Source organism: Flavobacterium sp. 1355, assembly GCF_017833415.1.
Taxonomy (GTDB): Bacteria; Bacteroidota; Bacteroidia; order Flavobacteriales; family Flavobacteriaceae; genus Flavobacterium.
The window spans coordinates 173014-230684 of the sequence record NZ_JAFICC010000003.1 but is presented as its reverse complement, the minus strand read 5'-3'; the positions used below and the strand labels follow the sequence as shown (position 1 = coordinate 230684).

At 37.3% G+C, this 57671-nt stretch carries 46 protein-coding genes (2 of these 46 only partly in view); 22 read left to right on the top strand and 24 right to left on the bottom strand.

Annotated features, from left to right (window positions below; genetic code table 11):
- The 8 genes from JOD96_RS05210 to JOD96_RS05175 all read left to right on the top strand — a co-directional run.
- Window positions 1-2706 carry the 3' portion of a type I restriction endonuclease subunit R gene (locus JOD96_RS05210; RefSeq protein WP_209563211.1) on the top strand. It extends 174 nt beyond the left edge of the window, so 2706 of the gene's 2880 nt are visible here — the last part of the coding sequence; its start codon lies beyond the left edge, outside the window; it ends in the stop codon at window positions 2704-2706.
- A gap of 215 nt (window positions 2707-2921) precedes the next feature.
- Complete coding sequence (locus JOD96_RS05205; protein WP_209563317.1) at window positions 2922-3659, top strand: SDR family oxidoreductase; 738 nt, start codon at window positions 2922-2924, stop codon at window positions 3657-3659.
- Window positions 3660-3993: 334 nt separating this feature from the next.
- Window positions 3994-5286 (top strand): epoxide hydrolase family protein, encoded by a 1293-nt coding sequence (locus JOD96_RS05200; RefSeq protein ID WP_209563210.1) that lies wholly within the window; start codon window positions 3994-3996, stop codon window positions 5284-5286.
- Window positions 5287-5561: 275 nt separating this feature from the next.
- Window positions 5562-6572 carry an alpha/beta fold hydrolase gene (locus JOD96_RS05195; RefSeq protein WP_209563209.1) on the top strand — a complete coding sequence of 337 codons (1011 nt, stop codon included), beginning with the start codon at window positions 5562-5564 and terminating at the stop codon, window positions 6570-6572.
- 66 nt (window positions 6573-6638) lie between these two features.
- Window positions 6639-7049, top strand: coding sequence for an organic hydroperoxide resistance protein (locus JOD96_RS05190; RefSeq protein WP_209563208.1), 411 nt, complete (start codon window positions 6639-6641; stop codon window positions 7047-7049).
- Window positions 7050-7106: 57 nt separating this feature from the next.
- A complete protein-coding gene (locus JOD96_RS05185) occupies window positions 7107-7865 on the top strand; it encodes a DUF1223 domain-containing protein (RefSeq protein ID WP_209563207.1) in 759 nt (252 codons plus the stop codon).
- A 76-nt stretch (window positions 7866-7941) separates the two neighbouring features.
- On the top strand, window positions 7942-8961 hold the full coding sequence (locus tag JOD96_RS05180) for a sensor histidine kinase (protein WP_209563206.1): 1020 nt from the start codon (window positions 7942-7944) through the stop codon (window positions 8959-8961).
- The gene (locus JOD96_RS05175; protein WP_209563205.1) at window positions 8942-9709 is read left to right on the top strand and encodes a LytR/AlgR family response regulator transcription factor; all 768 of its coding nucleotides are present in this window, start codon (window positions 8942-8944) and stop codon (window positions 9707-9709) included. Before JOD96_RS05180 ends, JOD96_RS05175 begins: the two co-directional genes overlap by 20 nt.
- Before the next feature lie 203 nt (window positions 9710-9912).
- Here JOD96_RS05175 and JOD96_RS05170 read toward each other — a convergent pair whose 3' ends face one another.
- From JOD96_RS05170 to JOD96_RS05105, 14 genes are all read right to left on the bottom strand, one after another.
- Entirely contained in the window at window positions 9913-10308 is a 396-nt protein-coding gene (locus tag JOD96_RS05170) for a DoxX family protein (protein ID WP_209563204.1), read from the bottom strand.
- Window positions 10309-10798: 490 nt separating this feature from the next.
- Entirely contained in the window at window positions 10799-11869 is a 1071-nt protein-coding gene (locus JOD96_RS05165) for an NAD(P)H-dependent flavin oxidoreductase (RefSeq protein ID WP_209563203.1), read from the bottom strand.
- Window positions 11870-11875: 6 nt separating this feature from the next.
- On the bottom strand, window positions 11876-12250 hold the full coding sequence (locus JOD96_RS05160) for a nuclear transport factor 2 family protein (RefSeq protein WP_209563202.1): 375 nt from the start codon (window positions 12248-12250) through the stop codon (window positions 11876-11878).
- A 77-nt stretch (window positions 12251-12327) separates the two neighbouring features.
- The gene (locus JOD96_RS05155) at window positions 12328-13068 is read right to left on the bottom strand and encodes an SDR family NAD(P)-dependent oxidoreductase (protein WP_209563201.1); all 741 of its coding nucleotides are present in this window, start codon (window positions 13066-13068) and stop codon (window positions 12328-12330) included.
- A gap of 16 nt (window positions 13069-13084) precedes the next feature.
- Window positions 13085-13303, bottom strand: a complete 219-nt coding sequence (locus JOD96_RS05150; protein WP_209563200.1) for a tautomerase family protein — start codon at window positions 13301-13303, stop codon at window positions 13085-13087.
- Between the two features lie 12 nt (window positions 13304-13315).
- Window positions 13316-13849 (bottom strand): YceI family protein, encoded by a 534-nt coding sequence (locus tag JOD96_RS05145; RefSeq protein ID WP_209563199.1) that lies wholly within the window; start codon window positions 13847-13849, stop codon window positions 13316-13318.
- 93 nt (window positions 13850-13942) lie between these two features.
- Window positions 13943-14521 carry a Crp/Fnr family transcriptional regulator gene (locus JOD96_RS05140; RefSeq protein WP_209563198.1) on the bottom strand — a complete coding sequence of 193 codons (579 nt, stop codon included), beginning with the start codon at window positions 14519-14521 and terminating at the stop codon, window positions 13943-13945.
- Window positions 14522-14563: 42 nt separating this feature from the next.
- Window positions 14564-14776: a helix-turn-helix domain-containing protein gene (locus tag JOD96_RS05135; protein WP_209563197.1), complete on the bottom strand. Its 213-nt coding sequence runs from the start codon at window positions 14774-14776 to the stop codon at window positions 14564-14566.
- Window positions 14777-14795: 19 nt separating this feature from the next.
- A complete protein-coding gene (locus JOD96_RS05130) occupies window positions 14796-15713 on the bottom strand; it encodes a helix-turn-helix domain-containing protein (protein WP_209563196.1) in 918 nt (305 codons plus the stop codon).
- Between the two features lie 105 nt (window positions 15714-15818).
- The gene (locus JOD96_RS05125; RefSeq protein ID WP_209563195.1) at window positions 15819-16661 is read right to left on the bottom strand and encodes an SDR family NAD(P)-dependent oxidoreductase; all 843 of its coding nucleotides are present in this window, start codon (window positions 16659-16661) and stop codon (window positions 15819-15821) included.
- 122 nt (window positions 16662-16783) lie between these two features.
- Window positions 16784-17431 (bottom strand): NAD-dependent epimerase/dehydratase family protein, encoded by a 648-nt coding sequence (locus JOD96_RS05120; protein WP_209563194.1) that lies wholly within the window; start codon window positions 17429-17431, stop codon window positions 16784-16786.
- A gap of 118 nt (window positions 17432-17549) precedes the next feature.
- Window positions 17550-18044 (bottom strand): DUF6169 family protein, encoded by a 495-nt coding sequence (locus JOD96_RS05115; RefSeq protein ID WP_209563193.1) that lies wholly within the window; start codon window positions 18042-18044, stop codon window positions 17550-17552.
- Window positions 18028-18177: a hypothetical protein gene (locus tag JOD96_RS05110; protein WP_209563192.1), complete on the bottom strand. Its 150-nt coding sequence runs from the start codon at window positions 18175-18177 to the stop codon at window positions 18028-18030. Before JOD96_RS05110 ends, JOD96_RS05115 begins: the two co-directional genes overlap by 17 nt.
- A gap of 99 nt (window positions 18178-18276) precedes the next feature.
- Window positions 18277-19077 (bottom strand): SDR family NAD(P)-dependent oxidoreductase, encoded by an 801-nt coding sequence (locus tag JOD96_RS05105; protein WP_209563191.1) that lies wholly within the window; start codon window positions 19075-19077, stop codon window positions 18277-18279.
- Between the two features lie 126 nt (window positions 19078-19203).
- On the opposite strand from JOD96_RS05105, the gene JOD96_RS05100 reads away from it, so the two are divergent.
- Window positions 19204-19788 carry a TetR/AcrR family transcriptional regulator gene (locus tag JOD96_RS05100; protein ID WP_209563190.1) on the top strand — a complete coding sequence of 195 codons (585 nt, stop codon included), beginning with the start codon at window positions 19204-19206 and terminating at the stop codon, window positions 19786-19788.
- Between the two features lie 47 nt (window positions 19789-19835).
- On the opposite strand, the gene JOD96_RS05095 is transcribed toward JOD96_RS05100, so the two are convergent.
- Window positions 19836-20630 carry an alpha/beta hydrolase gene (locus JOD96_RS05095; RefSeq protein ID WP_245188350.1) on the bottom strand — a complete coding sequence of 265 codons (795 nt, stop codon included), beginning with the start codon at window positions 20628-20630 and terminating at the stop codon, window positions 19836-19838.
- 40 nt (window positions 20631-20670) lie between these two features.
- Entirely contained in the window at window positions 20671-21090 is a 420-nt protein-coding gene (locus JOD96_RS05090; protein WP_209563189.1) for an OsmC family protein, read from the bottom strand.
- A gap of 133 nt (window positions 21091-21223) precedes the next feature.
- Between JOD96_RS05090 and JOD96_RS05085 the strand changes: the two genes are divergently transcribed.
- Entirely contained in the window at window positions 21224-22192 is a 969-nt protein-coding gene (locus tag JOD96_RS05085) for a hydrogen peroxide-inducible genes activator (protein ID WP_209563188.1), read from the top strand.
- Window positions 22193-22295: 103 nt separating this feature from the next.
- Here the strand turns inward: JOD96_RS05085 and JOD96_RS05080 are convergent, their stop codons facing one another.
- Genes JOD96_RS05080 through JOD96_RS05060 form a run of 5 tightly spaced genes read right to left on the bottom strand, consistent with a single transcriptional unit; the run spans window position 22296 to window position 34432 of the window.
- On the bottom strand, window positions 22296-23141 hold the full coding sequence (locus JOD96_RS05080) for an outer membrane beta-barrel protein (protein WP_209563187.1): 846 nt from the start codon (window positions 23139-23141) through the stop codon (window positions 22296-22298).
- A 51-nt stretch (window positions 23142-23192) separates the two neighbouring features.
- Window positions 23193-32027, bottom strand: coding sequence for a T9SS type A sorting domain-containing protein (locus JOD96_RS05075; RefSeq protein ID WP_209563186.1), 8835 nt, complete (start codon window positions 32025-32027; stop codon window positions 23193-23195).
- 15 nt (window positions 32028-32042) lie between these two features.
- The gene (locus tag JOD96_RS05070; RefSeq protein ID WP_209563185.1) at window positions 32043-33179 is read right to left on the bottom strand and encodes an ABC transporter substrate-binding protein; all 1137 of its coding nucleotides are present in this window, start codon (window positions 33177-33179) and stop codon (window positions 32043-32045) included.
- Between the two features lie 50 nt (window positions 33180-33229).
- A complete protein-coding gene (locus JOD96_RS05065) occupies window positions 33230-33814 on the bottom strand; it encodes a phage tail protein (protein WP_209563184.1) in 585 nt (194 codons plus the stop codon).
- 42 nt (window positions 33815-33856) lie between these two features.
- The gene (locus JOD96_RS05060; RefSeq protein WP_209563183.1) at window positions 33857-34432 is read right to left on the bottom strand and encodes a phage tail protein; all 576 of its coding nucleotides are present in this window, start codon (window positions 34430-34432) and stop codon (window positions 33857-33859) included.
- Between the two features lie 482 nt (window positions 34433-34914).
- On the opposite strand from JOD96_RS05060, the gene JOD96_RS05055 reads away from it, so the two are divergent.
- From JOD96_RS05055 to JOD96_RS05040, 4 genes are all read left to right on the top strand, one after another.
- Window positions 34915-36030, top strand: a complete 1116-nt coding sequence (locus JOD96_RS05055; protein WP_245188349.1) for a PepSY-associated TM helix domain-containing protein — start codon at window positions 34915-34917, stop codon at window positions 36028-36030.
- Window positions 36031-36228: 198 nt separating this feature from the next.
- Entirely contained in the window at window positions 36229-36615 is a 387-nt protein-coding gene (locus JOD96_RS05050) for a DoxX family protein (protein ID WP_209563182.1), read from the top strand.
- Between the two features lie 106 nt (window positions 36616-36721).
- The gene (locus tag JOD96_RS05045; RefSeq protein WP_209563181.1) at window positions 36722-37156 is read left to right on the top strand and encodes an META domain-containing protein; all 435 of its coding nucleotides are present in this window, start codon (window positions 36722-36724) and stop codon (window positions 37154-37156) included.
- Between the two features lie 188 nt (window positions 37157-37344).
- A complete protein-coding gene (locus JOD96_RS05040; protein ID WP_209563180.1) occupies window positions 37345-38115 on the top strand; it encodes a Ku protein in 771 nt (256 codons plus the stop codon).
- Here the strand turns inward: JOD96_RS05040 and ligD are convergent.
- On the bottom strand, window positions 38112-40709 hold the full coding sequence (ligD, locus tag JOD96_RS05035; protein ID WP_209563179.1) for a DNA ligase D: 2598 nt from the start codon (window positions 40707-40709) through the stop codon (window positions 38112-38114). The genes JOD96_RS05040 and ligD overlap by 4 nt on opposite strands.
- A complete protein-coding gene (locus tag JOD96_RS05030; protein WP_209563178.1) occupies window positions 40696-41178 on the bottom strand; it encodes a hypothetical protein in 483 nt (160 codons plus the stop codon). The genes ligD and JOD96_RS05030 overlap by 14 nt, the downstream gene beginning before the upstream one ends.
- Before the next feature lie 542 nt (window positions 41179-41720).
- Between JOD96_RS05030 and JOD96_RS05025 the strand changes: the two genes are divergently transcribed.
- The 5 genes from JOD96_RS05025 to JOD96_RS05005 all read left to right on the top strand — a co-directional run bounded on the left by JOD96_RS05025 (window position 41721) and on the right by JOD96_RS05005 (window position 51816).
- Window positions 41721-42104: a response regulator gene (locus tag JOD96_RS05025; protein ID WP_209563177.1), complete on the top strand. Its 384-nt coding sequence runs from the start codon at window positions 41721-41723 to the stop codon at window positions 42102-42104.
- Between the two features lie 140 nt (window positions 42105-42244).
- Window positions 42245-43687 (top strand): ATP-binding protein, encoded by a 1443-nt coding sequence (locus JOD96_RS05020; RefSeq protein ID WP_209563176.1) that lies wholly within the window; start codon window positions 42245-42247, stop codon window positions 43685-43687.
- A 4-nt stretch (window positions 43688-43691) separates the two neighbouring features.
- Window positions 43692-44123: a response regulator gene (locus JOD96_RS05015; RefSeq protein WP_209563175.1), complete on the top strand. Its 432-nt coding sequence runs from the start codon at window positions 43692-43694 to the stop codon at window positions 44121-44123.
- 80 nt (window positions 44124-44203) lie between these two features.
- Complete coding sequence (locus JOD96_RS05010) at window positions 44204-50569, top strand: HAMP domain-containing protein (RefSeq protein WP_209563174.1); 6366 nt, start codon at window positions 44204-44206, stop codon at window positions 50567-50569.
- Between the two features lie 23 nt (window positions 50570-50592).
- Window positions 50593-51816, top strand: coding sequence for a sensor histidine kinase (locus tag JOD96_RS05005; protein WP_209563173.1), 1224 nt, complete (start codon window positions 50593-50595; stop codon window positions 51814-51816).
- A 52-nt stretch (window positions 51817-51868) separates the two neighbouring features.
- On the opposite strand, the gene JOD96_RS05000 is transcribed toward JOD96_RS05005, so the two are convergent.
- Window positions 51869-52240, bottom strand: coding sequence for an STAS/SEC14 domain-containing protein (locus JOD96_RS05000; RefSeq protein WP_209563172.1), 372 nt, complete (start codon window positions 52238-52240; stop codon window positions 51869-51871).
- Window positions 52241-52496: 256 nt separating this feature from the next.
- On the opposite strand from JOD96_RS05000, the gene JOD96_RS04995 reads away from it, so the two are divergent.
- The 3 genes from JOD96_RS04995 to JOD96_RS04985 form a co-directional block, all read left to right on the top strand.
- Window positions 52497-53531, top strand: a complete 1035-nt coding sequence (locus tag JOD96_RS04995; RefSeq protein ID WP_209563171.1) for a ligase-associated DNA damage response exonuclease — start codon at window positions 52497-52499, stop codon at window positions 53529-53531.
- A gap of 55 nt (window positions 53532-53586) precedes the next feature.
- Window positions 53587-55188 (top strand): ATP-dependent DNA ligase, encoded by a 1602-nt coding sequence (locus JOD96_RS04990; protein WP_209563170.1) that lies wholly within the window; start codon window positions 53587-53589, stop codon window positions 55186-55188.
- A gap of 86 nt (window positions 55189-55274) precedes the next feature.
- Window positions 55275-57671, top strand: the 5' portion of a protein-coding gene (locus tag JOD96_RS04985) for a ligase-associated DNA damage response DEXH box helicase (protein WP_209563169.1). The gene runs 63 nt beyond the window's last position; the window shows 2397 of its 2460 coding nt (coding positions 1-2397); the start codon lies at window positions 55275-55277; its stop codon lies beyond the right edge, outside the window.

Here is a 57671-nt window from a genome sequence, read left to right as displayed (position 1 = left end):
AACCATTTAGCAAAAGGAAATGTTTTTGAAAAAGCAAAAACACTACGTGATTATTTTCAATTGACCAAGGATGACGGTACTTCATTTTATGTTCGGTTTTTTAATACAGAAGATAGTAGCCAAAATTTATTTCAGGTTACTAATCAAATATCTTTAGAAGGAAGTTATAAAAATCGTTTTGATGTAACGCTTTTAATCAACGGTTTGCCTTTGGTACAAATAGAACTCAAACGTTCGGGCATCGAAATCAAAGAAGCTTTTAATCAAATCAATCGCTACCAAATGCATTCTTTTTGGAGCAATCATGGTTTGTTTCAATATGTACAATTATTTGTAATAAGCAACGGTGTTAATACCAAATATTTAGCCAACAACAAATTGCAATCGGTCAAGCAAACCTTCTTTTGGGCAGATGCTAATAATAAAAATATTAGAGAGTTACCTGATTTTGCAGATGCTTTTCTGAACCCAAATCACTTGGGTAAAATGATCGCGTATTATATTGTAATAAATGAGACACATAAGGTAATGATGATATTACGACCTTATCAGTATTTTGCAACAGAAGCGATTATTCATCAGGTTAAGAATTCTAATGACAATGCTTATATTTGGCACACAACAGGTTCAGGTAAAACGTTGACTTCGTTTAAAGCGAGCCAGATTTTAATGGAATTGCCAGACGTTTATAAAGTTGTTTTTGTAGTTGACAGAAAAGATCTGGATTATCAAACTATGAATGAATTCAACGCTTTCAAAAAAGACAGTGTTGATGTTACCGATAATACGCAATCCCTAATCAGACAATTAACTGATAATACTAAGTTGGTTTTAACAACTATTCAGAAATTAAATAATGCAGTTTCAGAACGTTTTAAAGGAAAAATAGAACCTTTGCGACATAAAAAAATCGTTTTTATTTTTGATGAATGTCATCGTTCTCAGTTTGGAGAAACCCATGAACGCATTACAAAATTCTTTGAGAAAAGCCAGTTAATTGGTTTTACAGGAACACCCATATTTGCAGAAAATGCTTCTAAAAATGATTTAGGAAAACGCACTACTAAAGATTTGTTTGGCAACTGTCTGCATAAATATGTAATTACCGACGCTATTAGAGATCAGAATGTGCTGCGTTTTGGAATTGAATATATTGGAAAATACAAAAATAAGAGCAATACTTTTATTGATATAGAAGTTGAAGATATCGATAAGCAAGAAGTTTTAGATTCCCACAAAAGAATTAACAAGATTGTTGATTATATAATTGCTTATCACAATCAAAAAACCTTTAATAGAGATTATTCGGCACTTTTAGCCGTAAGCAGTATTGACAATGTAATTAAATACTACGATCTTTTTCAGCAAAAGAAAGAATCTGGAGAACATGATTTGCGTATTGCTACTATTTTTACTTATGGTACGAATGAAGATTCAGACGAGGCACAAGATTTTCTTCCTTCTGATGAAGTAGATTTTGATGTTTTGGCAGAACCAAGAACTCTTTATGAATCCAGGCATACCAGAGATAAACTGGAAAAATATATTGGACATTATAATGCAATGTACGGCACCAGTTTTACAAACAAGGATAGTTCGTCATTTGAAAAATATTTCCAAAATATAAGCAAACGATTAAAAAATCGTGAAAAGGAAAACTTCAACCATGAACAAGATCGCTTGGATATTGTAATTGTTGTTAATATGATGTTGACTGGTTTTGATGCCAAAAAAGTGAATACACTTTATGTAGATAAAAACCTGAAACAACACGGTTTAATACAAGCTTATTCAAGAACTAATCGCATTTTAGGAGAACAGAAGTCGCAAGGAAATATTTTGTCCTTTAGAAATCTCAAAAAGGCAACAGACGATGCAATTACTTTGTTTTCGAATAAAGAAGCGATAGAAGTTGTTACGATGCCCGATTATGAAAGGATAGCAGAGAAGTTTGATGAAGCGCTAAAACTGCTTAGAGAAATTACTCCAACCTATCAAAGCGTAGATGATTTAGAAAGTGAAGAAGACGAAGCGCAATTTGTACAAGCTTTCAGAAAATTAATGCGAGCCATGAATGTTTTACAATCCTACACTGATTTTAACTGGAATGATTTACCAATTGATGAGCAGGAATTTGAAGATTATAAAAGCAAATATCTGGATTTATACGAAAAAGTAAAACAAGACAACCAAAAACAAAAAACTTCAATACTTGACGATATCGATTTTGAATTAGAATTAATCCATAGAGATCAAATAAATGTCGCTTATATTTTGAAATTATTAGCGCAATTAAAAGGAGCTAAAACACCTACTACAGCGGCTGCTCAAAGAAAAATTATAATAGATTTATTGGGAGGAGACATTCAATTAAGAAGTAAAAGAGAGCTAATTCAGAAATTCATAGATGAGAATATGCCTCATATTAAAGATGGTGATTCTATTGAAGATGAATTCGAAAAATTCTGGCAAGATCAAAAAGTTTTAGCATTAGGAAAACTATGCGAAGAAGAACATTTGGATAAAGCACAATTCAAAGCTTTAATAGATGCATACATCTACAGCGGCCGAGAACCTATAAAAGATGAAGTTTTTCAATGTTTAGATAATAGACCAAGTATTCTGCAAGCCAGAGTAATTGGTGATCGAATCATTTCTAAAATGAAAGAGTTTGTTGAGGTTTTTGTAAATGGAATGATGGCGTAAACCTTCTTATAAACTCCAATTCCCTAGCCCTGATGGAAGCGACATCCTTTTGTGGTCTCGTTTTTTTAACGAGACCACAAAAGATATAGCGTACAGCAGGAAACAGCTCCAAAAAAAAATCTACTCCCGGTATACTCCATGATACCATCAAAAAACTAATCCCTTTTGCGATTTAACTTTGTCCTGTTAGTTTAAAAACAATTTAAAAATGGACAATCTTAAAAATAAAGTGGGCAGTAATAACAGGTGGAAACAGCGGAATTGGTTATGCTACAGCAAAACAATTAAAAGAACAGGGCGCAACTGTGATTATAACCGGAAGAAGAAAAGAAGCGATTGAAGCTGCAGCTTCTGAATTGGGTGTAAATGCCATTGTGGCCGATCAGTCAAGTGTGGCGGATATTGAAAATCTGGCTTCAAAAGTAAAAGCAGATTTCGGGACTGTTGACATTCTTTTTGTCAATGCCGGAATCGCCGGTTTGGGCACAATCGAGCAAACATCGGAGGAATTGTATGACAGTATTATGAATGTCAATCTTAAAGGTGCTTTTTTTACGCTGAGCAAATTTATTCCGATTTTAAAAAACGGTGCTTCGGTAGTATTTCTTTCTTCTAATACGGCGAGTATGCCAGGCCCGGGATCTTCGGTTTATTCTTCAAGTAAAACGGCTTTGAATTCGGTTATGAAATCGGCAGCATTGGAATTAGCCCCAAGAAAAATCAGGGTAAATTCTGTTAGTCCGGGACCAACAGAAACCGAAGTAATGAAAAAAGTAGGTCTGGACGAAGCAACCATAAAAGGAATTATGGATGTTGTGGTAGATAAGATTCCGCTAAAACAAATGGGAACTGCAGCAGACGTAGCCAAAATGGTTTCGTACTTAAGCAGCGACGCTTCTAAATTTATCACCGGAGCTGATTTCCTTATGGATGGCGGAATGGTGCTGGCTTAAGGTCTTGTTTTTTTGGTTTCACGTTTCATGTTTCAGGTTCATGTTTCAGGTTCATGTTTCACGTTGAGATTGTTATGGATGTTTAACCGCAAAGTGCGCTAAGAGCTATGCAAAGGCCGCAAAGTTATGGATATAGCATTGCGGTCTTTGCGTTTATACAGCATTTCTGTTTAAAAAAATTTTGCGTGCCTTGCGGTTAAGACAAGCAGCTTAGCATTTGTCCGTTTCAGGTTTTAGTTTGTCCGTTTGGGCTGTTTTCTGATTTTAAAACGTGGGTTATCGAAATACTTTTGACGAAGAAATTAACAGATAATCAAAATTTAATATCAAAAAAATGAAAACAAATACAACAAACAGACGCAGCTTGTCCAATATAATTGCAACAGGCGCACTTATTTTGGCGACAGCAACAGGATTTGCACAGAATAAAAATGCAGAGAATCCGGAGTCAATTCGCCCTTACCATATTAGTGTTTCAAAAGAAGCGATCACAGAACTTAAGGAACGTGTAAATGCTACCAGATGGCCCGAACAGGAAACGGTTACCGATCAGTCGCAGGGAGTAAAACTGGCACAGATTCAAAGTCTTGTAAAATATTGGGGCAGCGATTATGACTGGACAAAAACAGAAACCAAATTAAATTCCTTACCGCAATTTGTAACCAATATCGACGGACTGGATATTCAGTTTATTCACATTCGTTCTAAGCATAAAAACGCTTTGCCTTTAATTATAACTCACGGCTGGCCGGGATCTTTCTTTGAACTCTTAAAAGTGATCGGACCGCTTACAGACCCAACTGCTTACGGAGGAAAAGCCGAAGATGCTTTTGATCTTGTAATCCCGTCAATGCCGGGTTATGGTTTCTCAGAAAAGCCAAAAGGAACGGGTTGGGGACCTGAAAAAATTGGTGCTGCATGGGATGTTTTAATGAAACGTCTGGGGTACAAACAGTATGTATCTCAAGGTGGTGACTGGGGTTCTGTTGTAGCAGATGCTATGGGACGTCAGGCTCCGGAAGGTTTGTTGGGGATTCACGTAAATATGCCTGCAACGGTTCCGGCAGATGTTGCCAAAGCTTTGAAAAACGGAGAACCGGCACCTAAAGGATTATCTGTAAAAGAAAATGCAGCTTTTAATTCGCTAAATAAATTATACACAAAAGGCGGCGGTTATGCGGGAATGATGGTAACCCGCCCGCAGACTTTGGGTTACGGACTTACAGATTCTCCGGTCGGACTGGCTTCTTTTTTCCTTGATAAATTCAATGAATGGACGTATAGCGGAGGAAATGCCGAAAAATCTCTTACCAAAACAGAAATGCTGGATGATATCTCCTTGTACTGGTTTACGAACACAGCAAATTCATCGGCACAATTGTACTGGGAAAACAACAATAATAACTTCAACGCTGTAGAACAAAGAACGGCTGAAATTAAAGTTCCGGTGGCGATAACTGTTTTTCCGGGAGAAATTTATCAGGCACCAAAAAGCTGGGCCGAAAGAGCGTATAAAAACCTGAGTTATTTTAATGAAGTAAACAAAGGGGGACATTTTGCTTCCTGGGAAGAGCCACAGATTTTTACCATAGAACTTCGTGCGGCTTTTAAAGGATTAAGAAAATAAACTGTTAATGGATTTAAATGCAAAACTCGCAAGGCATTACGCAAGGTTCGCAAGTTTCTTTTAAAGCGAGCATAAATATTTAGATTAAGGCTTTGCAAACTTAGCGTTTATAAAACACCATATAAAAACTTTGCGCTCTTTGCGGTTAAATACAGCATTGTCCAATTCAACCCTTACTTTGTCCATTTGACCTTTTTTCTGATTGTAAAACGATGACTGTCAGGATACCTTTGACAAAGAAATTTAACTAATACAAAAAACTAAAATCAAAAAATATGAAAACTATAGTAAACAAAATCGTTCTTATTGCAGTGTTTTTACTAAGTGTGAACTTTAGTAATGCACAATCAGAAATACAAAATAAAGCAACCGAAGTAAGCCCTTCGCTTGGCACATTAAAACAAATCAATGCCGGGCTGCTTAATGTAGGATATACAGAAGCAGGCCCTGCAACGGGAAGCCCAATAATCCTGCTTCATGGCTGGCCTTATGATATTCACAGTTATAATGAAGTCGTACCTGTTTTAGTGGCAAAAGGTTACAGAGTGATTACGCCTTATTTAAGAGGTTTTGGCACAACACGTTTCTTATCTGATGACACTTTCAGAAGCGGACAGCAGGCAGCTTTGGCTACCGATGTAATCGCCCTGATGGACACCCTGAAAATTAAAAAAGCAACTTTTGGCGGATTTGACTGGGGAGCGAGAACGGCTGTAGCGGTTGCAGCACTTTGGCCGGAACGTGTAAACGGATTGGTTTCTGTAAGCGGTTACATTGTGGTAAATCTTGAAGCCAACTTAAAACCGCTGCCTCCAACAGCAGAATACGGATGGTGGTACCAATATTATTTTGCAACCGAAAGAGGAAAAACAGGATACAGCCAAAACACCTACGAGTTTAATAAACTGATCTGGAAACTGGCTTCTCCAATCTGGAATTTCGACAAGGCAACTTACGATCAGACTGCACAGTCTTTTAATAATCCGGATCACGTAGCCATTGTGATTCATAATTACAGATGGCGCCAATCTCTTGAAGCCGGAGAAAGTAAATATGACAGTCTGGAAAAACGTTTGTCTGCAAGACCGGAAATTACTGTTCCTGCAATTACAATAGGGAGTGATTTTGATGGTGCTTTCGCGGATGGTAAAGCGTATGCCAATAAATTTAAAGGGAAATACGAACACAGAATCCTAAAAGGAATTGGTCACAATGTACCACAAGAAGACCCGAAATCATTTGCTCAGGCAATTATTGACGTGGACGGATTTGCAAAAACAAAATAATATTCAATAACAATAACAAAAAACAATCTAAAATCTAAAATCAACAATCTAAAATTAAAAATTCACATGGAAACAAAAGTATTATACACAGGAAAAACACGCACAACAGGAGGAAGAGAAGGGGCATCTAAAAGTTCAGATGACAATTTAAATGTAAAACTGACTTCTCCGGGATCTTCAAGACCGGGAACAAATCCGGAACAATTATTTGCAGCAGGCTGGTCTGCCTGTTTTATTGGCGCAATGGGAATTGCAGCCGGAAAATTGAATATCAAATTACCTGCAGAAACTGCTGTAGATGCAGAAGTAGATTTGGTTGTGACCGACGGAGCATATTCATTACAGGCACGCTTAAACATTAGTCTTCCGGGATTAGATACTGAAGTGGCAAAGGCTCTTGCTGCAGAAGCACACAATACCTGCCCGTATTCTAAAGCTACAAGAGGAAATATTAATGTCGAGCTTAATATTATTTAATTACAGACAGAAACCTCTTCTACATGAAGAGGTTTCTTTTTAAGAAATTTAGAAATCATGAAAAAAATAAAAGTAATATCCGTTTTTATAGTCTTATTTATATTGTTCGGAATTTCAGCTTTCGCACAAAATAATTCGGATAAAAAGCCACAAAAAGGATTCGCCGTTTTAGAATTATTTACTTCTGAAGGCTGTTCGAGCTGTCCTCCCGCAGATGAATTAATGGGAAAAATTCAAAACGAATACAAAGACAGTCCGGTATATGTTTTGGCATATCATGTAGATTATTGGGACAGACAGGGCTGGAAAGATATTTTTAGTAATCCCGATTATACCAAAAGACAATATGACTATGCAAAATGGTTAGGAAAAGAGCCTATTTATACGCCTCAACTGGTTGTTAACGGAAAAAAGGATTATATCGCTTCTGATGAAACTTCGGTGAGGAATGCGGTTAAAAACACGCTGTCTAAACCTGATAATCTTGAATTTTCACTAGAAGCAATTTCTATCAATAACAGACTGAATTTGAGTTATAATGTAAACGGAATTTCAAAAAACACAAAATTAGTGTTGGCTGTTGTGCAAAAATCAGCAAAAAGCAATGTAAAGAGAGGGGAGAATGCACACCGCATTTTATCACATTACCAGATTGTAAAACAGCTTAATAGTATTACTCTAAAAAATAACGGAAAAGGCAACACCACTATTTCTGAACCTAAAGATTTTAATATAAAAGATTTTGAAATAATTGCTTTTGTTCAGGATATGAATTCAGGGGCAATTTTAGGAGCAGAAAAAGCAATAATCAACTAAATGATAAATAATCTATCAACTGTTAAATTTTCAAAATAAGCTTACCTTTGGGTAGGCTTTAATGATTTATAATAAAATGGAAAAACAAAAAAAACGCTTTGAGGTATCCGGCAGGATTATCTGGGGAAGCTCAGTTTCGCTGGCAGTTTTAGCTTCGATCCCAAAACTATTTGACACCTTTTCAACACCGCGTGATATTGCCATTAACTCTTCGATTACCTTGTGTTTTTCGGTTTTTATCTGGTATTATAATATCTACAGCCTGCCGAAGTTTTCAGCACAGCGCACGTCTAAAAATTTATTGAACGGAAAACTTTTTTTAAGTGTCGTACTGGGAATTCTGGTTATGATAATCCTGGTAATTGCGCATCAGGAACTTTTTCAGGTTGCCCAAATGGATGCTCCGATAATGTTCGAATTGAGAGGGCTTTTAATTAACCTGATCGTGTATATGTTTCTGCACCTGCTTTTTCAGAACTACCAGACTCAGCAAATGGGTGTTGAATTGGAGCGTACGAAAGCTGTAAATCTTGGCGCACAATACGAACTGTTGAAACAACAGGTAAATCCGCATTTTTTGTTTAACAGCCTGAATACTTTAAAATCGATGGTGGATATTAACGATCCCATGAGTTCTGATTTTATATTGAAACTTTCTGATTTTTATCGTTTTACGCTAGAAAGCAGAAAAATGGACCTGATTTCGCTCAGGGAAGAACTTCAGATTCTGGATTCTTATGTCTACCTGCTCAAAGCCCGTTTTGAGGACGGATTTGTTCTGGAAAATGAAGTAGACGCAAAACAATATGATGCTGCAATCCCGCCTTTTACATTACAGCTTTTAATAGAAAACTGTATCAAACACAATGTGGTATCGCTGGATAAACCTTTGGTAATTAAATTATATACCGAAGAAAATTTCCTGGTGGTAGAAAATAAGATTCAGCTCAAAAGAGGTGCTTTGTCTACCGGTGTTGGGCTCGATAATATTAACCAGCGTTTTATGCATTTACTGCACAAGGAAATTGAAATTGATAAAACCGAAACTATTTTTAAAGTAAAAATACCAACGATCTATGACTATCATAATAATTGAAGATGAAGTAAAAACAGCCAAAGCCCTGGGCCAGCTAATTTTGAGTATCAGACCCGATGCCCAGATTTTATCATATATACAAAGTATAGACGGAGCGGTGAGTTATCTTTTGGAGCATGACCAGCCGGATCTTATTTTTATGGACATACAATTGGCAGATGGACAGTGTTTTGAAATCTTCAAAAGCGTAGAGGTGCTGTCGCCTGTAATATTCTGCACTGCTTTTGATGATTATGCAATTGAGGCTTTTAAATCGAATGGAATTGATTATGTACTAAAGCCTTTTTCGAGAGAAAGTATTTCGGGTGCGATTAAAAAAGCCGGCGAACTGAAAAACTTTTTTCAGCGCAATAAAAAAATGATACCGGATTTTGAGTACTTGCTAACCAGAACGGGAGAGAATACAGGGAAAAGCAGTTTTTTGGTTTTTAAAAACAACAAATACCAAACCGTGCAAACTGAGAATATTGCTTTTTTTTATATTAAATATGAAACGCCAACGATTATGACTTTTGATAAAAATGAATATCAGATTACACAATCGTTAGACGAGGTTCATAAATTATTATCACCGACGCAATTCTTTAGGATCAACAGGCAGTATCTGGTCAATTTTTTGGCTATCAGAGAGGCAGAGCATTATTTTTCGCGTAAGCTGATCATTAAATTAACTATCCCGACAGAAGAAAAATTATTGATTGGAAAAGAGAAAACAACCGCTTTTTTGAGCTGGCTGGAAAACAGATAACCAATTAATTTATCAAACAGGACAAATTAATTGGTTCGATTTTTTTTGGTGTTTATAATTCCGGAAACATAAAACAGCTCAAAAAGAAAAGAGCCGATAATATAAAGCTGATGATAAGAATGATTTTTTTCATTTTGATTAAAGTTTAAATAAACAAATTGCCTGGGACAAAACTCAGGCAATTTTGTTTTGTTGAAAGTAATTTAGTTTACCACTGCAGGACTATAAGTTGCTGTATATAATTTTCTGAACATAATATACGTAACGCTTACCATTACAAAAGCAATAATTGCATCTGCTGCTGCCGAAAAACCAAGCACGGCAATTTTAGAAAAGAAGGCAAAAATAATGTCGAAAAAGACGCCTGCAAATACCCATTCTTTTAATCGGAGTAATTTATTTGGGATTAATAAGGTGATAACTCCCGACAATTTAAATACACCAAGTATATAAATAAAATGTGCCGGATAACCCAATTGTTGTGTGATTCCCCAAACAATCGGATTGTTGGTTAATTCAAATAATCCGCTTGCGCCAAACCATAATGAAGTTAATATGATTCCTGTCCAGTAAATGATTTTTGTTGATTTTGTGTTCATGATTTTTAATTGTTTAAGTTATTTAACGGGACAAAAATGCGTCGAATGCGCTAAATAAAATATCAATAATAAGCCGAACCGGACAAAATAAAAGACGAAACAGACAATGCGTATTTTGAGTTTTTTTTTATTGCATTTTTTTTTTACTGCAAAGTTTTTTTACCGCGAAGTTTTTTTTACCGCGAAGTTTTTTTTACCGCAAAGTTCGCGAAGGTTTTTTTTAAGATACTATGAGCATAGTTTAAGTTCGCAAAGTTTTTAAATATATCCCACGGTTTCAACCGTGGGATACGTATTTTGGATGCGCATTTTGAATATGTATTGTCGATATATACTTGGCAATATTGTGCTCCAACGGTTGAAACCGTTGGCAATGTTTTGCAGACCTTCAAAACTTTGCGAACTTAAACTATGTTCAAAGCATCTAAAAAAAAACCTTAGCGAACTTTGCGGTAAAAAACCTTAGCGGTAAAAAAACTTCCAGGTTAATTTATTTTATCAAATTCCCCGTTTCTTTAATTAGCTCCTGCATGAGTTCATCAGCGTCATGATGTTTTAAGGAATTGTTGTTCTGACCGGACCAAAAACTAATCATATCGGTTCTGTTCTGTGCCAACGCAGCCACTCTTAGCGGAGCGATTAATTTGGTTTGTAAAGGAAAAGGCAGGACTTCTGTTTCAAAAGGAACACCTTCAGAAATGCGATTGCTCACCATTCGGCCCATTCTTCCGGTCAGGGATTTTGAAACTGTAGTATGGTTTAAAGCACCGGAAAACAATACTTCTTTATGAATCGGATGCGCACCAGACTGATCTGTTACCATAAAAGCAGTACCCAATTGTACGGCATCGGCACCTAAGGTTAGTGCAGCCGCAATACCTTTGGCATCAGTGATTCCGCCAGCAGCTATTATTGGGGTTTTGATTTTTGCTTTTAATTGCTGTAAAAGCGTAAATAATCCGGTAAAAGAATCCTGAGCTGGTCTTAAGAAAGAGGGCCTGTGGCCTCCGGCTTCAAAACCTGACGCGACAATCGCATCTACTTGTGCATCTTCAAGAGCAAGTGCTTCTTCTAAAGTTGTTGCGCCTCCCACTGTTTTTATGCCTAATCTTCGGCTTTCTTTGAGAATTTCCTGAGATGGAATTCCGAATATAAAACTGAAGACAGCAGGTTTTATTTCAAATAAAACTTCCACCTGTTTTTCAAATTTCGACGGAATATCAGAAGATAAATCCGGTAACGGAATCCCTAATTCGTCAAAATACGGTTTATAGATTTGTTTGATTTTCTCTATTTTCTCCTGAGGGAAATTAGCCAGCGTTTTGTCAACATCATTTACCCATAGATTAATGTTATAGGGTTTGTTTGTTGCCGCTTTGATACTTTTGTCAGCTTCCAGAATTTCTTCGGGTGTTAATGTATAAGCACCGTAACTTCCAAGTCCGCCTGCATTGCTCACCGAAGCCAGTAAAGCGGCAGTTGAATAACCAACGCCCATTGGGCCCTGCAGAATAGGATATTTTATGCCTAGTAATTGTGTTATTTTAGTTGAATTCCACATCACTTATTAATTTACGTGTGTTAGCAATTTGTTTACTATAACCCATTTGCCATCAACAATAGCAAGGCTTAGCTGATCGTAATAGTTATATTCAAATATCGGAACTTTCACTTTGGCTACAGCCGTATTATTGATGATTTCCAAAGATATGATTTCCATTTTGAATTTCTCTCCAAGTTCGTGAGGACTCTTACGATTTTTTACGCCTTCAAGATATTGATCCCGGGTTTTAAAATAGGGAAGTCCCTTAATGTCTCCAACGATTAGCGCTTTTGGGTGAAAAGCTTTTTCCAACAATGCAGTATCACCATTGTAAACACCATTAAAATAATTCATAATCAAAGCAGTAATTAAGGCTGCACTTGTACTAAAATTGTCCATGATTTTGAAATTAAATGAACCCGGCGGGTGTGATTAATAATTTTTTTTTACACCCGACAGGTTTAGATTTATAAAAATTAAAGTATGCTGTGACCGGAAACGTGTCCGCCATCTAAATTAATGATTTCTCCGGTAACAAAATTGCTCTCGGCAAGATATAGGGCCAAATCTGCTACATCGCTGGTTTCTCCAATACGATTTAGTAAGTGTAAACCTGCTAGCGAATCGGCATTGTTAACTCCGGTTTTTGCCTGCAGCGGACTTCTGATAATTCCGGGAGCAATCGCATTGACACGAATATTGTTTTTCCCGAATTCAGCGGCAAGCTGTCTAGTTAAGGCATGAATTCCGCCTTTGCTAGAAATAGGAGCAGTTGCAGGGAAACCATCAATTGCGTGGTCCACCAATACAGTTCCGATATTAATTATCGATCCTTGTCCCTGGTTTAACATTTGTTTTACGGCTGCCTGACTGGTAAAAAAAGTACCTTTTAAGTTGATATTTAAAAACTTATCAAGGTCTTTTTCTTCTACATCCAAAAATGATTTTGGTTCAAAAATCCCTGCATTATTGATTAAAACATCGACAGCTCCAAAACGTTGTACAGCTGTTTCGACTAATTTTTTTCCGGTTGCAATAAGACTTATATCACCAGCAACCATTGCTACTTTATCAGGATTATTTAGCTCTTTATAAGTATTTTCAAGATTGGCTGCATTGGCTGAATTGATTATCAGATTATGGCCTTTTGCCAAAAATAGTTCCGCAATTGCTTTTCCGATTCCGGTAGAAGCACCGGTTATTATTATTGTTTTCATTTCTTTTACTTTTAAATTATTTTTTTTGAGCTGTGACTCCTTTTTCACGCAGTACCGAAACCTGTTCGCCTGCAAAACCCCAGTCATCTAATTCTATTTCCTGAATCACAACATGTGTAAGATTGGGATCCTTGTCTAATACGTCGGTAATAAGATTGGTTATTCCGGCAATAAGCTGCTGTTTTTGCTCTCTGGTAACGCCTTCGCGTGTGAGCTCAATTTTTACGTATGGCATGATTTCTAAGAATTAAGTAAGTTTTGCGGTAAGGTCAACGTCCAATTCAAATTCGTTATAAATCAAAGTATCACCAAGATTGGTAAAGAAATTTCCAGAGCGGAATTTCATATCGTATTTAGTACGATCGATAATGATTTTACCAAAAGCTTTAAGGTCATCGCTATTTTTATTTACTGCCAAATTAAAACCGATAGGATGAGTGATGGCTTTGATAGTCAGGTTACCTTCAACAAAATAATTATCAGAAGATTGTTTTGACACTGAAGTAATGTCTAAAAATGCTGTTTTGAATTTATCTGTTGAGAAGAAATCATCAGAAGCCAAATGTCCTGCAAATTGTTGATTAGTTGCCGGATCTGTCACGTCGAGGATTACGATAGAAGTAGTATCGATTACCACTTTTCCTCCGGTAAGATCACCGTTTGTAAAAGTGAAGTTTCCTTCTTCGATATTGATTGTTCCATTGTGTGAACCAGTTACTTTTTTACCGATCCAGTTTACGCTGCTTTGAGCATTTGCAATTTTAAAATTTTGAGTTTCCATATTGTTGTACTTTAAATTGTTATTAATTTATAGTACAAAGGAATGGCGATATTACAGATTGGTTACGTGATGTAGATCACATTCGTAAAAGGCCTATTTTGAAGAGTTGTATAACCGGCTCAACGTTTCTCTGGAAACGCCCAGATAAGCAGCGATTAAATGTTTGGGTACAGTATTGTAAAGTGCAGGGTAGAGCGCAAGAAGTTCTTCGTATCTGGTTTTGGTGTCGTTGTTCATAAAAGAAAGCAGTCTTTTCTGAGCGGCTACATACCCTTTGTTGGTTCTCCATCTAAAGAAATGTTCTGCCTGATGCAATTCACTGCAGATTTTCTCGCGGTCACTATTAGAAAGTGAAAGTATCTCTGCATCCGAAACGCAGTCTACATTTATAGTGGCTTTTGTATTGTTGTAAAGTGCCGCATAATCAGACGCCCACCAGGTTGGCATGGCAAACTGTAAGATGTACATTTTGACTTCGTCGTTTACAAAGAAAGCCTTCAGGCAGCCATCGATTACAAAATATTCTTTGTCAACTAGCTGTCCTTCACTAATAATGCTTTGCCCTTTTTTAAAAGTTTCCGGCTTAAAATGCGAAAAGAAATAATCAAATTCTTCATCTGTCAGTGATGCAATTTTTGATACGTGGTCTTTTAAGAGGGCTTTGGCTTGCATTTTTTTAGAATTGGTATAGGCAGTAAAATTAGTTAAGTTATTCTAGAATTTGAATAATTCAAAATAATCTATTTGCAATGCATCACAAACTTTTTCAAGAGTTGAAAGTGTTGCATTGGCATTTCCTTTTTCGAGTCTCGACATATTGCTTTTTTCAAAATTACATTTTGATGCCAATTCTTGCTGAGAAATATTTTTTGCCATTCTTATTTCCTGAATTCTCTTTCCGACTTTTTGCTGTATGGTTTCTTTCAATTTTAATTACTTTTTTAAATTAATTAAAAGACTGTCTAAACTCAACAGGAGAAACCTTAGTTTTTGATTTGAATAATTTACTAAAAGATTGCGAATGTTCAAAACCAAGATCAAAAGCAATCTCGCTTACGGTCAAAGAAGTCGTAGAAAGCTTTTCCTTTGCTTTTTCGATTAATTTTTCGTGTATGTGATGTTGTGTACTTTTTCCGGTCAGTACTTTTAGAAGGCTGCTCAAATAAGTGGCCGATACGTTTAACTCATTAGAAATATACTGCACATTTGGTAATCCTTTGTTTTGCAAATCATTGCTTTCAAAATAGTTTGTCAGGATTTCTTCTAAACGGTCCAGAATCTGATGACTGCTAATTTTTCGGGTGATAAACTGACGCTGGTAAAATCTCTCGCAGTAATTAAGCAATAATTCTATTTGAGCAATAATAATATTCTGGCTGAATTTGTCAATGTTAGAATGATATTCCTGTTGGATGATCTGCATGATTCCTTCAATACTATTTTCTTCTTTTTCAGACATAAACAATGCTTCATTTATAGCATAACTAAAAAAGTCATATTGCTTTATTTTTTTAGCCAAAGGCGTATTCCAGAGAAAATCGGGATGAATACACAGCAGAAATCCTGTTGGTTTTATTTTTTCGGTTCTGTCAATACTAATATTTACAAGCTGTCCCGGTGAAACAAATGACATTAAACCTTCGTCAAAATCATATTGTTGCTGTCCGTATTTGAATTTACCGTTTATGTTTCGTTTCAGTCCAACCGAATAAAAATTCTGAACCCATGATATTTCATCATTATCCGTCTGATAATCTACTTTGCCGTAATCAACCAGACTAACCAGCGGGTGTTCCGGCTTTGGAAGTCCGCTTAGTTTGTGAAATTCACTAATCGAATTAAATCTGTGAATGTTGTTTTTCATTTTAATACTATCTTTTCAAATGATTAATTGAAAGTATAAAAATAGGGTTATAATTTTACAACCCTATTTTTAGTTTTATTTTTCTTTAAGCTGATCGGGCAATTATTATTTTTCAAAATCAGTAGAAAAACTCCATTCTTTGTTTGTATTCAATTCATTTTGAAGTATTTCAATTTTGTTTTGCGCCATTCCAAAAGAATCAGAACCTAAGAATAAGTGAAGCGGCGGATTTTGGGTTTCGGCCAGTTTGATAAAAGCTGTTGCTGCTTTTTCTGGGCTTCCAGGCTGATTTCCTATTATCTGAGTTTCATGAATTACTTCTAATTCTCTGGCTTCTTTGTAATCCTGAATCGGATTTTCGGCAAGTTTAAGAGAACCTTTCAATAAGAAATTTGTTTTAAAATAACCCGGATAAACAATAGTTGCAGAGATTCCCATAGATTTTACTTCTGCAGAAAGTGCTTCCGTTAAACCTGCTACAGCAAATTTGGTTGCATTGTAAATTCCCCAACCCGGAAATGCGCCCAGAAAACCTGCAATAGAAGAAATATTGATAATGTGTCCTGATTTTTTATTGCGAAAATGAGGCATTACACTTCTGATAACATTTAAGGTTCCAAATACATTGGCATCAAAATTCTGACGTGCTTCTGTATCGCTCAACTCTTCCAGAGTTCCCAATTGTCCGTATCCGGCATTGTTTACAACTACATCTATAGAACCAAATTTTTGCAATGCAGATGAGATGGCGTTTTCTACACTTTTTTCATTGACAATATCGGTTTCAAGTGCCAGGAAATTTTCATTTTCACCAATTTCATTAGTAAGATCATTGGCATTTCTTGAAGTTGCAGCAACCTGATAACCTTCATGCAATAATTCTTTTACAAGAGTTAAACCTAATCCTTTTGATGCTCCGGTTACAAACCATACTTTTTTAGTGTCCATTTTTTTAATTTTTAAATGATTAAATATTTACACTGCAAAGATGTGACGGATTCAGAAGTTGGATGTAGCCATTTCTGTGGTTGTTGTAGCCAATTTTGAGAACTTTTGTTTTTGAGCCTTTGTTAAAGGTCTGCCAGTATTTTTATATCTTCTATTTCTAAGATTTGTTTTGGATAACCTTCTTTTACGGTATTGATCATGGCTTTTCCGACATCTTGTAAAGTCAATGATTTTTTGGGAAACAAAAGCGGAAAAAGCGGAATTATAATTTTGAAAAAAGGTTTGATATTTTGCTGTCCCTTAAAAGGTTTCATAAACCCCGGACGAAAGTTATATTGCCCTCTAAAAGGAAGTTTCATCAAATCATTTTCAGTTTTTCCTTTTACACGTGCCCACATTACTTTTCCGTTTTCAGATGTATCAGTATGACTTCCGGTAACGAAATTAAAAACCATGTTTTGGTTTATTTCAGACAATGCTCTTGCAAACGCCAAAGTGGTATCGTAAGTTACATACGTATATTTTATTTCATTCATACCAACAGAACTCACGCCTGCACAATAGAAACAAGCATCGTATCCCTGCAGTGCATCGGCATACCGGCTTAATTGCATAAAATCCAAAACGATCAGTTCTTCCAGTTTAGGATGTTTAATTCCAGATGGTTTTCTATTGATCATCAATACCTTTTTTACGGCATAATTGTCAAGACATTCCAATAAAACACCTTCACCAACCATTCCTGTTGCGCCTGTAATAATTACTTTCATGATGTTGTTTTACAAATTAATATGAATATAGTATTTTCTGTCTGCAAATTTCACTTTAACAGAAACAAATTACTTTGCTGAAAAGTTCTTTTTGCTTTGTTTGATGGTTCAGAAATTCTTATTTATCGTTTAATATTTCCTGCAATGTATGATAAACTTCTACAATTGTATCTTTATTAGAATTATCTTCATGATACAAAAGCGAAGTATATAATGTCCAATGCTTTTCTTCTGTATAACAAACGATAACATTATTAATTTTATTTATGAATCCATTAGATTCGCAGTTTTTATACCATCTTTCAAAAGCATTAAATCTTTTTTTTCCTTTATCATCTTTGTCATCACAAATATAAATCATTGCATTTTGTGAGTTTTTAAAAAATGATAAAACGATGGATTGAATTGTTGAAGAAACCTGACTATCAAATTTTTCCCTTTTGTCTTCAACTTTTTCAATAATTATTTGATAGATATTTTGCATTTCGATACCAGAGACAGCGCTAAAAGTTTGGTCATCAATAAATGCAACGCGATAATCTATATTATTTTTGGTTAAAAAATGATAAGATTGTGTACTATCGTTGAAGGAGTAATTATAGGGGTTTGGCAAGAGTAATTCCTTTTTCTTTTAATGATTCTAAAGGAATATTGCCTTTTAGGTAGGAACGCACGATAGCTTTATCTTCAGCCATTTTGGCAACAGATTCAATAACAGATTTTTTATTTACAACTATCTTATTCATCTTACAAAAATAATTTATTTTTTTTAATTTAAAAATAAATATAAAAACAAAAACCAGAAGCAACAAACTTCTGGTTTGGAGATATAAAAAAAGAGCAGATTAGTTTTGCAAATAGCGTTCAGCAGGTTTTCCGGTTTGAGAGCCAGTGAATAATTTAATACGGGCATCTTCATAAACATCAATTAATTGCTGATTGTGAACAGACGGAAAAGTAACCAGTTCTCCGGCATCTAATCCGGCAAGTGCTGCATCAACACAATCTTCGGTTGTCATGATAGCAGCCTGATCCAAAGCAGATAGCGGAACTCCGCCCACTTCCCAGATTTCAGTTGCGGTAATAGACGGATTTACTAACTGTACTTTGATGTTAGTTCCTTTTACTTCTTCCTGTAAACCGCGTGTATATTGCACGACGAAACCTTTTGTACCACTGTAAACACTGCTTATTGGCAAAGTATAAGCCCCAAGGACAGAACCAATATTAATTAAAGTTCCTTCGTTGCGTTTTATAAACCCTGGCAAAACAGCATTGGACAACAATACGAGAGAGGTAATATTAACATCAATCATTTCTTTTTGTTTTGCAACAGAAGTTTGGGAGACAGGAGCAAGGGTAGAAGTTCCGGCGTTGTTGATTAAGAAAATGATATTTGGATCATCTTGAATATCAGCTGCTATTTTTTCTAAATCTGTTGTATTGCTTAAATCTGCTGTGTAATTGGTAACTGTTACACCATATTTTGCGCGAAGTACTTCGGCAAGTTCATTTAATTTGTCTGCACGACGTGCTACCAGTTTTAAATCGTATCCTCGTTTTGCCAGTCTTTCTGCAAATACTTTTCCTAACCCTGATGATGCTCCTGTTACAACCGCGGTTCCTAATACATTGTTTGTTTTCATGATTTTTTATGTTTTTAAATTGTTATTCTGATTGGTTTAAATTTAATTCAAAATGTAAACTAATCTGTTTACACTTGCAAATGTATACAGAACTGTTTACATTTGCAAAATAAAATGAATAAAAAAATGGAAAAAAAATTACAACCCTCAGCGAAGTCCCTAAAACGGGAGGAAATGGTAAAATTTGCTTTTGATACATTTTATAAAAATGGTTTTCATGCAACCGGTGTAGATACGGTTATGGAGGGAACCGGAATTTCTAAGCGAACTTTATACAAACATTTTGGTTCTAAGGAAGGTTTAATTCTCGCTACAATAGATCATTATAGATCGTTTATGAGTGAATTGCTTTTAGCTTATATCAATCAGGATCCAAAGGCAAATCCGGTAGAAAAGGTTTTGCGTATTTTTGATTTTCTGGCAGAAAGAGTAGCAGAAGGGCATGCAAACGGCTGTTTTGTAATGAATGCCAAAACCGAATATGTTAATAAGGCGAAAGAGATTGAGACAAGCTGCGACAATTATACGGCGGGTCTTGAGAAAATATTAGAAACTACTTTAGAAAAAGCCAGTATACCAAACTACAAAGATCTGGTAGTTCAGATTATGATGCTTTTTGAAGGTGCAATTATAAGAAGTAAAGTCACAAGAAATGCCGATACAGTAAAACTAGCCAAAGATGCGGCAAGAATACTTTGCGGGCATAAATAAAAAAAACTCCGACGATTGCCGGAGTTTAATTAACCTTTTTTAAGAAATTATTTTTTAGCCACTTCTTTTGACGCTGTAATAATTACCTCAGCAACTGCTTTTGGCTGAGAAATAAATACTACGTGACTTCCTTTTATTTCAGTAATTTTTGTGTTAGAACGTTTGTACATAGTGCGTTGTACACTTGGCTCGATGCTTTTGTCTTCTGTAGCAACAATTCCGTAAGCTGGTTTATCTCTCCATGCTGCTTTTGTAATTGGTGTTCCAAAACCCTGGGCAACAAATGCACCTTGTGAAGCAAACATAAAATCGGTTTGATCTTTTGGAAGGTCGCCTGCAAATCCTGCGTGAAATTTATCTTTATCGTAATAAACAATTCCTTTATCGTCCGGAGCTAAAACACCATTTTCAGGAGCTGGAGGCGCAGTTTGCAACCATTGTACAGAGTTTTCCCCGTTATCTGGCTGTATGGCAGCAATATAAACCAATGCCGCTACTTTTGGGTGATTTCCGGCTTCTGTGATTACAGTTCCTCCCCATGAATGTCCGGCTAAAATGGTTGGTCCGTCTTGTTTGTCCAAAGCTAAATTAGTTACTCTTACGTCATCTGCAAGAGAAGAAAGTGGATTTTGAACTACAGTTACATGATATCCTTTTTTGGTTAAAATATCATATAATCCTCTGTAACCGGAACCGTCTGCGAAAGCGCCATGAACCAGCACTACATTTTTTATAACGGGAGCAGTCTGAGCAGTAATTGCTGCTGAAAAGAAGAAAGAGAAAAATAATACGGCGAACATGAAATAGCGGTTCAATTGTTCTTTTAATGCGATTGTTTTCATTTTATTTGAATTTAAAATTAAAAATTAATTTGTGTTGAAATTATGCTGTTAATACGATTGATAAAGTGATTTCTGTATTTAATAATTTTGAAATAGGGCAGATTGCTTTTGATTTCTGAGCCAGTTCCTGAAATTGTTCTTCTGAGATTCCCGGAACTTTTCCTTCTAATTCTAACTGGATCAAAGTAATTGTTCCGTCTTCTAAAGTTACTTTTGCTTTTGTGTTTAAATCTTCTGGTACAAAACCTGCTTCAGATAATAAAAAGCTTAGCTGCATGGTAAAACAGCCTGAGTGCGCTGCTGCAATTAATTCTTCCGGGTTTGTTCCTACACCTTCTGCGAATCTTGTTTTAAAAGATAATTGTGCGTTGTCTAATGTTGTGCTTTGCGTACTGATTTTTCCGTTTCCTTCCATTCCTGTACCTTTCCAATTTGCGATTGCTGTTCTTGTAAATTTCATGTTTTCTAAATTTTATTATTGTTGATTAATTATTTTTTAAATCATTGTTCTGATTTGATGAGACAAATTTATGCCGGATGTATTTATTAATCAAATTAATAATTTTGTACCTTTATAAAATAAATTTATAATCATGACAATTCAGCAATTAAAATACATTGTAGCTCTCGATGAAGAACGCCATTTTGCAAGAGCTGCAGAGGTTTGTATGGTTTCGCAACCGGGATTAACCATCCAGTTAAAAAATCTTGAGGAAGAAATCGGAATTAAAATTTTTGACCGGAATAAAGTTCCTTTAACGCCAACCGAACTTGGGAAAGAGATTATCAGCAGAGCTAAAAAGATTTTGCGGGAGACAAATGAAATTCGTGATTTTGTTGTGAATGAAAAAAATGCTTTGGAAGGCGAATTGAAAATTGGGGTGATTTCGACTTTATCTCCTTATTTGGTTCCGTTGTTTATTAAAGTAATGAAAGAAACAACACCAAAAGTCCATTTTATTATAAAGGAGGCCAACACGGGTCAATTGATGCATGACGTAGAAACTGGTGCAATTGATGTGGCGATTATGGCGACACCAACCGGGAACAAAAACCTCATCGAACATCCTATATTTCAGGAACCTTTTGTTGCGTATCTTAATAAAGATCATCCGATGGCAGGGGAACGTTTTTACGAAATTCAGCCCGGCGACAAACCAATGTTACTGTTGCTTCAGAATGAATATTGTTATAATGCACAATTGCTGGATATCTGCGGATTAAAAAATACAGGAAAAATAAAAGAACAGTTTAGTTATGATATCAGTTCTATAGAAACTTTAAAAAATCTGGTACGTGCCGAATTGGGGTTTGCCATTATTCCGCAGCTTTCTATTTTAAATGAAAAAGAAACAGAACTTTTTAAACCATTTAAAGAACCAAAACCAGTCCGTGAAATCAGTTTTGTGGTTTCGGATACTTTCTCGAAAAAATTATTATTAGAAAAAATGAATCAGGCAATTTGGAACTGTCTTCCGGAATCTTTAAAAGAAAATTTCAGTTACAGGAAAATCAGATGGAATGATTCGCCTTATTTTGTAGATGCTATAAGTAAGTTATAATCTGTATCTAAAATATTTGATCAGAATTTGGTATAAAAAAAACCAGTAAAGATTTGCTTTACTGGTTTTAATGAATCTAAGAATAATTTAACCAAAATAATAATTAACGAATTGCAAATCTTAATTTAAGTCCATAAGAAACCAATCTTACGTTATTTGCGAATGGTGAATCTAATACACTGTTTTGCTGCAGCTGTACCGGGATTTCAGCATTATACTGAACTAAAGGTTTCTTTTCATTATCATAAATATTGTTCAGTCCATAATCAAGATAAAGACCAATGTAAATAGAATTTTTGTTTCCCAGTAATTGTTTTACACCGGTTTCAATAGTAGCAGAATAAGAAACGTCGGTATCAAGATCCTGTTTGCCGCTTCTTACATCATTTGTGCTGGCAAAACCTGCAAAGGCCGGAGCAAATAATTCTACATTATACTGCGGATAATATCCGCTGGTAGTTAGGTTTTGCATGCGGGATTCGTAACTGCCGTTTATGGCAAACCCAACTTTGGCACCTGCAGCCAGATAAAGTTTTGTTGTGCCCGGAGTTTCAAACTGAATGTGAACAGGAATGTTAATGTATCCTAATTTTTGCTCTTCTCTTAAATTTGACACTCTGTATCTAAATTGAAAATTTTCGCCTTCATCATCAACGGTCATGTATCTGCCATATAGTGCCTGAAATGCTACATCAGAATTATAGGATTGGTATTCTGCCCCAATTCCGACACTTAAGCCTTCGTTTAGATAATAAGAATAACGAAGTCCGGCATTGAATCCGTTTCCTTCGACAATCTTGCCAGCTGTTTCAGCATCAATGTATGAAAACGGACCACCAACAGCAACAGAAAATTCATGTTTTTTATCCTGACCATAACTGTTTAAACAGCCTAAAAGTATAGTAATCATTGATAATGATGCTATATAGTTTATTATATATTTTTTCATCTTAAAATTATTTTATGCCAGCGCAATCAAAGACAACGCTGGCAGATTTTTTTATTTTACAATTACTTTTAGCGATTTCTTGAATTCTGCTGTTTCAATTACGACAACATACATATTGCCATCTGCGCTATCCGGTAACTGGACTTCAGTTTTTACTGTCGATGATTTCAATGTTTTGATTAATTGACCAGAAACAGAGTATAAGCTTATCTGCATATCTTTTAATTGTTCTTCAGGGAAATCGGCTTCAACAGTAACCACTTTTCCCGATTCTATTGGATTAGGATAAAGTTTGGCCTCAAGAGTGTTTTGCAATACTACTTTGTCTGAACAAGTCTGAAGTACTTTTCCATCTCTGGTGGTTAATTTTACCATATAATCGGCAGTAGGGTCCAAAATGCTGTTTACTGTATTTCCGGCTGAATAATATTGCCCTGTGCCCATTGACTGACCGTTTTTGAACCATTCGTAAGCAACAAAATCATAACCTCCGTTTGTTTGCGGATTGTTGTTTACCAGCAAGACGTTATTGAATTTCTGGCGAACTATATCGTAGAAACTAAATGGTTTTATAATGGTAATATTATATTTGTTTACTACCGATCCGTCTTGTGAAGTTACTGTAATCGTCTGATTGTAAATTCCCGGTTTTGGTAATGGAAGCGTAAAATTAGCAGATGGACTAATAGTAGCATTTGTATCATTTAAGGAAGTGATATTGATACTGTTTTCTCCGCATAACATTAAGTGAATAATTTGTTTTGGAGGATTATTATAAACGACACCGCCGATAGTAAGTTTTGTAATATCAGCATTGTTGTTCATTATGGTAAGAATCTGCGAAACATTTGCAGCTGGCAGATAATTATTATCTCCGTCCTGGTGAGCAGTTACAATACCTTGTCCGGTTCTTAGCATATTTACCTGACCTGTAGCTGAAACTGTAGCCGGAGCAAGGACAGAAGTATATGTGAAAGAGTAACGGATAGGCAATCCTGAACTGGAAGCAGCATCTAAATCAAACGTATTATTTGTGCCAAGAACTTTTACAGGTATGGCATTAAAAGTAATTTGTTGAGTTGCCTTATTAATTGTAAGGTTTGCTGTCAAAGTAATTGGCGAACAATTTGGTGTTGTCACTGACGGATTAACTATGGCAGTAATTGTATAGCTACCTGCATTTGTTGCCCCATTTAATGTTCCGCTGGCTGGTGTTGTAGTGTAAGAAACATTTGCTCCAACCGGAAGATTAGCAACCTGGATTGTATGAACACTTCCATCAAAAGTAAAATTAGCATCACTGAAAGTTACTGCGCTCAAAGGAGAAGCAAGAACATTAACAGTTTGATTTTGACTTGAAGTATTTCCATTTCCATCATTATAATTCCATGTAATACTATAAGTTCCCTGAGCTGTAAAATTTAATGGAGAAGATGTAGTTGCATTAATAGTTCCCGTACAACTATCAGTTGCAGTAGGAATGGCTACTTCAGCTGATAAAACAGAACAATAGCCATTAATAACCGGCAGGCTGGCAACAGTTGGTACCGGAGCAGTAGTGTCCTGAGTTGTTGTAATAGTTATTATTTCTGTTAATATACATCCATTTGAATCTGTTACTGTCACATTGTATATTCCGGCTGTTAGCCCTGTCGCTGTAGCAGCATTTCCTCCTGAAGGAGACCATGCATAAGTATAACTTCCTGAACCACCTGTTACGGTAATAGTTGCAGATCCGTTATTTCCGCCAGAGCAGGTTACGTTTGTTTGAGTAACTGTAGCAGCAAGTGATGTAGGTTGATTAATTGTAAAAGATTGATTTGCCGTACATCCATTTGCATCTGTTACCGTAACAGTATATGTTCCCGCAGAAAGTCCGGTTGCAGTATCAGCAGTTCCTCCGGCTGGTGACCATGAGTAAGTGTAAGCACCTGTTCCACCAGTTACAATTGCTGTAGCAGCTGCATCTGATCCTGAGTTACAAGATACATTTGTCAGCACATTTACAGAAACAGAAAGTGCTGCAGGTTGTGAAATTGTAAAACTTTGCGTTGCAGAACATCCATTTGCATCTGTAACAGTTGCTGTATAAATTCCGGCAGCTAATCCCGTTGCCGTATTTGTTGTTCCACCAGATGGAGACCATAAATAAGTATAAGCACCAGTACCACCTGTTGCCGTTACTGTTGCAGAGCCATTTGAAGCACCATTACAAGTAACATCTATTTGTGCAGCAGCCGAAGCAATAATTGCAGCAGGCTGATTGATAACAAAAGTTTGTGTTGCAGAACAACCGTTTTGATCTGTAACAGTTGCGGTATAAGTCCCGGCAGCTAATCCGGTTGCTGTATCAGCAGTTCCTCCAGATGGAGACCATGAATAGGTATATGTACCAGTACCACCGGTTGCAGCTACTGTTGCAGATCCGTTAGCATCACCGTTACAAGTGATATCAGTCTGTGCTGAAGCAGATGCAACAAGTGCTGTAGGTTCAGTGATTGTAAAACTTTGTGTTGTAACACATCCGTTTGAATCTGTAATAGTTACTGTATAAGTTCCTGCAGCAAGTCCAGTTGCAGTATCAGCAGTTCCTCCAAACGGTGCCCAGGAGTAAGTATAAGCTCCAGTTCCACCTGTTACACTTACTGTAGCAGACCCATCTGATCCTGAATTACAAGATACTTCTGTTTGTCCACCGATTGAAGCAGAAAGTACTAAAGGTTCTGTAATTGTAACGTTTTGTGTTGCAGTACAACCATTTTCATCTGTTATTGTTGCCGTATAAGTTCCCGCTGTAAGTCCGTTTGCTGTATTACCGGTTCCTCCGGATGGAGACCAGGAGTAGGTATAAATACCGCTTCCACCTGTTGCAGTAATTGTCGCAGAACCGTTTGATCCTCCATTACAAGAAACATTTGTTTGCGTTGCTATTGAAGTTGTAATTATTGAAGGTTCTGTAATTGTAACGCTTTGTGTTGCAGTACAACCATTAGCATCTGTTACTGTAACAGTATAAGTCCCGGCCGAAAGCCCGGTTGCAGTATCAGCAGTTCCGCCATAAGGTGACCATGAATAAGTGTAGCCAGGTGTTCCGCCAGTTGCGGCAATTGTAGCTGATCCATTTGTTCCTGAAAAACAAGAAACATTTGTTTGTGCACTTACAGAAGTAATAATTGCCGTAGGCTCGGTGATTGTAAAACTTTGTCTTGCTGTACAACCATTTGCATCTGTAACTGTTGCTGTATAAGTTCCCGCTGTAAGTCCAGTTGCTGTATCAGCAGTTCCTCCAGATGGAGACCATGAATAAGTATATGCACCTGTTCCGCCGGTAGCTGTTACTGTAGCCGATCCGTTTGATCCACTATTGCAGGAAACATTTGTTTGTGCTGAAGCAGAAACTATAAGTGCTGCAGGTTCGGTTATTGTAAAACTTTGTGTTGCAGTACAGCCATTTGCATCAGTTATTGTTGCCATATAGGTTCCCGCTGTAAGGCTACTTGCTGTATCAGCAGTTCCTCCAGATGGAGACCATGAATATGTATATCCGGCTGTTCCGCCAGTTGCATTTACTGTAGCCGATCCGTTTGATCCTCCATTACAAGAAACATTATTTTGTACTCCTGCAGAAGCCACAAGAACTGTAGGCTCTGAAATTGTAAAGATTTGCGTAGCAGTACATCCGTTTGAATCTGTTACTGTTACCGTATAAGTTCCTGCAGAAAGTCCGTTTGCAGTATCTGCAGTTCCGCCAGATGGGGACCATACATACGTATATGCACCAGTTCCGCCAGTGACGCTTACTGTAGCCGATCCGTTTGATCCTCCATTACAAGAAACATTTGTTTGCGTTGCTATTGAAGTAGTAATTAATGTAGGTTCTGTAATTACCACGCTTTGTGTTGCAGTACAACTATTAGCATCTGTTATTGTTACAGTATAAGTCCCGGCCGAAAGCCCGGTTGCTGTATCAGCAGTTCCGCCATAAGGTGACCATGAATAAGTGTAACCAGGTGTTCCGCCAGTTGCGGCAATTGTAGCTGATCCATTTGTTCCTGAATTACAAGAAACATTTGTTTGTGTACTTACAGAAGTAATAATTGCCGTAGGCTCGGTGATTGTAAAACTTTGTGTTGCAGTACAACCATTTGCATCTGTAACTGTTGCGGTATAAGTTCCGGCAGAAAGTCCGTTTGCAGTATCAGCAGTTCCGCCAGCTGGTGACCAGGAATAAGTATATGAACCAGTTCCTCCTGTAGCTGTTACTGTAGCCGATCCGTTTGATCCACTATTGCAGGAAACATTTGTTTGTGCTGAAGCAGAAGCTATAAGTATTGCAGGTTCAGTGATTGTAAAACTTTGTGTTGTAACACATCCGTTTGCATCCGTAACTGTTACTGTATAGGTTCCCGCTGTAAGTCCAGTTGCTGTATCAGCAGTTCCTCCAGATGGAGACCATGAATATGTATATCCGGCTGTTCCGCCAGTTGCATTTACTGTAGCCGATCCGTTTGATCCTCCATTACAAGAAACATTATTTTGTACTCCTGCAGAAGCCACAAGCGCAGCAGGTTCAGTTATTGTAAAACTTTGAGTTGTTTGACAGCTATTAGCATCAGTAACCGTAACCGTGTAAGTTCCGGCAGTAAGTCCGTTTGCAGTATCTGCAGTTCCGCCTGTTGGCGCCCATGCATACGTATATGCACCAGTTCCACCAGTAACGCTTACTGTAGCAGAGCCATTAGTACCACCATTACAAGAAACATTTGTTTGTGCCGAAGCTGAAGCTACAAGAGCAGCAGGTTGAGTTATTGTAAAACTTTGTGTTGCAGTACAGCCATTTGCATCCGTTATTGTTGCTGTGTAAGTTCCTGCAGAAAGTCCACCTGCTGTATCAGCAGTTCCTCCAGATGGAGACCATGAATATGAATATCCGGGTGTTCCACCAGTTACACTTACTGTAGCCGATCCGTTTGCTCCTCCATTGCAGGAAACATTTGTTTGTGCTGAAGCTGAAGCTAGAAGAGCAGCAGGTTGAGTTATTGTAAAACTTTGCGTAGCAGTACATCCGTTTGCGTCTGTTACGGTTACGGTATAAATTCCCGCTGTAAGCCCGTTTGCTGTATCAGCAGTTCCGCCAGCTGGTGACCAGGAATAATTATATGAACCAGTTCCTCCGGTAGCCGTAACTGTAGCCGATCCGGTAGCATCTCCGTTACAAGCTATGTTAGTTTGTGATACAGGTAAAGCTGCAAGAACAGCAGGTTCAGTTATTGTAAAAATTTGTGTTACAGTACAACCATTTGCATCTGTTATTGTTACCGTGTAAGTTCCTGCAGAAAGTCCCGTTGCTGTATTAGCAGTTCCGCCAGATGGAGACCATACATACGTGTATGCACCAGTTCCACCAGTGACACTTACTGTGGCAGAGCCATTAGTTCCACCATTACAAGAAACATTTGTTTGTGCTGAAGCTGAAGCTACAAGAGCAGCAGGGTGAGTTATTGTAAAACTTTGTGTTGCAGTACAGCCATTTGCATCTGTTATTGTTGCCGTGTAAGTTCCGGCAGAAAGTCCATTTGCTGTATTAGCAGTTCCGCCTGCTGGCGCCCATGAATATGAATATCCGGGTGTTCCACCAGTTACACTTACTGTAGCCGATCCGTTTGATCCTCCATTGCAGGAAACATTTGTCTGTGCTGAAGCTGAAGCTACAAGAGCAGCAGGTTGAGTTATTGTAAAGCTTTGCGTAGCAGTACATCCGTTTGCGTCTGTTACGGTTACGGTATAAGTTCCCGCTGTAAGGCCACTTGCAGTTGCTCCGGTTCCTCCCGAAGGAGACCAGGAATAGGTATATGAACCAGTTCCTCCGGTAACCGTAACTGTAGCCGATCCGGTAGCATCTCCGTTACAAGCTATGTTAGTTTGTGATATAGGTGAAGCCACAAGAGTAACAGGTTCAGTTATTGTAAAGCTTTGTGTTGCTGTACATGAGTTAGCATCTGTTACTGTAACCGTATAAGTACCGGCCGCTAACCCTGTAGCAGTTGCCGCAGTCCCTCCAGAAGGAGACCAAGAGTATGTATATGAACCAGTTCCGCCAGTTGCATTAACTGTAGCAGAGCCATTAGTACCACCATTACAAGAAACATTTATTTGTGCTGAAGCTGAAGCCACAAGAGCAGCAGGTTCAGTTATTGTAAAACTTTGTGTAGCTGTACAACCATTTGTATCTGTTACAGTTACCGTATAAGTTCCAGCAGTCAATCCAGTAGCTGATGCAGCAGTACCTCCAGCCGGAGCCCAGGAATACGTATATCCGGCTGTTCCGCCAGTTACGCTTACTGTTGCAGTTCCGTTTGATCCTCCATTACAGGATACATTTGTTTGTGATCCTGCTGATGCTGCAAGTGCAGCAGCCGGTTGGGTAATAGTAAAACTTTGTGTTGCTGTGCACGAGTTTGCATCGGTTACAGTTACCGTATAAGTTCCTGCGGTAAGGCCAGATGCAGTTGCTCCGGTTCCGCCCGATGGTGACCAGGAATAGGTATATCCAGATGCCCCGCCTGAGACGCTTACTGTAGCCGATCCGTTTGTTCCTCCATTACAGGAAACATTTGTTTGAGCTCCGGCAGTAGCGACAAGAGCAGCCGGTTGGGTAATAGTAAAACTTTGTGTTGCAGTACAAGAATTTGCATCGGTTACAGTTACCGTATAAGTTCCTGCTGTCAATCCCGTAGCAGTTGCCGCAGTTCCTCCCGATGGAGCCCAGGAATAGGTATAGGAACCAGCTCCGCCAGTTGCACTAACTGTAGCCGTTCCGTTTGATCCTCCATTGCAGGAAACATTTGTTTGCCCTCCAACTGAAGCAACAACAGCAGTGGTTGGTTGGGTAATTGTAAAAACTTGTGTAGCGGTACAACCATTTGCATCTGTTACCGTAACAGTATAAGTTCCTGCTGTCAGTCCAGAAGCTGTTGCGGCTGTTCCTCCTGAAGGAGCCCATGAATAGGTATATGTTGGTGTTCCTCCGGATACAGCTACTGTAGCAGAACCATTAGATCCTCCATTACAGGAAACATTAGTTTGAGAAGCTGCACTTGCAAGAAGAACCGATGTTGGTTGTGTTATTGTAAATGTTTTTGTTGCCTGACAAGAATTAGCATCAGTCACCGTAACAGTATAAGTTCCTGCAGTTAAACCGGTAGCCGATGCAGCTGTTCCTCCCGAAGGAGACCATGAATAGGTATAAGGAAATGTTCCTCCACTTGGATTAACAGTTGCTGTACCGTTTGAACCTGAAAAACACGAAACATTAGTTTGAGATCCTGCAGTTACATTAAGTGCTGCAACTGGCTGTGTTATAGTAAATGATCTCGTCGCCTGACAAGAATTAGCATCTGTCACCGTAACAGTATATGTACCTATTGATAAACCAGATGCAGTTGCTCCGGTTCCGCCCGATGGTGCCCATGAATAAGTGTATCCCGGCGTTCCGCCAGTTGGAACAACAGTTGCTGTACCATTTGATCCTGAAAAGCAAGAAACATTACTCTGTCCTCCTGTGCTAAGATTAATAGCCGAAGGCTGGGTGATAGTAAAACTTCTTGTGATTTGTGTTGCTTCCCCATCTGTAATTGTAACAGTATAGGTTCCTTGTACTAAACCAGTTGCACTGGCATTAGTTCCACCCGCAGGGGACCATGAATACGTGTACGGAGTTTTTCCTCCTGTTGCAACAACAGTTGCTGTACCATTCGCTCCTCCGTTACAGGATACATTTGTCTGAGGTGTTGATGAAGTACTTAAAGCTGCGCCAGTTGTAAAGGTAAGCTCAGCACCATAGCCGGTTCCTCCAGAATTTGTAGCATACGCTCTATAATAAATAAGTGTTGAAGCAGGAAATAATCCAACCGTACCAGAAAAAGTTCCGGTCCCACTACCAATAGGAAAAACATTATTTAAAATTGTCGGTGCCGGTGCAGTTCCCCAAACAATTCCGCTAGTGATACTTGCATCTCCGCCGTCTGCAGTCACATTGCCACCAATAGTCGCTTTTACAGCTCCTACATTTGTTGCGGTTGTTGTGGTAACCGTCGGAGGCGAAGCTGCAGTTACAGCAGGAGTAGGGTAGCTTATTGGAGTTATGGTATAATTTCCGGCCACATTATCCTGATGATCCCAGTTTGCGGGATTGTTAATAGTTGCCAAAACCTGTGCAGAAGTTCCGGAAAGTGTTACAGTTGATTTTAACTTGCTATTGGCTATTTCAGGGCCTGGAGCAGGAAATAATGAAATACAATTTACAGCATTGGTTAAACCTAAAGGCACTGCACTTGACGGGCCGCCGCTTGTACCTGCAAGACTCCATGTGGTTCCTGAATCATAATCAGCAGAATTATATTCACCATGTACACCAGCAATAAAAGTTGGAAGATTAGGCGTAACTGGCTTGGCTCCAATTCCGGTTGCTGACTGATAGGCTAATATCTGGTCGCCCGAAGCAAGGTTAAAGCCTGTAAAACCAGCTGCAAGAGCAATCCCCGAAGTTCCCGTGACTGTAAATTGATCAGGGGTTGCTGTTTCCATTAAGGAAACTATTGTACCAGCAGGGGTCAAAGCAGGAACTGTCCATACTAAATGTGTTTCAGTACTACCTGTTACCCATGTAGGATTAACAGCGTTTCCATTCCATCCCTGTTCAGTAAAATAAATGATAGTTCCGGCCGGAATAGCTTTTAGGGTAATAAAAGCGAAACCATCCAGCGGACTGGTATTATACCCTATAAAGGCTATATCTCCGGCACCCAGGGTGACTTGGGAGTTTGCGTTTTGATGCACAAAAAATGCGCAGAAAAGCATGATTAATAAGAGTAATTTTTTTTTCATAACATACGTTTTAGTTTAATGACATAAGTAAGCATTTTGCCAGCCGCCTAGTCTGACAGTTTCATTATATGAAGTAATAGCTTTAATAAAATGTCCGTCATTTGCTAATGTTTCTATTTTGCTAAAGCTTATATTACTTGAGGAATCTAAATTTAATTTGTATATATAATGATCAAATATTGTTCGGTTGGTATCCTTGTCAAATTGGATTTTTCCTCGTGGTCCCGAAATATTTAATTCATTGATCTCATTTATTAATGCATTAATCTGTGTCTCATTTTTAGTATTCAAAAGAATGTTTTTTAATATGAGGCCATTTTCATATCCTAAAATTGAAAATGCAGATGGACTTTCTGAATATGCTTTTTGGTATTCATTATCAAAATCAGGATTTTCACTGTTATTCTGAATCCATGACCCTACCACATATAACTCGTGTGGGGCATTTTTATATTGTTCCAGAATTTTTTCATTGATAAAAAAAGGAGTTACATAAAAAGGATACTTTTGGGTGATTTTGTTCTGATTAATAAAATCAGCATTTTCTTCGGCGTATAATCCGCTATAGAATGCAAAAACAGCATCAGGTTCCTGAGCTGTAATAGACTGATCCATATGTATAGCCTCATCTTCTCTGGGCATAAATGGTGTAATATAATGTCCGGAAAAATTTATATTTTCCTTGAAAGAGTGTTCAATGGCCGATAACAATCCGTAACCGGAATCATAATAAGAAGTTGAAGAAGCAATTTTCTGATAATTTTTTGACGTCAGGTAATTGCCTAAATGATAACAGGATTCTGTTAATGCCAATGAATTAATATAAACGCCTTTATACGTTAATGCGCCATAGGGCATAGTGGCTCCAAGATCTGATGCTATTAATAAAATGTCATTTTTTGATGCATATTCATAAACGTGTTTCATGTTATTATGACCAAAAAGGCCAATAATAATAGATACGTCTTCCTGAAAGTTCAATTTCTGAATTTTTTCAATGATCATTTTTTCGTCTGCACCAATACCAATACTTTCTACAAAGATTTTTACATCAAGGTTATTGAGTTTTAACCCTTTCATAAATTCTTTATCCAGAGTTGGGTATTGTTGCGATTTTGGAATTAAGATGCCTATTTTAATGTCGTTGGTCATAAAATTGATTTAAGGACAGAGGTAAAAAATACCTCTGTCAGTTTGGTTTATTAATTTCTGGAAGGAAAAATTCCTTCAACACAAATACTCATATAGATCCCTAAATATGGATTTCTAAGGCTAAAAGGCTGAGATCCCCCGGCAGAAGAAGTAGTACCGCTTATAGTAGAAGTTACACCACCAATCTGACTGGTTGTCGGCGGAGTAACCGGCTCGCTGTAAGCATTTGCAGCGTTTCCTCCGCTTGCAAATGAATTTGTACCATTATCACAGTCGTTTGTTACAGTACCTCCAGTTAGTGCGTTAATGACTGTAGTAACTGCTACTTGTCCCGTAGCAAGAGCATGAGTATGCGCAGGCAAATTATTTTGAGTCAAAGTAATGTTTTCTGTTCCGCCAGTTTGTCCTATAACAATAGGAGATAGTCCAGGCCCTGTTCCAGGATGTATAATAGTACGGCCTCTTAAGTCTGGTAATGCAAATGTGTTTTGACCATCACCACCATATATAGTTCCAAGTAAGGCAAATAGTGCACTGTTTTGTGATATAGATAGTAGTTGTCCGTTACAAAACATCCAGCCTCTTGGTGAAAAATTAAATCCAAATGCTTTTATTGTTCCTAAAAATTCTTCCATAATTATTTATTTATCGGTTAGTTTATTTTTTTATTGGTTTCGTTAATTTCTGGAAGGATAAATACCATTTAACAATATACAATGGTTCATTGCCAGATAAGGGTTTCTGATACTAAAGGGCATATTGTTACCAATAGGTGAAGTATTACCGCCAATTGTAGTGGTTATACCTCCAACACTTGAATTTGTTGCAATTGGTTCTGAATATATATTTGCTGTACTGTTTCCGCTTGCAAATGCATTTGTGCCATTATCAGAATCATTGGTTACTGTTCCGCCTGTGGTTGCGTTTATAACAGTTGTTACACTTGCTGCTCCATTGGTGATAGGATGAATGTGTATCGGCATAGTATTTATGTCCAAAGAAGCGTTTTCAGTACCGCCAACTTGTCCCCAGTTAATTGACATACCGCCTGACTGACCGGCACCTATCATTGATCGCCCTCTAAGATCGGGTAAGGCAAATGTATTCACGCCGTTACCGCCGTATGTTGTACCCAGTAATGAAAATAGTGCTGTATTTTGCGCTATTGCCACAGTTTGGCCGTTGCAAAGCGCCCAGTTATTTGGTGCAAAATCAAATGCAAAGATTTTAATGGTTCCCATTATTTCATCCATAATATTATAGTTTTGGTTTTTTGTTAGTACTTTTTCAGATATTATTTACAAATGAATAGTACTGATTTGAAGTTTCTTTCAGTACTACAGGGTTATTTGTAAGCTTTTACTTTAACAAAATTAGCTAAAGACTTGATTTTGAGGGCGAGTATTTATACCTGATTTTAACTCTTTATTTGTTGGAATATTCTTTCAATTAATTTTGAAAGAATATTTTAAATAAAAAGTTGTGTTTTTTATTTTCATATTAACTACAGAATTGAGCGCATTAATAACTGTGAAGTGCTGTTATGATTGGATTTTATAAGGAGACAAATACAAGTTTGTCATAATTTAAATGAAGCTTTTTGAAGTTTATTTTTTTAACATACCATTTTAAAATCTAACTTAATGGGAAATGCGTTGGAAAAAATTAACACTTCCAGATGTTTTCGGTTAGTCATTTAGTCGATATTATTTACATTTGGACTTTATTATAAATTATGACCAAAGGATTTAAGAAAGCAATAAGGCAAATACATTTGTGGCTCGGTTTAGCATCGGGCCTCATTGTTTTTATAGTTAGTATAACTGGATTTCTGTATGTTTTTGAAGAGGAAATTCGTGATTTTACACAAAAAGAGTATCTGCATGTTCCTGTAGAGGCCAAACCTTTTGTTGGTTTGCAATCTATTATAGAACGTTACCAACATGAGGAACCAAAGCAGAAGATAACTGCAATAAAAATAAATAAGGAAGAACCAAACGCTACGGTTCAGATTTCAAATAAAAAGAAAAAGACTTATTATTTTAATCCCTATAATGGAAATCTTGTTAACCAAAAAAGTGCAGACTGGCTCAATACCGTTCTGGAAATACACCGTACTTTATTGCTGGGAGATGTAGGTGAATTTATTCAGGGCTGGTCGGTTGTTATTTTCCTGATTATTTTGATTACGGGACTTATATTATGGTTTCCAAACCAGATGAGGCTGGTTAGACAATCGCTTAAAATAAAATGGAGTGGTTCTTTTAAAAGAGTCAACTACGATCTGCATCAGGTTTTAGGATTTTATGCTTCGATATTTTTGCTCCTTATTGCTTTCTCTGGAACTTATTTTGCATTTGACGGCTCTAAAAAAGCAGTCAGTTTTCTAACAGGATCAAAACTGCAAAAAGGTGACGAGGCTGTAAATACTGCAAAGATTGATTCTACAACTATTCCGGTGCGATATAATCGTATTTATGAAAGCGCAGACTCAAAATACCCGGGAGCATCTTCAATAACATTTTCTGTTAGAAAAACCGGAGAGCTTAGATTAAGATTGATTTATCCAAATAAATGGGCGACGGCAAGAAATCAGAATACTATTTTCTTTGATGGAAAAACGGGCGAGTTATTAAGAACGAAACTTTATAAAAATAATACTGCTGCAGATGTATATGAAGCCAGTAATTATGATTTGCATACCGGAGCTTTTTTTGGTCCTGGCGGGAAAATAATCTGGAGTATTGTGAGTTTGATCGGTGCATCGCTGCCGATAACCGGATTTATTATTTGGTGGAATAAAGGGAAGAAAAAGTCTAAGAAAGCTAAGGTGAAGCAGGTTTTAGCTTAAACTTCTTATGAAAATGAGTGCCCTAGCCCTGATAGTAGCGGCATCCTTTTGTGGTAGTCCCGAGGCTTCGGGAACCACAAAAGATACAGCGGATAGCAGGAAATAGCTCCTGATAATTTAAACTGATTCGTAAAATAAAAATTGTATTTTAGTTGCATCACAAACCTAATTTTAATTAATAACCAAAAACAGATTATTATGATTTCAAAAAACACAGACATTGGATTACTAGTTTTACGTATCAGCATTGGAGGTTTAATGCTTTTTCATGGAGTGGCAAAAATACTGCACGGAATTTCATTTTTAACCGAAAATATGGGAGTAATCGGTTATGCAGTTTATATTGGTGAAGTTTTGGCTCCGTTGGCTATTTTATTGGGCTGGCGTACTAAAATTGCTTCTTTGGTTTTTGCTGTTAACTGTATCGTGGCAATTGCTGTTGCGCATGCTCAGGATATTTTTTCTATCAGTGACCACGGAGGTTATGCCCTCGAATTGCTAATGCTCTATATATTAGGGGCAGTCGCATTATTTTTTACAGGTGCAGGAAAATATGCTGTTTCGACAACTAACAAATGGGACTAGCTATTTGAAGTTTATGTTAAATATGATGATTTAAAAAATGCTTTTTCAAAGTTAATTGGTAACTTTAATCTCGAAAACTAATTTTATTAATATTAAAAAGACATTTATGAAAAAGTATATAATTGCTATTCTTTCTATTTCAACGTTATTACTAAATTCCTGTATGGCAACTAAAGATTCTAAAAGTGACGCTGGTATTTATGGTACTACCTGGGAACTGGACTATATTTCGGGACCAAGAATTGCTTTTGAAGGATTATATCCGGATAAAAAACCACAAATTACTTTTGATGAAAAAGAAAAAAACGTACATGGTAATAGTGGCTGCAACGGATATAGCGCACCATTTACCCTAACCGGAAAATCGTTGACTTTTGGAGAGCCGGGACCAGCTACAATGATGTTTTGTGAAGGTGGAGGAGAACAGCAATTTTTACAGCAAATCAAGAAAACAACAAGTTACTCTATTGATAAAGATGGAAAACTAAATTTAATAATGGGCGATGTTCCTATGATGAGGTTTAAAAAAGTAGCTAAATAATATTTTGATTTTAAAATCAGAAAAGGGGATTGATTAGTCAGTCCCCTTTTTTTATTCCTTTCTGTTGAAGTTTTGTAATAATCAGTTTGTAATCATATAAATGGATGAGGCTTAGTATGAATTAATTTTATTAGAATCTAAAAGTGTCTGGCTTTTAAATTATTAATTCATATAAAAACAGTAAAATCATGAGATCAATTTGGACAGGATCAATCAGTTTTGGTTTAATTAATATTCCGATAAAAATATATTCTGCCGTACAGGAAAGCAGTCTTGATATGGATATGCTGGATAAATCGGATCACGCTAATATCAAATTCAAAAGAGTCAATGAAAAAACAGGTAAGGAAGTCACATTTTCAGACATTGTAAAAGGATATAGAATTGACGATAAATATGTAATTCTGGATGAAGAAGATTTTGCTGCAGCAGATGCTTATAAAACAAAAACCATTGACATACAAAGTTTTGCTTCTGAAGACGAAATAGACAGTATTTATTATGAACAGCCTTATTATCTGGAGCCGGACAAAGGCGCTATGAAAGCATATGCTTTGCTCAGAGATGCACTTAAGGCTTCGGGAAAGGTAGGGGTAACAAGCTTTGTAATGCGTAACAAAGAAGGTCTTGCTATTTTGAAACCGTATAAAAACCTTATCCTTTTGAATCGAATTCGTTTTGAGCAGGAAATCAGAGATACATCAGAAATAAAACTTCCTGAAGCTTCTAAAAAAGGAAAAGAAATGGATATGGCAGAAAAGTTAATAGAACAGCTTACAGAAAAATTTGATATCAGTGCGTTTAAGGATGAATATACAGACAAGCTTTTGAAAATCATTAAAAATAAAGCAAAAGGCAAAAAAGCTTCAGCACCTAAATTAAAAGTCGTTCACAAACAAAGTGATGATTTAATGGAGATGCTAAAAGCCAGTTTGGAGAAAAAGAAAAAATCGTCTTAACTTTCTTTTCGGTTTTCGAGTTTATGCAAAATCTTTTTAATATTTACTCCTTTGCCAATAACGGGCTGCCATAAATCACCCGTTTTTTCAAAACGTTTCAGGACATTTTTGATAGTAAATTGTGAAGGATGTAATTTTTCATTTACTTCTTCCCATTTTAGCGGGGTAGAAACAGTTGCGCCGGGTTTTGGTCTTACAGAATAAGGTGCTGCCAAAGTTTGTCCGCGTCTGTTTTGCAGAAAATCGATATAAATTTTGTGGTTTCTTTTCTTAATTGTACGCTCTAATGAGGTAGTTTCAGGAAGTCTTTGCTGTACTTCATGAGCTATCATTTCGGCCAGGATTTTTATGGTATCATAATCGTATTGGGCACCAAGCGGAATATATACATGCAATCCGGTTGCACCCGATGTTTTGCAGTAACACTCAGTTTCCAGCTCATCCATCACTTCTTTTACGGTCAGTGCCGTTTTTACCACTTCTTTAAAATCCTCTTTTTCGGGATCAATATCAATCACAAGCCAGTCCGGATTTTCAATATGTTTTATGGTCGAATTCCACGGGTTTATATCAATGCATCCCAAATTTGCCATATACAGCAAAGTTTGTTTATCATTGCAAAGCAGATAATCTAAATATTCATCATTTGATTCTGAAAACACTTTTTTGGTTTTTAACCAGGACGGAATCTTATCAACATCTACATCTTTTTGGTAAAAACTCGGGCCATTGATTCCGTTCGGAAAACGATTCATAGACTGCGGACGGTCTTTGAGATAAGGCAGAATTAATTCTGAAACTTCATTATAATATTGAACAATTTCACCTTTTGTAATATTATCATCAGGAAAATAGATTTTGTTTTGATTGGTAAGATGCAAAGTAGTTTTGCCAATTTTTAAATCAAAATCATTTTTGGTTTCTTTGGTTGAGGTTGTAGTTTCCATAATTTCTTTTTTTGATTGTTGAGGAGTTACCGTATTTGAGGGTACAAACACTTCACTCGCTTTTTTATCTATTCGCAGACCCAGAAAAACAGGATGTCTGAGATGTTTGTCCTGTGTCCATTCAGAGAATTTTACCTGACAAATTAATTTTGGTTTTACCCATTGAATTTTATCCCTGAGGTTTACTTTTTCTGCCAAAGGTGATTTTTGAACGAAAAGAGGTTTTAGTTTGGTGTACAATTCCTTTAAGGTTTCGTCGTTAAAACCGGTACCGCATTTTCCTATAAACTGAAGTCTTTTGCCATAATATTGTCCAAGAAGTATTGAGCCAAAGAATTTTCGTGAATTTTTTGGTTCCGTAACTCCAATAATAATTGCTTCTTCTACATTGCTTACTTTAATTTTTAACCAGTCATTGGTTCGTTTATCAGGTAAGTAAGTGCTGCTGGCTTTTTTGGCTATAATGCCTTCGCTTTTGTTTTTAATAGCCAGTTCAAATTGCGCTATGCCTTTTTCATTATAATGTTCCGAATAGAACACATTTGTAAAAGGGTATTTATTAAAAAGGATTTTGAGTAACTCTTTGCGTTCCAATAAGGATAATTCTGTTATACTATTGCCGTCAAGATTAAGTAAATCAAATACATAATATTTTAAATTGCCTTTTTTTGTTTTAATGTAATTCTGAAGCAATTGAAAATCGGCTTTTCCTTCATCGTCTTCTACAACAATTTCGCCATCTAAAACCACAACATGATCAACTCTTCTTAAATCTTCGGCCACAGGCGCAAAATAAGTATTAAACGGAAGCTCATTTCTGCTAAACAACTGAACTTCATTTGGATTAATTACAGCAATTGTCCTGTATCCGTCATATTTATTTTCGAACACCCATGCTTCGTCATCAAAAGCTTTATCGGTCGTTTTGGCCAGCATTGGTTTTAGAAAAACGGCTTTTTCTGTCGCAGCAGCTACTTTTGCCTGCTTCTTTTTAGCGGAAGCTGAATGATGTTCTTCATCTTTATCTTCTTCACTATCAGAAGCAGTTTTTTTCTCGTCCGCCTCTGCCATCTTTTGCGTATTTTTTTCTAACTCTTCGAGAGTTCTTTTAGACAAAACCGATTTGTTTTTTTTTAATATATCAGTATCGTTGGCATATTTGTCTTTTTTCTTAATTAACAGCCAGGCGTTTTCCTGTTTGCCTTTTAACTGAACCAGAGAAAATTCTCCTTTTAATTTTTCTCCTTTTAGGATAAAACTCAAGCGTCCTTTTTTTATGCCTTCCAGTAATGTTTTTTCTGCCGATTTGGTTTCTTCTGCAGGAGTATAAGTTCCGTTATCCCATACAATTACATTTCCTGCACCGTAATTTCCCTCTGGAATACTGCCTTCAAAATCTTTGTAACTGTAAGGATGATCTTCAACCATCATCGCCAGACGCTTATCATCAGGATTCATAGAAGGACCTTTGGGAACTGCCCAGCTTTTGAGAACGCCATTTACCTCAAGTCTGAAATCATAATGCAAATGTGAGGCTGCATGTTTTTGTACCACAAATATCAGTTCACTTGCCGACTTTCCGATTTTACCTTTTGGTTCCTGAGTTTGTTTAAAATCTCTTTTCTGATTGTATTTAGATAGTGACATAAGTATTGGTTAATAATAAAACAGTTAGTGAAAGATAATAAGCCGCTGCGGCAACCAACCCAAATATAACATGTGCAAAAAACAGCTGGATGTAGTAACCTTTAAAATCAATAGCCGGTTTGTATCTGGCGATCTTAAACATGATTACCCAGCCTAAAATACCGATTATACCGCTGATTGCACCTAGCAAAAGCGCTGTTAAAACAGTTAAGGGCAAAATGTTATTAACCCATAATAAATGATATCCTATTACGAATAAAAGTCCAATAATATAGTGTATCAGCCACGCCAGCATTTTCTTTGTTCCGGCAGACAATTCCAGTTTTAATTGTGCCAGCAAAAAAGTCAGCAAAACCGGTTCTTTATATAGTTCTCTAAAACTAGCCGACACTGCATAGCTAAAGAATGTCATGGCAGAAGTTGCCGCAATTGAAACTATTAAGATTTGTAAAATAGTAGAGATATCCATAAAGTCTGTTTTTTGAAATTAAAATGAGATTGGGCTAAAACTGATTTAGGATAAAGTTAAAATCATCAATAGGATTTTATTTACAGAATTAATATTTCTAATTATATAATTATCAGCATACTAAAAAATGATAGTTGTCAAACTACAATTCAGGCATTTTTTGTATAGTGTGAATAATATAAATCTGAAATGAAATTATATAAATTGTTCAGAATTTCGGATAATAAATTTGTCTGCCATATTACTGTTGTTTTAGGTTTCTGATATGTGAAAATTTTAATGCCTGAATGAAAAAAGTTTAAATAAAATTTGTTAAAAAGCATAATAAAAAGCTTCAATTATAAATAAGAAACAACGAAAAATAACTAATAAAAAGTAGTACATTTGATATGTTGATGAAACGTTGTTAGCGTTTAAGAGTCATCAAAATCCAGTTTTTTTCATTAGAATATTATTAAGAATCTTGAGGATATCCTGAACAAGGTAAACCCGTTAAGCTTTTGCTTTCCTTTGATTTTATATTTAAAACTTAAGATTGACTTATGATTTATAAAAATATACTACAGATCGATGATGATTGTGATGACTGTGAATTGTTCATGGAAGCACTGGAAGAGATTTCTTCTGCCCAATATACTGCGATATACGACCCTGTAGAAGCACTTAGAAGGCTGATGAAATACGAAATTACACCTGATGTTATATTTCTTGACTTAAATATGCCTATAATGTCCGGTATTGAGTTTTTGACAGAAATTAAAAAACAGGAAAAATTAAAAGAAATTCCGGTTATTATTTTTTCCACTTCGCAACTGGACTACATTATCAATGAAGCCAAAGATTATGGCGCTCAGGATTTTATTTCAAAACCAAATAATTTTAATGACTTAAAGAGCATTTTGAGTAAATACACTATAGCAGATTAGTAAAAATGTTATAAGGTTATAGCTACAGAAGTTTGTCTTTTGTTGCCCTTTAAATTATTAGTTGAGATTTTATTTTTTTTACTATTTTTATTCCACACCAAAAATCCTATGATTGTGATATGCTTTTTAATTTTATTTAGATGAAATTATCGACTCAAATTCTTGTTGCATTTACGCTGGTAATTTTATTGTCTGTAGCAGATTCATATACAAATTACAGGCTGTCAAAAAAGGTATATCTCAATTCTCAGTTTCTTGCGAAATCTGAAGAAATAATTCGTAACTCTAATAAGACACACAAAACAATCATCGAAATGCAAAGCGCCTTTAGAGGATACCTGCTCACCGATGATAAGACATTTCTTGATTCTTATTTTGCAGGACTTAAAAAAGTACCGGATTTAATAAAAGACCAGAAAATCCGCATTGGCAGTAATAACACACAGCGTTCAATTTTAGACTCTATAAGTTTAATGCATAACAGCTGGCAGCGTTATTCTGAGCAAATCATAAAATCCCGTAAAGAAAGGCCCGATGCATACATGAACCTTTTTGAGAGTTCATTGAAAAAATACGTTGGAAAAAAGATAAACGACGATATAGCCAAAAAATTTACAAGATTTGACAGAATAGAATATAAAAGGAGGAAACATCATACTGATATGTTGCTGGAATCATTACGATATGCAAGAACTTATTCGCTAATATTCCTTATGCTGACGATAACTGTTGGTATGCTGAGCACCATGTTTATAATGTATGTAACAAACAAAAGGATTACATCAATGGTTCGACTTGCCGAAAATATCTCAAAAGGAAATTTTACAATAGTAAAAGATACAAGAAATGATGAACTGACAGCATTGGCAACTTCTCTAAATACGATGTCGGGCAAGCTGGACAAGAATATCCATGAACTAAAAAACAGAAACGCCGAGCTTAATAAATTTGCGTATGTAGTTTCTCATGACCTTAAAGCACCCATTCGCGGTATTCATAATGTGGTCAGCTGGATAGAAGAAGATCTTGAAGACGAATTGTCACCAGAACTTAAAAGATATCTAAAAATTATTCCGCAGAAAACAAAACGTATGGAAGCACTTATCAATGGGTTACTTGATTTTGCAAGATTAAATGTAAAAGCTTCTCCCGAATATATTGATACAAATGCGATGGTACATGAAATTGCAGATTCTATTGTTCCCAGAAATTTTAGGCTGGAAATAGGGACTCTTCCCAATTTATTTACAGAAAGAATTAAATTAGAGCAGGTATTTACAAATCTCATTAGTAATGCGGTGAAATACACGCCACATGATCACGGATTAATTCAGATAAGCTGTCAGACTTTTATGCATTTTCATGAATTCTCTGTAAAAGATAATGGAATTGGAATCGCCCGCGAGTACCATCAGAAAATATTTGAAATATTTCAGACGCTTCGGGAGCAAAATGAAGAAGAAAGTACAGGAGTGGGACTGGCGATTGTAAAGAAAATAATTGATGACCATCAGGAATATATTACCCTTAAATCAGAATTAGGAAAAGGTACCGAGTTTATCTTTACCTGGAGAAATAATTAAGTTTATGAAAAAACCAACAATTTTACTTATTGAAGATGACGAGCTCGATATAATAAGTGTAGAAAGATCTTTAAAGAAAATAGAAAGTGAATATGAATTGCACACCGCTTACAACGGAATTGAGGCATTGAGACTTTTAAGAGACCCAAATGTAGGTTTACGGCCAGACGTTGTACTGTTGGATATTAACATGCCCAGAATGAACGGAATTGAATTTTTGAAAGTAATCAGGGAAGATGAGCAGCTTAAACATTTAAAAGTTTTTATAATGACGACTTCTTCAGAAATTAACGATCGGTCGGAGGCAGAAAAACTGGGGATTTCAGGTTACATTATAAAACCCCTCAACTATACTGAAAACACAAAAAGATCAGATTCTATGGATGCCTTTGTGCAATTTCATTTGAGAAAAATATTACTTGACGCAAGTAATTAAAATATACCGGTTTTGCTTGACCAAATTTAAGCAGTTGTAAAAGTGTCAGATTTTTTAAACATTCGATAAAGAGTTGAGAAATGAAAAAAGTTAAAAAAAATAAAGCCGAAGAGAATCAGGACGCAGTTATCGTGCTTCCGGTTGTAGCTGGAGAAAAGCTTCCGAAAACAAAAAGGAAGAAAGAAGAAGAGGAAGAAGAATCGATTTTGACAGATGCAGAATTTTTGAAAATTCTGTTGAAAGTAAAAAACGGAAATTTTACACAGCGTTTTCCAACCGATCAAAATGGTACAAAAAGATCCATTTGCGACACTTTAAACGAAATTATCGATCTTAACGAACGTATGGTTTTTGAGTTTCAGAAAGTTGGTAAGAGCATCGGTAAACAAGGAAAATTAACCAACCGTGTTGCACTGGACGGAGCAAGAGGCTCATGGAGTTCCTGTGTTGATTCGGTAAATACACTGATATCAGATCTTGTGCATCCAACAATTGAGATTGCACACGTAATCACCTCGGTAGCAAAAGGAAATTTATCTCAGGAAATGCCGCTTTCTATTGAAGGAAACCCGCTTCAGGGAGAATTCTTAAGGATTGCCAAAGAGGTAAACGGAATGGTAAAACAGCTGAACCTTTTCTCAATGGAGGTAACACGTGTGGCACGTGAGGTAGGTACAGAAGGTAAGCTGGGAGGTCAGGCAAAAGTAAGAGGAGTTGGTGGAGTTTGGAAAGACTTGACAGACTCGGTAAATAAAATGGCATCTAACTTAACAGGTCAGGTACGTAATATTGCCGATGTAACAACAGCGGTAGCAAAAGGTGACCTTTCTAAAAAAATTACCGTAGACGTAAAAGGAGAAATCCTTGAGCTAAAAAATACCATCAATACCATGGTGGATCAGCTGAACTCATTTTCATCTGAGGTAACCCGTGTAGCAAGAGAGGTAGGAACAGAAGGAAAACTGGGAGGTCAGGCACAGGTAAAAGGAGTTGGGGGAACCTGGAAAGATTTAACAGATTCCGTTAACCAAATGGCATCCAACTTAACGGGGCAGGTGCGTAATATTGCCGATGTAACAACCGCGGTAGCAAAAGGGGATTTGTCTAAAAAGATTACCGTAGACGTAAAAGGAGAAATCTTAGAATTAAAAAACACCATCAATACCATGGTGGATCAGCTGAACTCGTTTTCTTCTGAGGTAACCCGTGTGGCCGTAGAGGTAGGTTCTGAAGGAAAACTGGGAGGTCAGGCCAAAGTAAGAGGAGTTGGTGGGGTTTGGAAAGATTTGACCGACTCGGTAAACCAGATGGCATCCAACTTGACAGGTCAGGTACGTAATATTGCCGAGGTAACAACCGCGGTAGCAAAAGGAGATTTATCTAAAAAAATTACAGTAAACGTTGCGGGAGAAATCCTGGAGCTAAAAAATACGATTAATACCATGGTGGATCAGCTGAACTCCTTTGGTGCCGAGGTAACCCGTGTGGCACGTGAGGTAGGTTCAGAAGGAAAACTGGGAGGTCAGGCAAAAGTAAAAGGAGTTGGGGGAACCTGGAAAGATTTAACCGATTCGGTGAATCAGATGGCATCGAACCTAACCGGTCAGGTACGTAATATTGCCGAGGTAACAACCGCCGTGGCCAATGGAGATTTATCGAAAAAGATTACGGCTGTAGCCGAAGGAGAAATCCTGGAGCTGAAGAAAACCATCAATACGATGGTGGATCAGCTGAACTCATTTTCATCAGAGGTTACACGTGTGGCACTTGAGGTAGGAACGGAAGGAAAACTGGGAGGTCAGGCAAAAGTAAAAGGAGTCGGAGGAACCTGGAAAGATTTAACAGATTCCGTTAACCAAATGGCATCGAACTTAACCGGTCAGGTACGTAATATTGCCGAGGTAACCACAGCGGTAGCAAAAGGAGATTTATCACGTCAGATTACCGTAGACACAAAAGGAGAGATCCTTGAGCTTAAAAATACGATTAATACCATGGTGGGGCAGCTGAACTCGTTTGCATCAGAGGTAACCCGTGTGGCACGTGAGGTAGGAACCGAAGGAAAACTGGGAGGACAGGCGCAGGTTGAAGGTGTTGGTGGAACATGGAAAGATTTGACCGATTCGGTAAACCAGATGGCATCGAATCTTACTGGTCAGGTACGTAATATTGCCGAGGTAACAACAGCGGTAGCAAAAGGAGATTTATCATTACAAATTACAGTAGACGTAAAAGGAGAAATCCTTGAACTTAAAAACACAATTAATACCATGGTGGATCAGCTTCGAGGCTTTGCTTCGGAGGTAACCCGTGTGTCAAGAGAGGTAGGAACCGAAGGAAAACTGGGAGGTCAGGCAAATGTACCGGGAGTTGCCGGAACCTGGAAAGATTTAACAGATTCGGTGAACCAGATGGCGGGTAACCTGACCGCTCAGGTACGTAATATTGCCGATGTGGCGATTGCCGTGGCAAATGGAGATATGTCCCGAAAAATTACTGTAGACGTGCGTGGTGAGATTCTTCAGTTAAAGGAAACCTTGAACACGATGGTGGATCAGTTAAGGGAGTTTGCATCTGAGGTTACGCGTGTGGCCCGTGAGGTAGGAACCGAAGGAAAACTGGGAGGACAGGCAAATGTGCCGGGTGTTGCCGGAACGTGGAAAGATTTAACAGATTCGGTTAACCAGATGGCGGGTAACTTAACGACACAGGTACGTAATATTGCAGAGGTAACCATTGCGGTAGCAAACGGGGATATGTCCAAGAAGATTACTGCCGACGTTCGTGGAGAAATCCTTCAATTAAAAGAGACGGTAAATACAATGGTGGATCAGCTTCGTGCCTTCGCATCAGAGGTAACCCGTGTGGCGCGTGAGGTTGGTACCGACGGTAAACTGGGCGGACAAGCATTCGTACCGGGAGTTGCCGGAACCTGGAAAGATTTAACAGATTCGGTGAACCAGATGGCATCGAACCTAACGGATCAGGTGCGTAATATTGCTGAGGTTACAAAAGCCGTAGCAAATGGTGACCTTTCAAAACCGATTACGGTAGACGTAAAAGGGGAAATTCTGGATCTGAAAAACACTTTTAACACGATGGTAGAACAGCTGAACTCGTTTGCATCTGAGGTAACCCGTGTGGCGCGTGAGGTTGGTACAGAGGGAAAACTGGGAGGACAATCGGAAGTAAAAGGGGTTGCAGGAACATGGAAAGATTTAACAGATTCGGTTAACTTAATGGCTTCGAATTTAACGTCGCAAGTACGTGGAATCGCAAAAGTTGTAACTTCAGTAGCAAAAGGAAACTTAAAACAAAAACTATCTATTGATGCCAAAGGAGAGGTAGCACAATTGACAGATACAATCAACGAAATGATTGATACACTGGCAACCTTCTCTGATCAGGTAACAACCGTGGCACGTGAGGTAGGAGCAGAAGGAAAACTGGGAGGCCAGGCAAATGTACCGGGAGCTTCGGGAACGTGGAAAAACTTAACAGAAAACGTAAACCAGCTTGCGGCAAACTTAACGACTCAGGTACGTGCGATTTCTGAGGTAGCGTCTGCGGTAACACAAGGAGATTTAACACGAACAATTGGTGTTGAAGCAAAAGGTGAGGTAGAAGCCTTAAAAGATACTATTAACCAGATGATTTCGAACCTGAAAGCAACAACTTTACGTAATCAGGAACAAGACTGGCTGAAATCGAATTTAGCGAAGTTTACACAAATGCTTCAGGGGCAGAAAGAATTGAATTCGGTTACCAAAAAAATCCTTTCGGAGCTGGCAACGGTTGTAACAGCACAGCACGGATTGTTTTATATTTTACAGGAAGATGAAGATTTCATGGATTCTAAACTGAATCTGATTGCTTCTTACGCTTATATAAAAAGAAAAAATTCCCCAACGCAATATGCAATGGGAGAAGGACTTATCGGTCAGGTAGCGATTGAAAAAGAAAGAATAATTTTGAGTAATGTTCCAAAAGATTATATCAGAATCAACTCAGGATTGGGAGATGCAAAACCTCAGGACGTAATTATTCTTCCGGTTTTGTTTGAAGGAAAACTTAAAGCGGTTATTGAGCTGGCATCACTTGATACATTCAGTCAGACACACTTAGATTTCCTTGAAGGGTTGACAGAAAGTATTGGAATCGTATTAAATACAATTGAATCGAATTCAAGAACAGAAGAACTTTTGGTACAATCCCAATCTTTGGCAGGAGAGCTGAAAAGCCAGCAGGAAGTATTGAAAAATACCAACGAAGAACTGGAAGAAAAAGCATTCCTTCTGGCCAACCAAAAAGAAGAGGTAGAGTTGAAAAACCAAGAGGTTGAGGTAGCGAGAAAAGCCTTGGAAGAAAAAGCAGACCAGTTAACTCTAACATCCAAATACAAATCAGAGTTCCTGGCAAATATGTCACACGAATTAAGAACGCCGCTAAACAGTTTGCAGATTTTGGCAAATGAATTAATTGCGAACCGTGACGGAAATTTATCTGAAAAACAAATTCAGTTTGCCAAAACAATCAACTCATGCGGAGATGACCTTATTCAGTTAATTAATGACATTCTGGATTTATCTAAAATTGAGTCAGGTTATATTTCGGTAGATTACAATCCGATTAGTTTTGCAGAAATCAGCCGATTTGTAGAATCTACTTTTAATCCAATTTCTGAGGCCAAGCATCTTCGATTTACGATTAGCATGGATGAAGAACTTCCGGAACAAATAGAAACCGATTCACAAAGGTTAAATCAGATTTTAAAAAACCTGTTATCAAATTCCTTCAAATTTACTGAGAAAGGAGAAGTTCAGCTTAAAATATACAAAGCAAATAATAACTGGAAAACCGCAAATGCAAGCCTTGACACAGCAGAAGCCGTAGTAGCTTTTGAAATTTCAGATTCAGGTATTGGTATTTCCAAAGAAAAACAAAACATTATTTTCGAAGCTTTCCAACAGGCAGAAGGTTCTACCAGCCGTAAGTATGGAGGTACAGGACTAGGATTATCCATCAGCCGCGGACTTTCTGATTTATTGGGAGGAAGCATTGAGCTTGAAAGTGAGACAAATGTAGGAAGTAAATTTACATTGTTCCTCCCGCTGAAATATGTTCATCTTTCTGAAATAGAAAATATTACTGTAAATGAAGAAACCGATGTAAAAGGAAAAATAAAATCATTACCTTCCGAAAAATTCAACAGGTCTGATATAGATTTGTTCTTTGTCGATGAGGTTGGCGATGACAGAACCGATATTAAGCCGGACGACAAGGTATTGTTAATTGCTGAAGATAATCTGACTTTTGCAAAAATCATGCTCGAACAGGCTCATATTAATGGCATTAAGGCTATCGTGACCACAAAAGGAAATGATGTCATTGATTTTATAAATCAGTTTAATCCGCACGCTATAACGATGGACCTGAATATGCCCGATACAAGCGGATGGAAAATTCTGGACAGATTAAAAACAGACTTTAACCTGCGTCATATTCCTGTTTATATTATTTCCGGAGAAGATGAAAGAAATAAAGGACTTAAGCGCGGAGCAAGAAACTTTTTCCTTAAACCGGTAAAAAACGATTCGCTGACGTATTTGTTTAATGATATTCATGATTTTAAAAATAAAAAAACAAAAAATCTGCTTGTTGTAGATGATAATCAGGCAGAACTGGACAGAATATTAAATGCCGTAGACGGAGATGATATTTTTGTTTACAGTGCCAGATCAGCGACAGAAGCTGTTGCCCTGATTCGCGATCATTCATTTGATTGTATTATTTTAGATTTAAAATTACCGGATGCAGATGGTCTTGATATTATAACCGATCTTGAAAATAATCTTGCTGGGCAGGAAACAGCAATTATTATACATTCTGCCGGTGACGTGACCAAAAAGCAAAAAACAAAACTAAACAGATTTGCGCACAGTATTATTACCAAAAGCGCCAATTCTATTGATGAACTTATTGATCAGACCGCTTTGTTTATGCATCGTGTACACAAAGAATTACCTGACGCAATGAGAGAGACTATAGAATCGTTTTATTTAAAAGAAGACGTTCTTCCGGGTAAAAAAGTATTACTGGTCGATGATGATGTCCGTAATCTTTTTGCCCTGACAACAGCCTTAGAGCGTTATGGCCTGGATGTTATCAGTGCAGAAAGCGGTCAGGAAGCTATTGATATCCTGAATGAAAACAAAACAATTGATATTGTCCTTATGGATATTATGATGCCTGAAATGGACGGATATGAAACAATGAAACGCATTAGAAAAGATGAAAAACACAAAGATTTAACTATCATTGCAGTAACAGCAAAAGCTATGAAAGGCGACAGGCAGCGTTGTATAGAATCAGGGGCCTCAGATTATATGACAAAACCCGTTAACGTAGAGCAATTGTCTTCGCTCATGCGTGTATGGCTTAAATAATAATTTTATTCAATTTAAATGTAATGGGAGACAACGCAATTAAAATCTTGCTGGTAGATGACAAAAAAGAAAACCTACTTTCTTTGCAAGTCGTCCTGGCTGATCGTGGTTATCAGTTTGTTGAAGCAACATCCGGAAAGGATGCCTTGCGGATTCTTCTTAAAAACCAGGATTTTGCCATTATACTTATGGATGTTCAGATGCCATTGATGGATGGTTTCGAGACAGCTGAACTAATCCGTCAGAGTGATAAGCTCAAACATGTTCCTATTATTTTCCTTACGGCAAATATGAACACAACAGAATATATATTTAAAGGCTATCAGTCTGGTGCAGTTGATTATATGATTAAACCCTTGTCTCCTGAGATATTACAGGCCAAAGTAATGGTGTTTACCGAGTTGTTCAGGAAAAACCAGGAATTACAGAAAAAAGAAGAAGAGACAAACGCGTTGAATGAGATTATTTTAAAAGCAAATAAAGAACTTGCCGTACAAAATGCTGCTATAGAAAAACATGCAGAAGAACTGAGAAAAAAGAACATGGAGCTCGATGCTTTCACCTACATCTCAAGTCATGATCTTCAGGAACCGCTTAGAAAAATACAGACATTTACCAATCTGATACTTTCTAATGAATATCCGAATTTATCTGAAAATGGTAAATTAAAGTTTGACAGGATTCTTTACGCAACCAACAGAATGCGTGAATTGATAAATAGTCTTCTGACTTTTTCAAGAGCAACCCTTCTGGACAGAAAGTTTGAAAGTGTAGACTTAAATTCAATTATAGACGATGTCAAGGAAGCTTTGCGTGAAAACCTATTGGAAAAAAATGCAGTAATTATCACAGATTTTCATGACAAAGCCAAAATTATTCCCTTTCAGTTTGTACAGCTCATGGAGAATTTAATTCATAATGCCATTAAATTTTCACAGCCCGACTTGCCATTAAAAGTTACCATAAAAAGCCGTTTGGTAAGTGGTGCCGATATTCAGATAGAAAAATTATCTAAAGAAGTCAATTATTGCCACATAAGTTTTGGCGATAACGGAATCGGATTTGAACCGCAACACAATGAAAAAATCTTTGGGGTATTTCAAAAACTACATGGCAGGGATTTATACGAAGGTACCGGCATCGGACTTGCGATTGTCAAAAAAATAGTTGACAATCACAATGGTTATGTCGATGCTATGGGTGAACCTATGAAAGGCGTGACCTTTAATATTTATGTACCTTATTAAATTTTAAATTAAGCTTAAAATTAACTTTCAAAATAGACTTTCAAAATTAACCTTAAAGTGCTTCTTCAGAAACCCATGTAATGGCTTCGTCATATTCAGATTTTTTGAAACCTTTAAATTCTCCAGGAACGATATAGCTAAATCCGTTCGTAAAAGAAATAATGGTATCAGAATCTGTAACAACGGCAGCCCTGTTCCACTTAGCCAGATTTTTCAGGCCGAGCAGTGCATCCTGAACCCATGCTCCTGTTGTAAAGTTTTCTAATTCAGTATCCAGAACCAAAAGAAAATTAATATGGTTAATCTGTTTTAGCAAACGCTCAATTTCAGGAAGCACTACATTTTGATAATTTTCTTTAGTAACTTCTCCGGTGGCACGAAATGCAGCAATGTTATTTGGCGTATTTGGTATCAATTGTATCATGACATTTATTTTTAAATTTGTATAAAATTAGTTTATCAGTTTTTCCATATTTTATATTTTAAGGCGTATAATCTTATAAAATTATAACCATCCCTTCCTGTTATTCCTGATTTAAATTTATTTTTTAGCCAATAAGTTTTCTGATTGAAGTTTTGTAATAACAGCTTTTAATCGTGTAATTATTTTTAGCGTATCTGAACTAAATTTAATCTTCATAAAAATGGCGATTTACTACAATCGTTCTTAAATCAGATATATGACCTCACCGTTATTAGCATTCAACGACAAAGGAATATATTGCCAACAGGCAGATGTTTACCTTGATCCCTGGCGTCCGGTTACCAACGCGATTATTACGCACGGGCATTCAGACCATGCACGCTGGGGGCACCAAAACTACATAACCCATCATACAAATGTTCCAATCATTAAGCACCGTCTTGGTGATATCAATGTTACCGGCAAAGACTGGAACGAAACATTTACAATCAACGGGGTCAAATTCTCACTTCATCCTGCCGGACATATTATAGGTTCAGCACAAATCAGAGTCGAGTATAAAGGCGAAATATGGGTCTTTACAGGAGATTACAAAACTGAGGACGATGGAATTTCTGTTCCGTACGAAGTGGTAAAATGCCATGCTTTTATAACCGAATGTACTTTTGGATTGCCTGCTTTTAAATGGCTCCCACAGTCAGAAGTTATCACAGACATTAATAACTGGTGGGCAGAAAATCGCGCAGAAGGAAAAACATCCATACTTTTTGGTTATTCACTGGGAAAAGCACAACGATTATTAAAATATTTGGATACCGATATCGGAAAGATTTACACACACGGGGCAATAGAAAATATGACACAGGTATTACGGCCTTTAGTTGATTTTCCGCCAACAACACGAGTAACAACACTAACAAAAAAAGAAGATCTGCTCGGAAACATTGTTCTTGCGCCGCCCAGCGCACACGGAAGTACATGGATAAGAAGAATGACACCTTTTGTTACAGGGTCGGCAAGCGGCTGGATGGCTTTTCGCGGAGCCAGAAGACGTCGTGCTGTAGATCGCGGTTTTGTTTTAAGCGATCATTGCGACTGGACTGGTTTACTGGAAAGCATAAAAGCAACCGGAGCCGAAAAAATAATCTGTACACACGGATATTCTGACATTTTCTCAAAATACTTACAGGAATTGGGTTATGACGCCAGAACCGCTCACACACAATATGAAGGGGAATCAGGAGAAATGGATAGTAAAAAAGATGCTGAAGAAGGGACAGAAGCTGAATAACATATTCAACGAACTCCATTAAACTTTCAGATAAATAACTCTTAACAATTCAAAAATGAAAAACTTTGCCGAACTTATAAAAACACTGGACAGTTCTAATAAAACCTCGGTAAAAGTCGATGCCCTCACTAATTATTTTAGAAATGCAAGCGACGAAGATAAAGTATGGACTATAGCAATTCTTTCGCATCGGCGGCCGCCAAGACCTGTCAATACCACATTACTGCGTTTGTGGGCAAATGAGCTGGCAGGTATTCCGCTATGGCTTTTTGAAGAAAGTTATCATATTGTAGGTGATTTGGCCGAAACCATTGCTTTGGTTATTCCAACAACAAAGGAGCATTCTGACCGAAGCCTGACGGAGTTTTTGCAGGAAATAATTGCATTAAAGAAGAAAACCGATTTCGAAAAAAAAGAATATTTGCAAACCAATTGGCTGGCACTGAATTATTACGAGCGGTTTATTTTTACTAAATTAATTACCGGAAGCCTCAGGATTGGGGTAAGTCAAAAGTTAATGACCAGAGCACTTTCTAAAGCCGAAAATATTGATGAAGACGCTTTGGCTTATAAATTAATGGGCGACTGGAACCCTAATACCATTACGTTTCAGGAATTAATACTGGATGAAAAAAGCAGCGACTATTTATCCAAACCCTATCCGTTTTATTTGGCATATCCAATTGAGGGAGAACCTTCAAATCTTGGAAATGCCGAAGACTGGAGCGCAGAACATAAATGGGACGGAATTCGTTCTCAGACGATTATACGCGACAATGAAATTTATATCTGGAGCAGGGGAGAAGAACTCGTTACGGATAAATACCCCGAATTTGGTTCTTTCCTGGGAGTTATTCCCGACGGAACAGTTATAGACGGAGAAATTCTTCCTTTTATAGACAATGAAATAGGTACTTTTAATGATCTTCAGACCAGAATTGGACGAAAAACAGTTTCGCCTGCCATCTTAAAAAAATCTCCTGTAATTATAAAAGCGTATGATTTATTAGAATGGCAAGGTCAGGACATCAGAAATCTGCCTTTTGAAGAACGTCGTATATTATTAGAAAAATTATATGATGATATAAAACACAGCAATATTCCGCTGCAACTTTCAGAAAGGGTAAAATTTTCTACCTGGGAAGAATTAACAGAAGAAAGGCTGCGCTCACGCGAAATGAGAAGTGAAGGTCTGATGATTAAAAGAAAAGATTCTCCTTATCTGGTTGGAAGAAAAAAAGGGGATTGGTGGAAATGGAAAATAGAACCTTTGGTTATAGATGCCGTACTGACTTATGCCATGCGGGGACACGGGAGACGCTCAAATTTATTTACAGATTATACTTTTGCATTGTGGCACAATAACGACAAAAATGAACGCGAACTCGTCACTTTCGCGAAAGCGTATTCCGGTTTAACCGATGCCGAATTCAGAATGGTAGACGACTGGATAAAAAAAAATACATTAGAAAGATTTGGCCCCGTAAGAAGTGTGACACCCCAATTGGTTTTTGAAATTGGTTTTGAAGGAATAGCGCTTTCCAAAAGACATAAAAGCGGAATTGCAACCCGGTTCCCACGAATTTTAAGATGGCGTCACGATAAAAAAATTGATGAAGCCAATTCTATTGAAGATTTGAAAGGTTTGATTGTTTAGCTTCATTTGACAGCACCATGCCTATATTATTCTATTTATAGTATAGTTTTTCATTTCTCAATAGCCAAAACATTAAAAAAATATAAATGAACAGAGAAGAGCTTTTTGCATTAGCAAATGAATGGTTTCACCGGCAGGGATGGAAACCATTTCCTTTCCAGACACAAACCTGGACTGCTTTTCTACAGGGTAAAAATGGCTTGCTAAACGCGCCTACGGGAAGCGGGAAAACCTATGCGCTCTGGCTGCCTATTATTCTGAATTATATAAGGAAAAATCCAAACTATAAAACAAAACACACTCCGGGGCTCAAAGCGATTTGGATAACGCCATTGCGCTCACTTTCTGTAGAAATAAAACAAGCAGCAGAACGTGTGGTAAATGATCTGGATATTAAAATGACGGTCGGAATTCGTTCCGGAGATACAACCGCAGGCGAAAGGGCAAAACAAAAAGAAAAAATGCCAGATTTGCTGGTCACAACTCCAGAAAGCCTGCAATTGTTACTGGCAGCAAAAGGCTATGATAAAATATTTGGAAACTGTACCGCAATTGTAATTGATGAATGGCACGAATTATTAGGGACCAAACGTGGGGTACAAACCGAATTGGCTTTGTCAAGATTAAAAAAGATTGCTCCGAATCTGCGTATTTGGGGAATTTCGGCCACTATAGGAAATTTGCAGCAGGCACAGGAAGTTTTACTCGGAATAGATTCTGAAGCGTATCATAATTCGGTTTTGATTAAAGCGGTTATCAACAAAAAAATAAAAGTGATTTCTATAATTCCTGAAAAAATGGAGACGTATCCGTGGCGCGGGCATATGGGATTGCATTTGATTGATGAAGTGGCCAAAATTGTAAAAGCGAGCAAAACAACCCTGATTTTTACTAATGTACGTTCGGCCTGCGAAATCTGGTTTCAGAGATTGCTGGAAAAATATCCTGAATTTGCAGGAGAAATGGCGATGCATCACGGGAGCATTAGCCGGGAAACAAGACTTTGGGTAGAGCAGGCAATCCGAAACGAAGAATTAAAAGTTGTTGTTTGTACATCAAGCCTTGATCTGGGAGTAGATTTTGCTCCGGTAGAAACCATTATTCAGGTTGGAGGACCAAAAGGAGTTGCGCGTTTTATGCAAAGAGCGGGGAGAAGCGGTCACCAGCCAGGCAAAGAAAGTGTCATTTATTTTCTGGCTACACACGCAATTGAATTGATCGAAGCCTCTGCATTAAAAAAAGCAGCAGAACATAATATTATCGAAGACAGAATTCCGTATCTCAACAGCTGGGATGTTTTGGTGCAATACCTGAATACACTGGCAGTTTCGGATGGATTTTTTCCTAATGAAATTTTTGAGGAAGTCAAGACAACGTTCTGCTACCAGACAATGACGGAAGAAAACTGGAACTGGATTCTTAATTTTATAACAAACGGAAGCCAGAGCCTTCAGGCCTATGATGAATTTAAAAAAGTAGAAATTGAAGAAAACGGCCGTTTTAAAATTAACAGCAGATTGATTGCCATGCATCACAGAATGCAGATTGGAACGATAATTGGAGATTCGGTTTTGAATGTAAAATACATGACCGGCGGTTATCTGGGCACAATTGAAGAATGGTTTATTACGAAATTAAAACCGGGCGATACCTTTATTTTTGCAGGGAAACGACTCGAATTATTTAAGATTAGAAATATGCAGGTCCTGGTAAGAAAAGCAGACCCTAAAAAAATTTCAAAAATAGTAAGCTGGATGGGCGGGCGTATGGCACTTTCGGCTCAAATGAGTGAATTAATGCGTCAGGAATTGTACAGGGCAAATACGAATAATTTATCTCCAGAACTAAAAGCGTTAAAACCTTTATTTGAAAGACAGAGAAGAGAATCAATTGTTCCGGATGCCGATCAGTTCCTGATCGAAACTTTTAAGACCAGAGAAGGCTATCATGCTATTTTTTATCCTTTTGAAGGTCGTTTTGTGCACGAAGCATTGGCCAGTTTACTGGCGTACAGAATAAGTCTGCTTTTGCCAATTAGTTTTTCGCTGGCGTATAATGATTACGGATTTGAACTCCTTTCTGATCAGGAAATTGACATGCAAAATGTTCTGGATAATAATCTGTTCTCTACAGAATATGTACATCATGATTTGCAAAAAAGCTTGAATGCCACCGAAATGGCCAGACGAAAATTCAGGGATATTGCTATTATTGCCGGATTGGTTTTTACCGGTTTTCCGGGAAAAATGGTCAAAGCAAAACACCTGCAAAGCGGGTCGCAGCTTCTGTTTGAAGTTTTCAGGGATTATGAGCCAGATAACTTATTATTTCAACAGGCGTATCGTGAAACCTTTGAGCATCAGCTGGAAGAAGGGCGTCTGATTATGGCTTTGGAGCGTATTCAAAATCAGGAAATTGTATGGAAAGCCTGCAAAAAGCCGACACCATTTAGTTTTCCGGTGATAACAGATCGGTTAAGAGAA

Coding starts and splice junctions, on each gene's coding strand:
- JOD96_RS05170 (WP_209563204.1), bottom strand. CDS start 10,308: ATGAACACAAAATCAACAAAAATCATTTACTGGACAGGAATCATATTA.
- JOD96_RS05045 (WP_209563181.1), top strand. CDS start 36,722: ATGAAAAAGTATATAATTGCTATTCTTTCTATTTCAACGTTATTACTA.
- JOD96_RS05145 (WP_209563199.1), bottom strand. CDS start 13,849: ATGGAAACTCAAAATTTTAAAATTGCAAATGCTCAAAGCAGCGTAAAC.
- JOD96_RS04995 (WP_209563171.1), top strand. CDS start 52,497: ATGACCTCACCGTTATTAGCATTCAACGACAAAGGAATATATTGCCAA.
- JOD96_RS05060 (WP_209563183.1), bottom strand. CDS start 34,432: ATGGATGAAATAATGGGAACCATTAAAATCTTTGCATTTGATTTTGCA.
- JOD96_RS05150 (WP_209563200.1), bottom strand. CDS start 13,303: ATGCCATACGTAAAAATTGAGCTCACACGCGAAGGCGTTACCAGAGAG.
- JOD96_RS05100 (WP_209563190.1), top strand. CDS start 19,204: ATGGAAAAAAAATTACAACCCTCAGCGAAGTCCCTAAAACGGGAGGAA.
- JOD96_RS05160 (WP_209563202.1), bottom strand. CDS start 12,250: ATGGACAATTTTAGTACAAGTGCAGCCTTAATTACTGCTTTGATTATG.
- JOD96_RS05125 (WP_209563195.1), bottom strand. CDS start 16,661: ATGGACACTAAAAAAGTATGGTTTGTAACCGGAGCATCAAAAGGATTA.
- JOD96_RS05195 (WP_209563209.1), top strand. CDS start 5,562: ATGAAAACTATAGTAAACAAAATCGTTCTTATTGCAGTGTTTTTACTA.
- JOD96_RS05200 (WP_209563210.1), top strand. CDS start 3,994: ATGAAAACAAATACAACAAACAGACGCAGCTTGTCCAATATAATTGCA.
- JOD96_RS05080 (WP_209563187.1), bottom strand. CDS start 23,141: ATGAAAAAATATATAATAAACTATATAGCATCATTATCAATGATTACT.
- JOD96_RS05165 (WP_209563203.1), bottom strand. CDS start 11,869: ATGTGGAATTCAACTAAAATAACACAATTACTAGGCATAAAATATCCT.
- JOD96_RS05175 (WP_209563205.1), top strand. CDS start 8,942: ATGACTATCATAATAATTGAAGATGAAGTAAAAACAGCCAAAGCCCTG.
- JOD96_RS05070 (WP_209563185.1), bottom strand. CDS start 33,179: ATGACCAACGACATTAAAATAGGCATCTTAATTCCAAAATCGCAACAA.
- JOD96_RS05020 (WP_209563176.1), top strand. CDS start 42,245: ATGAAATTATCGACTCAAATTCTTGTTGCATTTACGCTGGTAATTTTA.
- JOD96_RS05075 (WP_209563186.1), bottom strand. CDS start 32,027: ATGAAAAAAAAATTACTCTTATTAATCATGCTTTTCTGCGCATTTTTT.
- JOD96_RS05010 (WP_209563174.1), top strand. CDS start 44,204: ATGAAAAAAGTTAAAAAAAATAAAGCCGAAGAGAATCAGGACGCAGTT.
- JOD96_RS05065 (WP_209563184.1), bottom strand. CDS start 33,814: ATGGAAGAATTTTTAGGAACAATAAAAGCATTTGGATTTAATTTTTCA.
- JOD96_RS05025 (WP_209563177.1), top strand. CDS start 41,721: ATGATTTATAAAAATATACTACAGATCGATGATGATTGTGATGACTGT.
- JOD96_RS05120 (WP_209563194.1), bottom strand. CDS start 17,431: ATGAAAGTAATTATTACAGGCGCAACAGGAATGGTTGGTGAAGGTGTT.
- JOD96_RS05185 (WP_209563207.1), top strand. CDS start 7,107: ATGAAAAAAATAAAAGTAATATCCGTTTTTATAGTCTTATTTATATTG.
- JOD96_RS05105 (WP_209563191.1), bottom strand. CDS start 19,077: ATGAAAACAAACAATGTATTAGGAACCGCGGTTGTAACAGGAGCATCA.
- JOD96_RS05130 (WP_209563196.1), bottom strand. CDS start 15,713: ATGAAAAACAACATTCACAGATTTAATTCGATTAGTGAATTTCACAAA.
- JOD96_RS05090 (WP_209563189.1), bottom strand. CDS start 21,090: ATGAAATTTACAAGAACAGCAATCGCAAATTGGAAAGGTACAGGAATG.
- JOD96_RS05085 (WP_209563188.1), top strand. CDS start 21,224: ATGACAATTCAGCAATTAAAATACATTGTAGCTCTCGATGAAGAACGC.
- JOD96_RS05180 (WP_209563206.1), top strand. CDS start 7,942: ATGGAAAAACAAAAAAAACGCTTTGAGGTATCCGGCAGGATTATCTGG.
- ligD (WP_209563179.1), bottom strand. CDS start 40,709: ATGTCACTATCTAAATACAATCAGAAAAGAGATTTTAAACAAACTCAG.
- JOD96_RS05040 (WP_209563180.1), top strand. CDS start 37,345: ATGAGATCAATTTGGACAGGATCAATCAGTTTTGGTTTAATTAATATT.
- JOD96_RS05055 (WP_245188349.1), top strand. CDS start 34,915: ATGACCAAAGGATTTAAGAAAGCAATAAGGCAAATACATTTGTGGCTC.
- JOD96_RS05190 (WP_209563208.1), top strand. CDS start 6,639: ATGGAAACAAAAGTATTATACACAGGAAAAACACGCACAACAGGAGGA.
- JOD96_RS05030 (WP_209563178.1), bottom strand. CDS start 41,178: ATGGATATCTCTACTATTTTACAAATCTTAATAGTTTCAATTGCGGCA.
- JOD96_RS05005 (WP_209563173.1), top strand. CDS start 50,593: ATGGGAGACAACGCAATTAAAATCTTGCTGGTAGATGACAAAAAAGAA.
- JOD96_RS05155 (WP_209563201.1), bottom strand. CDS start 13,068: ATGAAAACAATAATAATAACCGGTGCTTCTACCGGAATCGGAAAAGCA.
- JOD96_RS05015 (WP_209563175.1), top strand. CDS start 43,692: ATGAAAAAACCAACAATTTTACTTATTGAAGATGACGAGCTCGATATA.
- JOD96_RS05000 (WP_209563172.1), bottom strand. CDS start 52,240: ATGATACAATTGATACCAAATACGCCAAATAACATTGCTGCATTTCGT.
- JOD96_RS05110 (WP_209563192.1), bottom strand. CDS start 18,177: ATGAATAAGATAGTTGTAAATAAAAAATCTGTTATTGAATCTGTTGCC.
- JOD96_RS04990 (WP_209563170.1), top strand. CDS start 53,587: ATGAAAAACTTTGCCGAACTTATAAAAACACTGGACAGTTCTAATAAA.
- JOD96_RS05095 (WP_245188350.1), bottom strand. CDS start 20,630: ATGAAAACAATCGCATTAAAAGAACAATTGAACCGCTATTTCATGTTC.
- JOD96_RS05140 (WP_209563198.1), bottom strand. CDS start 14,521: ATGCAAGCCAAAGCCCTCTTAAAAGACCACGTATCAAAAATTGCATCA.
- JOD96_RS05050 (WP_209563182.1), top strand. CDS start 36,229: ATGATTTCAAAAAACACAGACATTGGATTACTAGTTTTACGTATCAGC.